The 55,994-nt window shown below is 56.0% G+C and carries 62 protein-coding genes (1 of these 62 running past the window's edge); 44 read left to right on the top strand and 18 right to left on the bottom strand.

Annotation, left to right across the window (positions count from 1 at the left end):
- A protein-coding gene (locus ACIQUH_RS25845) for an IS1182 family transposase (protein ID WP_400820595.1) crosses the window boundary here: on the bottom strand, nt 1-607 show its 5' portion. It extends 833 nt beyond the left edge of the window; the window shows 607 of its 1,440 coding nt (coding positions 1-607); the start codon lies at nt 605-607; its stop codon lies beyond the left edge, outside the window.
- Between the two features lie 164 nt (nt 608-771).
- Here ACIQUH_RS25845 and ACIQUH_RS25840 point away from each other — a divergent pair, with 164 nt between their 5' ends.
- Entirely contained in the window at nt 772-2,025 is a 1,254-nt protein-coding gene (locus ACIQUH_RS25840) for an MFS transporter (protein ID WP_400820593.1), read from the top strand.
- On the opposite strand, the gene ACIQUH_RS25835 is transcribed toward ACIQUH_RS25840, so the two are convergent.
- The 5 genes from ACIQUH_RS25835 to ACIQUH_RS25815 form a co-directional block, all read right to left on the bottom strand.
- Complete coding sequence (locus tag ACIQUH_RS25835) at nt 2,022-2,324, bottom strand: HAD hydrolase family protein (RefSeq protein ID WP_400820609.1); 303 nt, start codon at nt 2,322-2,324, stop codon at nt 2,022-2,024. The two genes, ACIQUH_RS25840 and ACIQUH_RS25835, sit on opposite strands and share 4 nt — an antisense overlap.
- A gap of 15 nt (nt 2,325-2,339) precedes the next feature.
- Nucleotides 2,340-2,711: a haloacid dehalogenase-like hydrolase gene (locus ACIQUH_RS25830; RefSeq protein ID WP_400820608.1), complete on the bottom strand. Its 372-nt coding sequence runs from the start codon at nt 2,709-2,711 to the stop codon at nt 2,340-2,342.
- A gap of 98 nt (nt 2,712-2,809) precedes the next feature.
- On the bottom strand, nt 2,810-3,574 hold the full coding sequence (locus ACIQUH_RS25825; protein ID WP_400820591.1) for a hypothetical protein: 765 nt from the start codon (nt 3,572-3,574) through the stop codon (nt 2,810-2,812).
- Nucleotides 3,575-3,853: 279 nt separating this feature from the next.
- The gene (locus ACIQUH_RS25820; protein WP_400820588.1) at nt 3,854-4,387 is read right to left on the bottom strand and encodes a hypothetical protein; all 534 of its coding nucleotides are present in this window, start codon (nt 4,385-4,387) and stop codon (nt 3,854-3,856) included.
- Nucleotides 4,388-4,746: 359 nt separating this feature from the next.
- Complete coding sequence (locus ACIQUH_RS25815) at nt 4,747-6,069, bottom strand: S41 family peptidase (protein ID WP_400820585.1); 1,323 nt, start codon at nt 6,067-6,069, stop codon at nt 4,747-4,749.
- Between the two features lie 614 nt (nt 6,070-6,683).
- Between ACIQUH_RS25815 and ACIQUH_RS25810 the strand changes: the two genes are divergently transcribed.
- The 4 genes from ACIQUH_RS25810 (at nt 6,684) to ACIQUH_RS25795 (ending at nt 11,407) form a co-directional block, all read left to right on the top strand.
- The gene (locus ACIQUH_RS25810) at nt 6,684-9,080 is read left to right on the top strand and encodes a ParB/RepB/Spo0J family partition protein (protein WP_400820583.1); all 2,397 of its coding nucleotides are present in this window, start codon (nt 6,684-6,686) and stop codon (nt 9,078-9,080) included.
- 120 nt (nt 9,081-9,200) lie between these two features.
- The gene (locus ACIQUH_RS25805) at nt 9,201-9,557 is read left to right on the top strand and encodes a hypothetical protein (RefSeq protein WP_400820581.1); all 357 of its coding nucleotides are present in this window, start codon (nt 9,201-9,203) and stop codon (nt 9,555-9,557) included.
- On the top strand, nt 9,554-9,922 hold the full coding sequence (locus ACIQUH_RS25800) for a DUF2958 domain-containing protein (RefSeq protein WP_400820578.1): 369 nt from the start codon (nt 9,554-9,556) through the stop codon (nt 9,920-9,922). Before ACIQUH_RS25805 ends, ACIQUH_RS25800 begins: the two co-directional genes overlap by 4 nt.
- Nucleotides 9,923-10,384: 462 nt before the next feature.
- Complete coding sequence (locus tag ACIQUH_RS25795) at nt 10,385-11,407, top strand: hypothetical protein (RefSeq protein WP_400820575.1); 1,023 nt, start codon at nt 10,385-10,387, stop codon at nt 11,405-11,407.
- A 680-nt stretch (nt 11,408-12,087) separates the two neighbouring features.
- Here the strand turns inward: ACIQUH_RS25795 and ACIQUH_RS25790 are convergent.
- The 3 genes from ACIQUH_RS25790 to ACIQUH_RS25780 all read right to left on the bottom strand — a co-directional run bounded on the left by ACIQUH_RS25790 (nt 12,088) and on the right by ACIQUH_RS25780 (nt 14,387).
- A complete protein-coding gene (locus ACIQUH_RS25790) occupies nt 12,088-12,369 on the bottom strand; it encodes an HU family DNA-binding protein (RefSeq protein WP_400820569.1) in 282 nt (93 codons plus the stop codon).
- A gap of 69 nt (nt 12,370-12,438) precedes the next feature.
- Nucleotides 12,439-13,257, bottom strand: a complete 819-nt coding sequence (locus ACIQUH_RS25785; protein ID WP_400820566.1) for an alpha/beta fold hydrolase — start codon at nt 13,255-13,257, stop codon at nt 12,439-12,441.
- Between the two features lie 173 nt (nt 13,258-13,430).
- Nucleotides 13,431-14,387, bottom strand: coding sequence for a GlxA family transcriptional regulator (locus ACIQUH_RS25780; RefSeq protein WP_400820564.1), 957 nt, complete (start codon nt 14,385-14,387; stop codon nt 13,431-13,433).
- An 87-nt stretch (nt 14,388-14,474) separates the two neighbouring features.
- Between ACIQUH_RS25780 and ACIQUH_RS25775 the strand changes: the two genes are divergently transcribed.
- Nucleotides 14,475-15,143, top strand: a complete 669-nt coding sequence (locus ACIQUH_RS25775) for a DJ-1/PfpI family protein (protein ID WP_400820561.1) — start codon at nt 14,475-14,477, stop codon at nt 15,141-15,143.
- A gap of 148 nt (nt 15,144-15,291) precedes the next feature.
- Here the strand turns inward: ACIQUH_RS25775 and ACIQUH_RS25770 are convergent, their stop codons facing one another.
- Nucleotides 15,292-15,498 (bottom strand): hypothetical protein, encoded by a 207-nt coding sequence (locus tag ACIQUH_RS25770; protein WP_400820606.1) that lies wholly within the window; start codon nt 15,496-15,498, stop codon nt 15,292-15,294.
- A gap of 265 nt (nt 15,499-15,763) precedes the next feature.
- Between ACIQUH_RS25770 and ACIQUH_RS25765 the strand changes: the two genes are divergently transcribed.
- The 16 genes from ACIQUH_RS25765 to ACIQUH_RS25690 all read left to right on the top strand — a co-directional run bounded on the left by ACIQUH_RS25765 (nt 15,764) and on the right by ACIQUH_RS25690 (nt 26,762).
- Nucleotides 15,764-16,060 carry a hypothetical protein gene (locus ACIQUH_RS25765; protein WP_400820559.1) on the top strand — a complete coding sequence of 99 codons (297 nt, stop codon included), beginning with the start codon at nt 15,764-15,766 and terminating at the stop codon, nt 16,058-16,060.
- 806 nt (nt 16,061-16,866) lie between these two features.
- On the top strand, nt 16,867-17,178 hold the full coding sequence (locus tag ACIQUH_RS25760; RefSeq protein WP_313533774.1) for a DUF736 domain-containing protein: 312 nt from the start codon (nt 16,867-16,869) through the stop codon (nt 17,176-17,178).
- A 375-nt stretch (nt 17,179-17,553) separates the two neighbouring features.
- The gene (locus ACIQUH_RS25755; protein WP_400820556.1) at nt 17,554-18,396 is read left to right on the top strand and encodes a DUF932 domain-containing protein; all 843 of its coding nucleotides are present in this window, start codon (nt 17,554-17,556) and stop codon (nt 18,394-18,396) included.
- Nucleotides 18,397-18,641: 245 nt separating this feature from the next.
- The gene (locus ACIQUH_RS25750) at nt 18,642-18,854 is read left to right on the top strand and encodes a helix-turn-helix domain-containing protein (RefSeq protein WP_138725450.1); all 213 of its coding nucleotides are present in this window, start codon (nt 18,642-18,644) and stop codon (nt 18,852-18,854) included.
- Nucleotides 18,855-19,007: 153 nt separating this feature from the next.
- Nucleotides 19,008-19,271, top strand: coding sequence for a DNA -binding domain-containing protein (locus ACIQUH_RS25745; RefSeq protein WP_400820554.1), 264 nt, complete (start codon nt 19,008-19,010; stop codon nt 19,269-19,271).
- A gap of 115 nt (nt 19,272-19,386) precedes the next feature.
- Complete coding sequence (locus tag ACIQUH_RS25740; RefSeq protein ID WP_400820551.1) at nt 19,387-19,599, top strand: transcriptional regulator domain-containing protein; 213 nt, start codon at nt 19,387-19,389, stop codon at nt 19,597-19,599.
- Nucleotides 19,600-19,645: 46 nt separating this feature from the next.
- Entirely contained in the window at nt 19,646-20,200 is a 555-nt protein-coding gene (locus ACIQUH_RS25735) for a DUF2285 domain-containing protein (RefSeq protein ID WP_400820548.1), read from the top strand.
- A 144-nt stretch (nt 20,201-20,344) separates the two neighbouring features.
- A complete protein-coding gene (locus tag ACIQUH_RS25730) occupies nt 20,345-20,626 on the top strand; it encodes a helix-turn-helix transcriptional regulator (protein WP_400820545.1) in 282 nt (93 codons plus the stop codon).
- Nucleotides 20,627-20,638: 12 nt separating this feature from the next.
- Nucleotides 20,639-21,511 (top strand): replication initiator protein A, encoded by an 873-nt coding sequence (locus tag ACIQUH_RS25725; RefSeq protein WP_400820543.1) that lies wholly within the window; start codon nt 20,639-20,641, stop codon nt 21,509-21,511.
- A gap of 204 nt (nt 21,512-21,715) precedes the next feature.
- Nucleotides 21,716-22,213 carry a DUF2840 domain-containing protein gene (locus tag ACIQUH_RS25720; protein ID WP_400820541.1) on the top strand — a complete coding sequence of 166 codons (498 nt, stop codon included), beginning with the start codon at nt 21,716-21,718 and terminating at the stop codon, nt 22,211-22,213.
- Nucleotides 22,210-22,767, top strand: coding sequence for a S26 family signal peptidase (locus ACIQUH_RS25715; RefSeq protein ID WP_400820539.1), 558 nt, complete (start codon nt 22,210-22,212; stop codon nt 22,765-22,767). Before ACIQUH_RS25720 ends, ACIQUH_RS25715 begins: the two co-directional genes overlap by 4 nt.
- 36 nt (nt 22,768-22,803) lie before the next feature.
- Nucleotides 22,804-23,130, top strand: coding sequence for a DUF736 domain-containing protein (locus ACIQUH_RS25710; protein ID WP_400820536.1), 327 nt, complete (start codon nt 22,804-22,806; stop codon nt 23,128-23,130).
- Between the two features lie 236 nt (nt 23,131-23,366).
- A complete protein-coding gene (locus tag ACIQUH_RS25705; protein ID WP_400820533.1) occupies nt 23,367-24,143 on the top strand; it encodes a lytic transglycosylase domain-containing protein in 777 nt (258 codons plus the stop codon).
- Nucleotides 24,140-24,388 carry a hypothetical protein gene (locus ACIQUH_RS25700; protein WP_400820530.1) on the top strand — a complete coding sequence of 83 codons (249 nt, stop codon included), beginning with the start codon at nt 24,140-24,142 and terminating at the stop codon, nt 24,386-24,388. Before ACIQUH_RS25705 ends, ACIQUH_RS25700 begins: the two co-directional genes overlap by 4 nt.
- Complete coding sequence (locus tag ACIQUH_RS25695) at nt 24,385-26,127, top strand: relaxase/mobilization nuclease domain-containing protein (RefSeq protein ID WP_400820528.1); 1,743 nt, start codon at nt 24,385-24,387, stop codon at nt 26,125-26,127. The genes ACIQUH_RS25700 and ACIQUH_RS25695 overlap by 4 nt, the downstream gene beginning before the upstream one ends.
- 194 nt (nt 26,128-26,321) lie before the next feature.
- A complete protein-coding gene (locus ACIQUH_RS25690) occupies nt 26,322-26,762 on the top strand; it encodes a hypothetical protein (protein ID WP_400820525.1) in 441 nt (146 codons plus the stop codon).
- Between the two features lie 292 nt (nt 26,763-27,054).
- Here ACIQUH_RS25690 and ACIQUH_RS25685 read toward each other — a convergent pair whose 3' ends face one another.
- Entirely contained in the window at nt 27,055-27,486 is a 432-nt protein-coding gene (locus ACIQUH_RS25685) for a helix-turn-helix domain-containing protein (protein ID WP_400820523.1), read from the bottom strand.
- 381 nt (nt 27,487-27,867) lie between these two features.
- Nucleotides 27,868-28,239, bottom strand: coding sequence for a hypothetical protein (locus ACIQUH_RS25680; protein WP_400820521.1), 372 nt, complete (start codon nt 28,237-28,239; stop codon nt 27,868-27,870).
- Here ACIQUH_RS25680 and ACIQUH_RS25675 point away from each other — a divergent pair.
- From ACIQUH_RS25675 to ACIQUH_RS25615, 13 genes are all read left to right on the top strand, one after another.
- Complete coding sequence (locus ACIQUH_RS25675; protein WP_400820518.1) at nt 28,229-30,244, top strand: conjugal transfer protein TraG; 2,016 nt, start codon at nt 28,229-28,231, stop codon at nt 30,242-30,244. The genes ACIQUH_RS25680 and ACIQUH_RS25675 overlap by 11 nt on opposite strands.
- A gap of 3 nt (nt 30,245-30,247) precedes the next feature.
- Complete coding sequence (locus ACIQUH_RS25670) at nt 30,248-30,670, top strand: CopG family transcriptional regulator (RefSeq protein WP_400820516.1); 423 nt, start codon at nt 30,248-30,250, stop codon at nt 30,668-30,670.
- A 366-nt stretch (nt 30,671-31,036) separates the two neighbouring features.
- Entirely contained in the window at nt 31,037-31,924 is an 888-nt protein-coding gene (locus ACIQUH_RS25665; protein WP_400820514.1) for a LysR substrate-binding domain-containing protein, read from the top strand.
- Nucleotides 31,925-32,156: 232 nt separating this feature from the next.
- Complete coding sequence (gene trbB, locus ACIQUH_RS25660; protein ID WP_400820511.1) at nt 32,157-33,113, top strand: P-type conjugative transfer ATPase TrbB; 957 nt, start codon at nt 32,157-32,159, stop codon at nt 33,111-33,113.
- Entirely contained in the window at nt 33,110-33,472 is a 363-nt protein-coding gene (locus tag ACIQUH_RS25655) for a TrbC/VirB2 family protein (RefSeq protein WP_400820509.1), read from the top strand. The genes trbB and ACIQUH_RS25655 overlap by 4 nt, the downstream gene beginning before the upstream one ends.
- Entirely contained in the window at nt 33,472-33,753 is a 282-nt protein-coding gene (locus ACIQUH_RS25650) for a VirB3 family type IV secretion system protein (protein WP_400820507.1), read from the top strand. The genes ACIQUH_RS25655 and ACIQUH_RS25650 overlap by 1 nt, the downstream gene beginning before the upstream one ends.
- A gap of 10 nt (nt 33,754-33,763) precedes the next feature.
- Complete coding sequence (gene trbE / locus ACIQUH_RS25645) at nt 33,764-36,310, top strand: conjugal transfer protein TrbE (RefSeq protein WP_400820504.1); 2,547 nt, start codon at nt 33,764-33,766, stop codon at nt 36,308-36,310.
- Nucleotides 36,307-37,092, top strand: a complete 786-nt coding sequence (gene trbJ, locus ACIQUH_RS25640) for a P-type conjugative transfer protein TrbJ (protein WP_400820501.1) — start codon at nt 36,307-36,309, stop codon at nt 37,090-37,092. The genes trbE and trbJ overlap by 4 nt, the downstream gene beginning before the upstream one ends.
- Before the next feature lie 13 nt (nt 37,093-37,105).
- A complete protein-coding gene (gene trbK-alt / locus ACIQUH_RS25635; protein ID WP_400820498.1) occupies nt 37,106-37,423 on the top strand; it encodes a putative entry exclusion protein TrbK-alt in 318 nt (105 codons plus the stop codon).
- Nucleotides 37,416-38,834: a P-type conjugative transfer protein TrbL gene (gene trbL / locus ACIQUH_RS25630; protein ID WP_400820495.1), complete on the top strand. Its 1,419-nt coding sequence runs from the start codon at nt 37,416-37,418 to the stop codon at nt 38,832-38,834. The genes trbK-alt and trbL overlap by 8 nt, the downstream gene beginning before the upstream one ends.
- Complete coding sequence (gene trbF / locus ACIQUH_RS25625; RefSeq protein WP_400820493.1) at nt 38,831-39,520, top strand: conjugal transfer protein TrbF; 690 nt, start codon at nt 38,831-38,833, stop codon at nt 39,518-39,520. The genes trbL and trbF overlap by 4 nt, the downstream gene beginning before the upstream one ends.
- A gap of 17 nt (nt 39,521-39,537) precedes the next feature.
- Nucleotides 39,538-40,572 (top strand): P-type conjugative transfer protein TrbG, encoded by a 1,035-nt coding sequence (gene trbG / locus ACIQUH_RS25620; protein WP_400820604.1) that lies wholly within the window; start codon nt 39,538-39,540, stop codon nt 40,570-40,572.
- Entirely contained in the window at nt 40,569-41,786 is a 1,218-nt protein-coding gene (locus ACIQUH_RS25615) for a TrbI/VirB10 family protein (RefSeq protein ID WP_400820491.1), read from the top strand. Before trbG ends, ACIQUH_RS25615 begins: the two co-directional genes overlap by 4 nt.
- 225 nt (nt 41,787-42,011) lie before the next feature.
- Here the strand turns inward: ACIQUH_RS25615 and ACIQUH_RS25610 are convergent, their stop codons facing one another.
- From ACIQUH_RS25610 to ACIQUH_RS25590, 5 genes are all read right to left on the bottom strand, one after another.
- Complete coding sequence (locus tag ACIQUH_RS25610) at nt 42,012-42,962, bottom strand: aldo/keto reductase (protein WP_400820488.1); 951 nt, start codon at nt 42,960-42,962, stop codon at nt 42,012-42,014.
- A gap of 95 nt (nt 42,963-43,057) precedes the next feature.
- Nucleotides 43,058-44,341, bottom strand: coding sequence for a TRAP transporter large permease (locus ACIQUH_RS25605; RefSeq protein WP_400820486.1), 1,284 nt, complete (start codon nt 44,339-44,341; stop codon nt 43,058-43,060).
- Complete coding sequence (locus tag ACIQUH_RS25600; protein ID WP_400820484.1) at nt 44,326-44,814, bottom strand: TRAP transporter small permease; 489 nt, start codon at nt 44,812-44,814, stop codon at nt 44,326-44,328. Before ACIQUH_RS25600 ends, ACIQUH_RS25605 begins: the two co-directional genes overlap by 16 nt.
- Before the next feature lie 18 nt (nt 44,815-44,832).
- Nucleotides 44,833-45,891 (bottom strand): DctP family TRAP transporter solute-binding subunit, encoded by a 1,059-nt coding sequence (locus ACIQUH_RS25595; RefSeq protein ID WP_400820482.1) that lies wholly within the window; start codon nt 45,889-45,891, stop codon nt 44,833-44,835.
- A gap of 81 nt (nt 45,892-45,972) precedes the next feature.
- Complete coding sequence (locus ACIQUH_RS25590; protein ID WP_400820480.1) at nt 45,973-46,917, bottom strand: glycosyltransferase family 2 protein; 945 nt, start codon at nt 46,915-46,917, stop codon at nt 45,973-45,975.
- 358 nt (nt 46,918-47,275) lie between these two features.
- Between ACIQUH_RS25590 and ACIQUH_RS25585 the strand changes: the two genes are divergently transcribed.
- Genes ACIQUH_RS25585 through ACIQUH_RS25545 form a run of 9 tightly spaced genes read left to right on the top strand, consistent with a single transcriptional unit; the run spans nt 47,276 to nt 55,398 of the window.
- Nucleotides 47,276-48,127 (top strand): transketolase, encoded by an 852-nt coding sequence (locus ACIQUH_RS25585; RefSeq protein ID WP_400820478.1) that lies wholly within the window; start codon nt 47,276-47,278, stop codon nt 48,125-48,127.
- Nucleotides 48,128-48,131: 4 nt separating this feature from the next.
- Nucleotides 48,132-49,064: a transketolase family protein gene (locus tag ACIQUH_RS25580; RefSeq protein ID WP_400820476.1), complete on the top strand. Its 933-nt coding sequence runs from the start codon at nt 48,132-48,134 to the stop codon at nt 49,062-49,064.
- A 14-nt stretch (nt 49,065-49,078) separates the two neighbouring features.
- A complete protein-coding gene (locus ACIQUH_RS25575; protein ID WP_400820473.1) occupies nt 49,079-50,212 on the top strand; it encodes a Gfo/Idh/MocA family protein in 1,134 nt (377 codons plus the stop codon).
- Nucleotides 50,193-51,221, top strand: coding sequence for a zinc-binding dehydrogenase (locus ACIQUH_RS25570; protein WP_400820470.1), 1,029 nt, complete (start codon nt 50,193-50,195; stop codon nt 51,219-51,221). The genes ACIQUH_RS25575 and ACIQUH_RS25570 overlap by 20 nt, the downstream gene beginning before the upstream one ends.
- Before the next feature lie 25 nt (nt 51,222-51,246).
- The gene (locus ACIQUH_RS25565; protein WP_400820468.1) at nt 51,247-52,005 is read left to right on the top strand and encodes an SDR family NAD(P)-dependent oxidoreductase; all 759 of its coding nucleotides are present in this window, start codon (nt 51,247-51,249) and stop codon (nt 52,003-52,005) included.
- Nucleotides 52,002-52,856 carry a sugar phosphate isomerase/epimerase family protein gene (locus ACIQUH_RS25560; protein WP_400820466.1) on the top strand — a complete coding sequence of 285 codons (855 nt, stop codon included), beginning with the start codon at nt 52,002-52,004 and terminating at the stop codon, nt 52,854-52,856. The genes ACIQUH_RS25565 and ACIQUH_RS25560 overlap by 4 nt, the downstream gene beginning before the upstream one ends.
- A 23-nt stretch (nt 52,857-52,879) precedes the next feature.
- Nucleotides 52,880-53,668, top strand: a complete 789-nt coding sequence (locus tag ACIQUH_RS25555; protein ID WP_400820464.1) for an SDR family NAD(P)-dependent oxidoreductase — start codon at nt 52,880-52,882, stop codon at nt 53,666-53,668.
- A gap of 7 nt (nt 53,669-53,675) precedes the next feature.
- On the top strand, nt 53,676-54,869 hold the full coding sequence (locus ACIQUH_RS25550) for an MFS transporter (RefSeq protein WP_400820462.1): 1,194 nt from the start codon (nt 53,676-53,678) through the stop codon (nt 54,867-54,869).
- Between the two features lie 55 nt (nt 54,870-54,924).
- Nucleotides 54,925-55,398 (top strand): HIT family protein, encoded by a 474-nt coding sequence (locus ACIQUH_RS25545; protein ID WP_400820460.1) that lies wholly within the window; start codon nt 54,925-54,927, stop codon nt 55,396-55,398.
- Between the two features lie 251 nt (nt 55,399-55,649).
- Here the strand turns inward: ACIQUH_RS25545 and ACIQUH_RS25540 are convergent.
- Nucleotides 55,650-55,994: hypothetical protein (locus tag ACIQUH_RS25540; protein WP_400820457.1), on the bottom strand; the 345-nt coding region annotated here is incomplete at its 5' end.

Here is a 55,994-nt window from a genome sequence, read left to right as displayed (position 1 = left end):
TCTCGGCGATCTTGCAGCCGGAACCGCGGCTGTCGCCGCCGACGCGCTCCTCCTCGGCATCGCCGTCATCGAGGCGCTTCATGTAGTCGGCCAGCTTCTCGTCAGCCTCGCGGATGAACTTCGACAGTGCACCACGGGTGAAGTTGCGGTCTTTGTTGTTGACCGCCTTGATGCGCGTGCCGTCCACCGCCAGCAGTTCTCGCCCGAACAAGTCGAGCTGCCGGCACAGGATGACGAACTCGCGGAACACCTTCCGGAAGGCCGAATGGTTTATCCGCCGGAAGGCGGCGATGGTGCGGAAGTCCGGCGTCAGGTGACGCAGCAGCCAGATCACCTCAATGTTGCGATGGGCTTCGGCTTCCAGGCGGCGGCTGGAGCGCACCCGGTTGACATACCCATAGATATAGAGCTTGAGCATGTCGGCCGGATCGAACCCCGGACGTCCTGTCTCCTTCGCAGCCACCCGCTCAAAGCCGACGGCGGCGAGATCGAGGCCGTCAACGAAGGCCTCGATGAAACGGACCGGGTTGTCCGGCCCTACGTAATCGTCCACCGCTTCCGGTAGAAGTAGTAACTGCGAGCGGTCTGTTCCTGAAAGATGTGCCATGGCAGTAATCTACCATGTGCGATCATCGTCAGGAATCGTCTTCAGCTTTTTAGGGCGATCTCCGGGAGTTTTGCGGCTAAGAAAATTTAGTCGCAAGAAACGGGTGGCCTGTGGCCCTGTAGATCAGGCCATCTGTCCTCATGTATTGAACATGAGGACAAACGATGTTGAATCCCAGCCAATCTGCTCCACTACCCTCTGCATTCAAACGCATAGGCTGGTCAAATCTCTTCGCGCAATTTTCCGAGCAGATAGCATTGGCAGCGGCACCATTGGCGGCGGTTTTGTTGCTTGGTGCGGGGCCGGTTGAAACGGGCTGGCTGCAAATGGCGCAAACCCTTCCATTTTTGCTGCTGTCGATTCCGGCCGGACTTGCCGTTGATCGGGCCTCACGCAAAATATTGATGGTGGGATCGGAGGTTCTGCGCAGCTTTTCGCTTATCGTTATTGTAGTGCTTTTGGCATCTGGGCTGCTCAATGTACCACTACTCGCGGTCCTCGGCTTCATCGGGGTCATCGGGACGGTTTGTTACAGTGTGGCCGCTCCCGCGATTATTCCTTCAATTGTACCCCGTGCACAACTTGGCGACGCGAACCGGTGGCTTGAATTGGTGCGGAGCGCCGCTTTTATTGCCGGCCCCGCTCTTGGTGGTGCGTTGGTCGGTTGGACCGGCGCCTCTGCTGCCTATGTGCTTGCAACCGTGCTTTCCATTCTGGCCGCGCTGTATCTAGCGAGCATTCCAAAAGACAATGTGACATCACGCCCCTTCAGCAACCCGCTACAAGACCTGAAGGCGGGAGCGACATTCGTTGCACATCATAAACTCCTGCTTCCGATCCTGTTCACCGCGATTTTCTTCAATACTGCGTGGGTGATTTTGATGGCGGTCTTTGTTGCCTACGCCGTCCAGAACCTCGGCCTGAGCGCAACCCAGGTAGGCATTGCGTTGGGAGTCGATGGTGTGGGCATGATTGTAGGAGCCATGATCGTGCCAGTCCTCGCGCGGCGCCTTTCGGTTGGAACCATGATTGTCCTGGGGCCGCTCGGAGGATTTTGTGGAGCATGCCTCATGTTGTTGACGCTGTGGTTTCCTTCATTTTGGCTGGTATGTATCAGTTTCTTCGTGTTCGGCGTCGGTCCAATCCTTTGGAGCATCACGACGATGACACTGCGTCAGGCGGTTACGCCAAACGTCTTGCTTGGTCGAGTTTCGGCGCTGATAATGACCGCCACCTATGGATCAAGGCCGCTGGGGGCTGCTCTCGGCGCCTTAGTCGCTGGCTACTTCGGCGTTGCAGCATGTCTATTTTTGGCAACGGGAGGGTTCTTGATCCAGTTTCTGATTATCCTCCTTTCGCCAGTGCTGGGACTGCGTGTCCTGCCGGTTGAACAAGAGACCGCTATTGGGCAGTTTTAACGGCCGGTCGTCGCGAATTCCACAGACCGTCCTAAAACCCTCATTGCTGAACTTTTTGGGGAGTTTTCGGACGGTCTGTAGGGTTTTCGCGACAAAGGATGTAGCGCATCGTTCACGATGGCTTCAATATCCGCATCAGGCCAATGATTGACGTGCCTAAGCTCTGACGGAAGCACTGCGCCAACGAAATAACTGCGTTTCGCTAACTGTAACATTGGTATGTCACCGTGGGAATCTCCTACGGCCACCAAAGAGTCTCGATCAATCTGAAGCTCCGCCATCAGGGTTTGAAGCCAGATCGCTTTATCTTCCGGCTAGAAATGAGCGATCTCGCCATCATCCCACCCTGTGCCTATCGCGTAATCTGCACCCAGATCAGCAGCCAACCACTCCACGGCGAATTTCCATGTGATCGAGACCAATGCGACTTTTATGCCTTCATCTTTCAGGCGGGCAAAGCCACTCCGAACGCCGGATGCAAGACGAACTTCTTGAAGGTATTCGATCAGGGTCGCCCGGTTGTATGGCGCATACCATTCCAACATCTTTTGGCGCCCCGCTGTTATTTCCTCGCGTGAGCGGAAAAGCTCGAATGCGTCCATCTCGGCAGTGCGGCCAATATTCCTTGCTATGCAGCCGCAAATATTCTCTCCACGCAACAAAGTGCCATCGACATCAAAGGCTATTAGCTTGGGAGTGGAAATGTTTGGCTCCTTTCATAAAGTTCGCAAAACTCCCGAAGCCTACAACAGCGAGTTTCAGGATTTCCGCAACACGCGCCTGGTTACCACTCCCGCCATTCTGCGGTGATATCTTCATCATCCGGTAGGCTGAAGCCCGAGGCCCTTACCACAGCGTCGATCAGAACACCAAGTTCGTCGCGCTCCAGTGTTTCGATCATCCCGCTTCTGCCGTTGATCTCATTGATCGCAAGAACGATATCCTTGACCGCCGCCCGGATGGCCTGCGCATCCCGCTGGCTGGTTGCGGCCTTCACCGTATCGACGAACGCATTCAGCGCCGTTTCAGCCGTGGCGATATCGGCCTCGTTGAATAGCTCATCTCCCTCGGCCATGGCCTCCCGCCAACGTAGCGTCGGAATCTGGTCGCGCAGTGCTTCGACTTTATCGATATTGCCGGGCTCGATGTTCTGCTTGGACAAGGACGCCCCTCGGTGCTTGGCCTTGAGCATGGTGCGGTCAGCCTGCATCAGATAAACCGCCATCAGCCGCAAGTCCGTGTCATATTTTGCGATCACGACCAAATTTTCGACAGCATGGGAATGAACGAAGCGTTCGGCTGAATAGTCCGGCAGCGTGCTGCTCTTACCTTCCCGAAACGGACCCGCCTCGAGCTTCTCGGCCACGACATTGCTGCTGTCTCCAAACGTCAGACCGAATGGCAACGCCGAAGAATAGGCGCGTTGCACTGCCCTGATCGCATCCCGCCCGGTAAAGGACAGCCGAGAGACGATCCTCTCCTTGTCGTCCGGCAGGTGCCTTGACCGCACCTCTTCGAATTCGGTGCTGTATGCGGAAAGGCTTTCCACCTGTAGGCCGAAACCGCTATCGAAACCGCCGAAAAATCCAATCTCCGCATTCGTGCGAAAATCGATAGGGTCCAGCTTCTCATGATGGGCAAGGTAAGACGCGACAACTGGGTCGGCAATGCTGCGGCCAAGTATATCGAAATGGTTCATCCTCTGCCTTCCCTTCGCAGTATTTCTATCCGACATTAACTTTCGGTCATTGTGACATCGAACGAGCTACGTCCGCTTATGGCAGATACCGTTGAAAAACTCCGGCGAGCGGGTGTTGAGATCAGATCGCTATCCGTCAACCTGTACGCGCCCGCCTTCGATAACGACATGGCGGCCTTGAAGCTCGACAAAACGCCAATCCTCGCCAAGTGAACCATCCGGGAAAACCTGCAGGCGGTAACCACCTGACAGCAAAATGTCAGCCCCGCCGTAGTTGTCTGTGTTGACAGCTATGACCACGAGTTGCTCTGTAGCGTTCACGAAGGAGTTTGTCTCCGCGTCGTAGCCTTTCAGCAGAGATGCAATTTTGATGAGCTGTAGGCTTCCCGATTTAGGGTCGTCATCGTTTACCTCTGTTCCTTCAGCCGGCTCGACAAAACGATCTGATGTCCCTGTGATTACTGTCTTCTCATCAACGAAGCGCCACGGACATTGAACATGCAGTGCATAAGCACCGACGGTTCCTCTACCTGACGGATGCGGTCGAATGGTTCCGAAATGGAAAACCTTCATGTCCGCAGCGTTGCGGGCAATGCTCAAGGACAGCCCTACGAGTACCTGAAGGTAGTTTTCGAGGCGGGCTTGATTATCGTTCTCGACCATCAAATTGAAACTCGGCTAAATCAGAAATTGATAAGATTTAGGCAGACCATTGCACAGGATAGAGTTGAAATCCATCGAACTCAAAACGGGTGTGTTCGGGCGCTGGGTTGAAGATCGACATTACTGGCGCATTGATGTCGTGATTCAATTGACGCATCGAATTACGGAGGATTGAGCGATGATGAGATCGGGGTACTTATCTCCGGGAACCGCCAGGAAACACCCATAGCCAAGTGAATCCATAGTGTCACACCCGAGAAAGCAGGAAAAAAGCGCATGTATGTCTGAAACTCCTTACCGTGCTGTTCGTAACACTTCCAAAAGTCGCGAATACAGGGGCTATCGGCGGGCGGGTTTCTTTACTTGAAGGAAACCGCCTTTTCCGGATTCGGTGGGAAGGCTTCATCGGTCTTCTCGCCGCGCAGCAGTTCCAGCGCGTACTGAAGCTGAAGGTCGTCCTTTGCTTCCGGCGGTACGTAGGCGGAAGAACCAGAGCCGTCTTCCGTCTCGCTTTGACCCTGGATGTGACCGCGCAGGCTCGATTCACCGGTGGATTCCAGCTTACCAAGTAGTTCGGGGGGCAGCGGCTGTTCGACCGTGATGTCCGGTGTGATACCGGTCCCTTGGATCGATTTTCCCGACGGCGTGTAATAGAGAGCCGTCGTTAGACGGAGCGCGCCCACATCGCCCATCGGGATAATCGTCTGGACAGACCCTTTACCGAAAGAGCGTGTTCCAACGACGGTCGCGCGGCGCAAATCCTGCAACGCGCCAGCGACGATCTCCGAGGCTGAAGCAGAACCGCCGTTGACCAGCACAATAACTGGCTTGCCATCGGTTAGGTCGCCAGCGCTTGCGCTGAAGCGGCGGGTCTCATCGGGGGTACGGCCTCGGGTAGAAACAACTTCGCCGCGCTCAAGAAACGCGTCCGAAACATTGATGGCCTGATCCAGCAGGCCGCCCGGATTAAGGCGTAGATCGAGTACATAGCCCCTCAGCTTATCGGCCGGCACGTCTTTCTTGATCTTGGTGATTGCGGCCTCAAGATCGTCATAGGTCTTCTCGGCAAAGGAGATGACGCGGAGATAACCGACATCGTTTTCGACGCGGGATTTTACGGCCTCCACAGCGATGATGTCGCGCACGATTGTCAGTTCGATCGGCTTGTCAGCGCCCTCGCGGATCAGTGTCAGCTTGATCGGCGTATTGACCGGTCCGCGCATCTTCTCAACCGCTTCCTCCAACTTCAGGCCGCGCACGGGCTGGCCGTCGATCTCCGAAATGAAATCACCTGCCAGAACGCCAGCCTTTGCTGCCGGTGTATCGTCCATGGGGGCGATCACCTTGACCAGTTCGTTTTCCATCGTCACCTGAATACCGAGGCCGCCGAACTCACCTTTGATCTGCGTGCGTGTATCGTCGGCGTCTTGAGCGTTCATGAAGCTGGAATGCGGGTCAAGCGATGACAGCATGCCGTTGATGGCATTCTCGATAAGCTGCTCATCTGTTGGCGGCGTCACATATTGCGCCCGGACACGCTCCAGCACTTCACCGAAAATCACCAATTCCTTGTAGGTAGCTTCATTGGCGGCTTCCGCCGGAGCCACAGATGAATAGATAACACTCATCGCGGTTGCGCTCATCAATGCGCCGGCGAGAACAAGAGAAAACCTGCGTATCATTGTGAGCCTTTCCAGAATGTTTGAAGGTTCAGGACAGAGAAGCGAGTGGCTTACCGCCTCTTCAAGTTTGACTGTAAAGCCTTGAGCGACTTGTTTCCAGCGCTACCCCTTCGGGCAAAATAAGACAGCGCGCTCTTCGCGAAATTCCCGAAACACGCGACAAAGGTAAAGGCTGGTCTTTATCAACTGATCCGAAACCGGCCATTCCAAAGCCGAAGTTGCCGGTTTAGGGCCGGATCGCGGAATGCGAGTCTCTTTTACATCTTTTGTTCCGATAATCACAGCAGCGCTTCCGCACGCCTCTCACGACTGTAAGGAGCGCTGCGCGCGCTTTTTGGTGATCGGCTGCGGCTGAAGCCTTGCCGATCCTTTAGGGGAAGCCAAGGAGCGTTGCCCCTTTCTCCCCTCAAACGCCGCCTGCACATGGCAGGGCCGCCCGCTTCTCAGGACGGCGCATAATTACTACCAGCTTCATCTCTTCCGATCCGTCCCGCTTGCTGCGCAGCCCGGCCATGCTCGCCGGCATTTGTCCCCTCCCATCCCCAGGGCTCGCGCCCCCCCGGGAGGCATGTCGGGGACATGCCTCCGGCATTAACGAAAGAAGGATTGGAACAATGGCAAGGACTGCGAAGAAAATGAAGGCCGTCACTGTTGCGACGGAGAAAAATGCGGCGGCTGATGCGGAAATCCGTAGCGTCGGAGACGTGGCGGCGGCTTTGCCCGCGCGAGAGCCGGAAACCGCCATGACGGCGGAAACCGAAACCGTGGCGGCGGAACTCGCGAACGCACCGGAAGCGGAAAGCGCGACCGGCAGGGAAATCCTCATTCCACTGAACAAGCTCAAGAAGTCTCCCCGCAACGCGCGCAAGACCCCGCACAGCGAGGCGCATATCGAGGCGCTTGCGGCCAGTACCGCCGCCAAGGGCATCCTGCAAAACCTCGTGGTCGAGCCGGAGCTTGACGAGAGCGGCCAGCATTCCGGATTCTATTTCGTGACCATCGGCGAAGGGCGGCGGCAGGCGCTGTTGCTGCGCGTCAAGCGCAAGGAGATCAGGAAGACGGAACCCGTCCGCTGCGTCATCGACACGGCGAACGATCCGTTGGAGATCAGCCTTGACGAGAACGTCACGCGCGAAGACCTCTCGCCCGCCGATCAGGTCGAGCGCTTCCTTGAGCTTTCCCGAGATAGGGGGTGGGGCGCGGAGGAAATAGCCGCCCGCTTCGGCATTGCCGCTCATATGGTCAAGCAGCGGCTCAAGCTTGGAGCGGTCAGCCCCAAGCTGATGCAGTCCTATCGCGACGGCGATTTGACGCTGGACCAGTTGAAGGCTTTCGCCATCACCGACGATCATGCGCGGCAGGAGCAGGTTTACGCCGGTCTAGGCTATAACCGGGAACCGTGGACCATCCGCCGCGACCTGACGCGGATGCATGTGCAGGCCAATGACCGCAAGGCGATCTTTGTGGGCGCGGACGCTTATACCGAGGCAGGTGGCGAGATTCTCCGAGACCTGTTCACCGAGGATCGCGGCGGATATTTCGACGATCCCGCGTTGCTGGATCGGCTGGTCCTCGACAAGCTGGAAACCACCGCCGCCGACATTCGGGCGGAAGGCTGGAAATGGGCGGAAGCCTCTATCGACTTCCCGCATGCGCATGGGCTTCGCCGCGTCTACACGCAGCCCGTCGAATTATCGGAGGAAGATGAAGCTGCCTATGGCGCCGCGCAGGACGAGTTCGATCGTCTGACGGCTGAATGGGACAATACTGATGACGATCTTCCCCCGGACGTGGATGAGCGCTTCGCAGAGCTTGAGGCGGATATCGAGCGCATCGACGCGTTGCGGCATGCCTATGATCCCGCCGAGATCGCGCGCGGCGGCGTGTTTGTCTCTTTGAACCACGACGGAAGCGCCCGGATCGAGCGCGGTTTCATCCGACCGGAAGACGAGGCTCCCGAGCAGGATTCGGGCGAAGGTGTAGACGGCGAGAGCGTCATCGATGGTGTCCGCGTCAACGGAGACGGCGAGATCGTCGGGGGTGACGACGAGGACGATCAGGTTTCCGATCTCGAACCAGAGGGAGACGAAGGCGATGCGGCGAAGCCGATTTCCGATGTTCTCACCCGCGACCTGACCGCTCACCGGACGCTTGGCCTTCGCCTTGCGCTTGGCGAGCAGCCGGAAATCGCCTTGGTCGCCGTCACCCATGCACTTGCCGCGCAGACCTTCTATCGCGGCGTGGACGCCCACGTCCTCGAAATCCGCCCAATCAGCGCTCATCTTGGCGACCACGCGGGCGGCATCGAGGACACGGCGGCGGCGAAGATGCTGGCGGATCGTCATGCTGGATGGGCTTCCGATATGCCGCAGGAGGTAGGAGACCTTTGGGACTTCATCGCCGGTCTGGACCATGCAAGCGTTATGGCGCTGTTTGCACATTGCGCTTCGCTGACCGTCAATGCCCTCAAGCTGCCTTGGGAGCAGAACAAGCGCCGCGCCCATGCGACCGCCGACAAGCTGGCGACGGCGCTTGCGCTGGACATGAGCCAGCATTGGACGCCGACCGTCAGCAGCTACCTTGGCCGCGTCACCAAGGCCCATATCCTTGAGGCTGTCGTGGTTGGGGCAGGCTACGGAGCCGCCGAGCGCATCAAGGACAAGAAGAAGCAGGAAATGGCGGAAAGCGCCGAGCAGCTTCTGGCCGGAAGAGGATGGCTCCCGCCGCTTCTGCGCACCGAGCGGCCCGCATGGCTGGACGCCGAGCAGCAGGCGGAAGCCGAAACCATTGCGGAAGCGCAGGAACCCGCCATGCCGGAACCGGAAGCATGGGAGCCTGCCGGACCCGATGGAGTGGAAATCGCGGAGACCGACGCAGCAGGCTTTGCCGAGCCGGAAGAAGCTCCCTCCTTGGCTGACGTGCCGGACCCTGATGTGCCGCAGCGGGAGGAAATCGCTCCCCATACGGAAGACGCCGACGATGGCGCGGCCTTCTACGAAGCCGCCGAGTAAACCGCACGGCCGGAGCCGCTAGCGGTTCCGGCCCCCTTTCCCTCATCGCAACGAGGACAGTTCCGGCCGCGCCGATTGCGGCGCGACCGGGAACCTCGACGGATCGCAGGAACCACGACAATGAACACCTATGCCGAGCAGCGGGCAATGCTGGCCCGCATCGTCAGGGCGCGGGAGGAAACCCGCAATCACCTTGCCATGGTTGAACGCCAGATCGAAAAGCGCGCCGACCGCATGACCATCACCACCCGCCTCACGACCCGCCAGTATGGCCGCACGAAATCCACATGGACCCGCGCCGACGAGCGCGACTATCGGGAGAACGTCGCGCAACTCCGCTTCCGGCGGCGCGGCGAAATCGACGCGCTCACCCGCAAGCTGGAACGGCAGGACGTGGCTATCGCCGCCTTCCGCGCCCGCTTGCGGATCAACAGGGATGCGGCGCTTCGGTCAGCACCGGAGGAAATGGCGTCATGACACGGCGATTTCCCCGAACCGAAACCCTGATCCACGACGATCTTCGCGCCGCGCTGATCGTCAATGGCCGCGCCAGCGAGGAAGAGGAGGACTTCGACCCGCGCCCTGTCGTGAAGCTGTTCACGCCGGATGGTTCGGCCACATGGCTGATCACCAAAGCATACGAGGAGACAGGCGGGGATTTGCGGCTCTTCGGCTTATGTGACCTTGGCAGCCCGGAGTTAGGCTATGTCATGCTTACAGAGATCGAAGCGGTACGCGGCGGGCTTGGCCTGCCGGTCGAGCGTGACCTGTATTTCAAAGCGGAATACCGGCTCAGCCGATATGCCGAGATCGCAAACCATGCCGGAAGGATCGTCATTTGACACAAAGTTCCGGCGCGTCGGACCCTGATGCGCCGGAACGGCAACAAACAGAACCGCAAGGGAGACCGGGAATGATTGCGCTGCTTACATCGTCCGTTGTGATGATGGTCATCACGTGTTCGCTTGCCTACATGCTGGTGATCTTCTCTAATCGGCGGGGTAAGGTCAAGCTCCGTTCACAATTATTCCACGGCTGTACGAACAGGGCTTTCGTCCGCAGTCGGCCCAAATCGGTCATTGTTGGCCGAATGCGAAGAGGCAGCTTCGAGCCCTCATAGTGGCCCTTGACGCTCTGTGATTAAGCGTACAGAAATTACCCCGCTAACGTGAGAGATAACAAGACGTTATCATGCGTATCGGCATTGGGACCCCGTGCCGATTTGCACCCTGACAAACCCATCGCACTGTTATAAATGGCAAACAGCGCTTATATCTCAGCGCCACATACGGAATGGCAGCAGCATGAAAACCAAACCTCCCGTCATGAGTGTTGAATTGAAAGCAGCCCTCAATGCTGTCGGCGAAAAGCTTTATAACGGCAAGGCGCTGCAGGGTGAGGTGGAGGCGGTCATTCGCCTGTTGGATGAGCTGTCACCGCTCAGCGTCACTCTTGTGTCAGGGGCCATTCGCAACGAGGCAAACTTGTTCGGTGCGGTCAAAACCCAGCCCTTCTGGAAAAGCCTCGTAACACCGCTCAGCCACCGCGACCAGCTGCACAACACACCGGGGTTGGAGCTGCTGTTCCTGTTTCATGGCAATGGCCAGTTGCGTGAACTGGCGCTGGAGAAGATCACGCAAGGGCTTGTCTCGCCCTTCTGGGTGGCAGCCGTGCTGTTTCGCATGAATGACTGGGCGGTGCAGGTGCGCAAAAGCGCCAACCGCTGCGTGGAGCGCGTGCTGCCCGTCACGCCACCACACCTGCTGGCAAAGGTCGCGCTCACGCTGTTTCCCCGTCAAGGCGAGTGGGGTCGCTGGAATGACGCCGGGCAAACGCTTGCCAGAAGCCTGATGACGAGACCGGATATCAGCGCTGAGTTTGCGACGCTGCTGATGTCCAATACCGCCGGGCCAGTGCCAACCGCCTTCCGGCTGGCGCTGAGAACCCCGTGGCTGGATACGTATCTAAGTGACATCGCCAGCCACGCCACAAACCCCATTGTTCGCGCCATTGCCGTGGAAACCCTGCTGCAAGGCGCGGCTCGATGGCGCTCCGGTTATGAGCACAAGTGGCTGGACAAACGCTACAACATTACCCAACTCGTTCCAGTCTACACCAGCCGAACCCTCGATATTGCCCCACAGCCGGAACTGATTGCCAAAATGGCAATAACAGACCGCTCCGCCTTCGTGCGCCGCACAGTCCTGCAATGCGCCGACCGCCACACAATTCCCGCAGAACTTTCACGCACCTGCGCACAACACCTAACCAACGACCCCGACAAATCCGTGCGGGACCTCACGGCGTTTATTCTGCGCAAGGGGTGAGTATGTGCAAGAAGTGGCCAACCCCAACTTCACCCCAGTGCCTGTCACAGGGGTTCAGGCCAGCTCAAACCGCCGGTAAAGTTGATCGCCAACACCACCGGCTCCGTACACGGACATTCCCCCAGGCGATCCTCATCCTGTTGTTTGCTGCCAAAACGATCGGCCTCGTTTACCATTGAAGAATGTCAGTTAGTGGCGTGCCATGAAAGAACGTCCGTCGGCGCATCTTTCCACAAGACATATCGGTCGCCATAGCCGATGTTCTGACGACGATGCTCGATAACGACCACATCAAAGTCCCCTCATGCAATGTCGTGCCGCGAATTTCAGCTTGGGAAATTTGGAGTGGGAAACGAAGAGCTATCGCATCTCCGTTTCGTCCCGGAGCGTCACTTCACGCCTTTGATCGCACCCGGTTGCCTTCGCGAAAGTCCAATTGAAGCGACACTTGTTTGCCTGACTTTTGCAACGTCGCAGAATAAGGAGTTTTGCAGCAGCCGCAAAGTCCGCTGATGGCGCTTTCCAGCCCGAAGAGATCCGCCGGCACGCCTGCGTGAAGGACCATAGATTGAAACGCAGGTTCTTCCGGAAATTACGGCAAGAAGAGCTTGCCGCATCCGCCATCTGGCACTGCAGGTCCCGCGCTGTGGATGCGGCACCTTGCATAGTAATCCCGAAAGTCAGCCGTTCACGGCGTCTTTCAGTGCCTTGGCTGGCTGGAAGACAAGTTTTTTTGACGCAGCAATCTTGATCGTCTCGCCAGTCGAGGGATTGCGACCGTCGCGTGCGGGCTTGTCCTGAACCTTGAACTTGCCGAAACCGTTCAGCGACACTTCTTCTCCTTTGGCGGCGGCCTGCGAAATGCCTTTCAGGACATCTTCGACAATCGCCTTGGCTTGAGTTTTGGTGAGCTGATGTGCCTCGGCAAGACTGTCCGCGAGATCGTTTGTGCTGATAGCCATTAAATGATCCTCCTCATGATTCGATACGGTATGTTAGCGCATGTGGCCAAAGGCGTCGCCGCCGTTTGATCAGTCAAGCGAGTTGAGGAAACTGAGCAGCATTTCGTTGAAAATATGATGCTGCTGCCAGTGAAGACCGTGACCGGCATTAGCAAGACGCAAAGGGCGTTCGGTCCACAGATTGCGATATTTCAGCGTATCGATGTAATCGAGGTTTATCACCGGATCGTCGGCACCATTTATAATTGCCAGCGGGACGTCGGAGGTCGCGACGAGTTCGCGCTGATCGATCTGCGTTCCAGCGATCACAGCATTCACCATGAACTGACGCGCGCGTCCATCCGTGCGGCGCACAGCAGATGTGTAAAAAAGATCGCGCTCCGCTCCCGGTCCGAGTGCCATGGTGACCACACCTTCTATCTGCTCGTCCGTCAGAGTGGGGTTGCCGGTGTAAGCCATCTCCGGATTGGGCAGGAAGCCGAGTTGCGCACCTTCAGGTCCCGGCGGAATAGGTGGTGTTCCGAAGATCATCACCCCTGAAACATTGTCCAGCTTCGCCACGAGGTCCAGTGCAATATGCCCGCCAAGCGAATGCCCGAGAATAGCGATCTTTTCGATACCGAGTTTGGTGAGGACTTCTTCGACTACGTCGGCATGGCCGCCAAAGGAATAGGTGCGGTGAGGATCGATCGCATCGGACGATGCGCCATGTCCGGGCAAGTCCAGTGAAACGACCCGCCGTTTTCCCGCCAGTGCCTGCTGCTGGAACACGAACATTTCCTTACAGCCCGAATTGCAATGTAGCATTAGAAGCGGCGTGCCATCTCCTGCGACATCGCTGACCGCGATACGTCCGTGTGATGTTTCGATGAATGTCTGCTCGCTCATATCTGTATTCCAGGCTCATTCTAAATCGGGGTGTGCTTGAGACAGCATCTTCACAAGATTATGGCAAGCGCCTTTGCGCCAGATATCCTTTCGTTACCCTATGTGGCTTGCCCACTAAACCGCTGGGAATAAACTTTATCGTACTCATTGAGTGAAAAGGTCATCAACCGCAATCAGCTTCGGAACCTGTCCTGCCACTCTTTCGGTCCGACCCCTAATTTGCGCAGGAACGCCCGCCGCATTGTTTCCGGCGAGCCAAATCCGCACTTGCGTGCGGTTGTCGATATCGCGGCACCGGTTTCGAGCAATCCCTGTGCTCTCTCCAGACGGATCGTCTCGACTGCCTCAGCTGGTGTGCGTCCTGTGCGCTGACGATAATGGCGAACAAAAGAGCGCAGGCTCATTCCCGTCTGTTCTGCCAACGTTTCCAACGTCAGTTGACGTGACAGGTTTGCCGAGATCCACGCGTGAAGCTCCGAAAACCTGTTATCAACGGCCTGCAGCCTGAGCGGCGCACTGAACTGAGATTGGCCACCCGGACGCTTGAGAAAAACCACAAGCTCGCGGGCAACGGCAAGAGCAAGTGTGCGGCCATGATCTTCTTCCACCATCGCCAATGCGAGGTCTATTCCAGCCGTCACACCCGCCGAGGTCCATATTGCGCCGTCCCGCAGAAAGATCGGGTCGCGTTCGAGGCGCACTTCTGGAAAACGTTTGGCAAATTCATCGCACCGATGCCAGTGGGTGACGGCACGGCGACCATCGAGTAATCCGGTCTCCGCCAGCAGGAACGCCCCGCTACAAACCGAGGCCATGCGCCGAGCATGGGTTGCGCGGTCCCGAACCCATTCGATCAGCGCCGGCCTGCTGCACGCAGCATTCACACCGCTGCCACCAGCGACGATAGCCGTATCAACTGCCAAGCGACTTGCCGACAAGGTTTGGCAGCGTAGCGTTACGCCGGAATTGCAGGTGACCTCCGGGTCTTCTGCAACCAACACTACCTCGTAGAGCGGTGTTTTTGTAGGGGTACGGGAAAGCTGATTTGCCGATGCGAACACTTGGGCAGGACCCGTTGCGTCGAGAACCTGGGCATCGGGAAAAACGAGAATCTCGATCTTGCGTAACATCGGAAATTGGCCTGAAATGAGGGAATATTGGCATTCAGGCCACACCATTTACTGCCATGATCGCTGCGTCAAGACAGGAGAAAAATGATGTCCTTTCGCTTCGGTATCCTCTGCTTTCCCGGTGTCCAGCAGCTCGATCTCACAGGTCCTTATGAGGTATTCGCTTCCGCTCGCGATACGCAGGTCGATCTCGTCTGGAAGACCGTCGAGCCGGTTCGCGCGTCGACCGGACTGTGGCTCATGCCTAACGCAACCTACGAAGACGCGCCAGAATATGATCTTATTTGTGTTCCGGGCGGCGGTGGCGTGAACCCGCTTCTGACCGACGAGGAAACGTTGGACTTCGTGCGGGGTCAGGCGAAAACAGCGCGCTTCGTCACCTCGGTCTGCACCGGCTCGCTGGTACTCGGGAAAGCCGGGTTGCTCACAGGCAAGCGGGCGGCTACCCACTGGAACGCGATGGACCTTCTTGAGCGGTTCGGAGCGAGTGCGATGGAAGAGAGGGTCGTTCGTGATGGCAACCTGATAACGGCTGGCGGGGTGACGTCCGGGATCGATTTCGGTCTCTCGGTCGTGGCGGAATTGATGGGGCGGGACGAAGCTGAAATAATCCAGCTATCGTTGGAATACGCACCAGCGCCACCCTTCGATGCTGGATTACCAGCCCACGTCCGTCCTGAAATCCTCGCAGAGGCCCGTCAGCGCATGACGCGGTCCCGAGAGGAGAGGGAGGTGCTGCTTTCGAAATCCAGATGATCTGCTGGCCTGAACGGCGCGGAAGTTCGCTCATTCAACGGATCGAAAGCTGGCTTCTGAAATCAACTGCGAGTAACTGACTTCGCACCAAGCGCAAAAGAAAAGGGCGGCACGGATGCCGCCCTTCACAAAGAAAAGCTTCGATCTATCAGGCTGCCGTGCGGTCGCCGGAGAAATGACCGCACCAGTCGTTCGCCGTCACCACAGGCCAGAGACCACGTGCGTTCGCCTCCGGCTGCGATACCGGAGGATTGAAACGACAGAGGCCGGCGTTCTCATCAATCTTCTGGGTGTTCGCAACGTGATCTTCATAGAAAGAGCAGGCATTGCAGGATGCGTCGTTCGACATGGTGATATTCCTTTCATTCGCGTCGTCAGTATCGGGCTTAAAGTTGAGCCTCGAATTCATAAATATTAGAACGATTCTAAAAATAAGACTGGTTGATTACAAGCCTTTTCCTGCGTGAGCTGAGATTATTTGGATTTCGCTGGCGTAAGATGGCCGTTCCGGTTTTGCGTCTGTAGAATTCTACAAGTTCCTGTTGGTGGACCGTTGGCTTATCCTATCCGAGTATCCCGAGGAGACTGGTAGAAACAGGTTTACAGGAAAGGAAAGAAAATTGTCTCATGAGCAGTCATTCACGTTCTACACCTACTCCATGATTAACGATATGGATGAGGACCGGTGGGCACATACTGGCATTCGCGATATTTTCTTCGATACGTTTGACGCAGCGCGTGAAGCCGTTGTTGGGCTTCGATCCGACATCGATTCCGATCCGGATATGGAGTGGAGCCCAACTCGGGTTGAAAAGATCGAGACGCTTCCTGTTTCCGCACAGACAATACTTGCTTTGCTCAATGACGGAATGGGTGCATTCATCAGGAAATATGAGATCGTCGAAACCATAGGTTAGACCCGTCATCTCCCCCGGAAAGGATGATATGGGCGTTGCCCTGCGAACCGGGTGTCGGCTTCACTGAAGCCCGCTGAAGCGGTCTTCACCCTTCGGGCTTCCATCCCTAACGCAAGAGATGGCGGCGGCGGGCATTCGCCCGGAGAAGCCCCGCTTCCGCGGGGCCGGGCCGGTGGCCTGTTCAGTCGATGACACAGCAACACGACCAGATCAGGGCCAAATCCTCGCTATCTGCCCCGGCCATGCCCGCATGGAGGCGACCGGAGAGCAGAACAAGGAATCGTCCAGTTTCACCGAGAGATAGGGATTGCCCCGCCCCGGACAGGCAGGCTCCTTCCATACCGCCCCGAACCCGGTGGCTCCAGCAAACAGCGTGAGCGGAAGTCCGGCCCGTTTTCGGTTTCGTCCCATGACGACCGCGAGGGAACCTCACCGACTTGACGTTGAGGTTGAGGGTCTTGACCGAGCCAGCGAAGCCGTTGTCGGCGCAGAAGAAAGTGCTGACCGATAGCAGCCACGCCATGATTTCCTTTTTTCCGCCGACCGGACCACGCCCACCGCGATCTCGATTGATCTGGTCTGACCGAAGACCGGCGACGCAAGCGCCGCCTCGATCTCAATCCAGCAACGTCCGGCGACAACTTTTTTCCGCCGCCTTCGGCTTTGCATCGCGAAACAAAAAAGCTGCCGCCGGCCGCCCTCCACTTTGTTCCGGCCCCAAGGGGTGCAGGCCGATCGTCCCCGGTCCATCGACCGTCATCGAGACCGCGATGGGCGCGGCCCGATCAGCAGAAGGAAATCACGTCATGGCTACTATCGGCACTTTCTCCCGCACCGACAACGGCTTCGCTGGCTCGGTCAAGACCCTCAACCTCAACGTCAAGTCGGTGAAGTTCTTGCCCGCCGAGGATGAAACCGAAAACGGGCCGGACTTCCGCGTGTTCGCCGGAGCCACTGAGTTCGGAGCGGCATGGAAGAAGCAGTCTGTGCAGGGCAACCCCTACCTCTCGGTGAAACTGGACGATCCCTCGTTCCCCGCTCCGATCTATGCGAGCCTGGTCGCGACGGACAACGAGGATATGGCCCTGATCTGGTCGCGCCGCCGCGCCACCAACTAAACAGGCCACCGGCCCGGCCCCGCGAAAGCGGGGCTTCGCCATGCTCATGCTCGCCACCGCCATCAATTCATACGGAGCGCTGCGCGCGCTTTGTCATGATCGGCTGCGGCTTAAGCCTTGCCGATCCAGAGGGGAAGCCAAGGGGTCTTACCCCTTTCTCCCCTCAAGCGCCGCCTGCGCATGGCAGGGCCGCCCGCTTCTCAAGACGGTTCACTGTTCTTCATGGTCTTAATTTTCCAACCCGTCCCGCTTGCGCGCAACCCGGCCATGCTCGCCGGCACTTGTCCCCTTCCAACCCCGCGCGCTCTCGCGCCCCCGGAAGGCATGTCGAGGGACATGCCTTCGGCAATTAAGGGAAAAAGAGGAGCAAGGACCATGAATTATCATCTCGCCACACGGTTCGGCCGCAACAGCCACCAGATCAGAGGGCGCGAAGCGCTCGACAACGAAGCGCTGTTTCGGCACGTTCCGGCCATATTCGCCCGCGAACCGCATGATAGCCGGTCGGAGCGTTACGTTTACGTTCCCACCATTGAAATCGTGGAAGGTTTGCGCCGCGAAGGATGGTTTCCGTTCTTCGCCGTGCAGGTGGTGCCCCGCGATGGCGACCGCATGGGACACGCCAAGCATATGCTGCGTTTGCGCCGTGATGGCGGCATAGGCAAGCCGGAGGCGGCGGAAGTCATTATCGTCAACAGCCATGACGGAACGAGCAGTTACCAGATGTTCGCGGGGATGCTGCGTTTTGTCTGCACCAACAGTCTGGTTGCAGGAGAGCGTTTCGAGGAAGTCCGCGTTCCTCACAAGGGTAATATCCAGCACGACATTATCGAAGGCGTCTATACCGTTGCCGAGGACTTCCCCCGGCTGATCGACGCCAGCGAAACCATGAAGGAAATCCAGCTTGGTGAAGATGAGCGCCGCGTTATGGCCGAGGCCAGCCTTGTCGCCCGCTATGGTGAAGACGAAAGCCCGGTCCGCCCGGACCAGATCATTCAGCCGCGCCGCCGCGAGGATAACGGGCCAAACCTTTGGCTGACGTTCAATTCAATTCAGGAAAATATGATGAAAGGCGGCTTGAACGGACAACGGCGTAATGCGGAAGGTCGCATCCGGCGCAGCCAGACCCGCGCCATCAACGGCATTGACCAAAATGTGACCCTCAATCGCGCGCTCTGGACGCTGGCCGAAGGAATGCAGAAACTAAAGACCCACTGACCATGGAAACCGTAGAGCCGGGAAACCGGCTCTACGGTTTCCCGCTCTCGCTATTTCAGTAACCCCTTGGGCCATCCGCCACATCGGATCGGCGGCGTCCGCGCCTGGATGGCGCGGAAGCCGCTCGCCGGTCTGTGACCGGCTCGCGAAACCACGCACAGGTTTTTCAACGGGCCACTTTTCCTTTTCCGGATTCACTAGTATATTGGGTGGAAGCGCAATAGTCTGTCGGTGACAGCTTTCCCATGAGCTTACGGGAAAGAGTCGCCAAGAATCTGCGTCGGTTGAGACATGATCGATCCATGTCACAGGAAGAACTTGCCCATCGCGCCCAGCTCAACCGCAATTATGTCGGTATGCTTGAGCGCGAGGAGTACGCTGTTTCCGTCGATACGCTCGAAAAGCTTGGCGCAGCACTCGACGTCGATCCGATCGAATTCTTCCGCAACGATCCCTGAGAGACGCGCAAGGGCAGACCTATACTTTTTGCTAAGACGTTTCAGCGATAAGGTTATTCCGTAATTGCGGATATTACCGTCATGAAACTGCCACCCTGCGAACGGATAAAATACTGGTCCGTTTTTAGCGTGGCTTTCGGCGTAGAGGCCCCCATGAACAAGCCTTTGAAGGACGATGGACCACCCTTGACCGACAGGGTGAACGCCTATGATGAAGCCCATCTGGCAACTTATCTTCGTCTTCTGGATGCCGACGAGGAAGGCGCTGACTGGCGTGACGCCGTGCGCATCATCTTCGGTATCGATGTTGAAGCCGACCCGGAACGCGCCAGGCGCATCCACGAAACGCACCTTGCCCGCGCTCGCTGGATGACCGAGATCGGCTATCGTCATCTTCTCCAGCCACCCATGCAATAGCCGCTCCAGCCGGTTTCATTCGAGACCGTTTGTATTCCAATTATCTGTATTCCGGCTCCGGAAACTTCCCCAATACTCCGTCCATCCCAAGGTTGAGTTTCCCAAGGGGAGTGGCATGGAAGCATTGCAGGACTGGACTTCGCCCCGGTTCGATGACGAACTAGGCCATCTTGAGCGCGGTGGTGTGACCTTCGAATTTCTCCGCCGCAACAAGCGATACCGGAACGACTACAAGCAGGCGCTGTCCAGCGCCTCTCCCGACAAAACGAAACAGGCTGAAGCCGCACAGCACTTGTGCCAACGCTGGGGTGTCACCTTTCCCTGTTGATCCATCTCACCCGGCCTCGGTGGCACGACCGCTCTGGCATCCGCGGATGTTTCCGGCAACCGTCATCATTGAACCTGCACCGGCAGGCTTCAGCGGTTGCCCCTTGCTCGATCCGTTCGCGCCTGCCTTTGCAGGGCATATGGCGGCGGACGGATTTCATGCCGTCGTCAAGGACAAATACGGCGATCATCATGTTTGGCTTCCGCAGGGGCAGCGGGTCATCAATGCCGTCATGTGGATTCCGCCTGACGAGTATTACAACGAGCGGGAGCAATGCGTCAGGCGGTTTTACTGCTGGCTGGCCGGAAAGCCGTCCGGCCCGTTGCCGCGCTGGTTACGTTTTTCCCGCTACCAGATTCATAGGTTGAGCTTGCTGCTGCGCGTATGGGAAGGCGTGCAGGCAGGCGCATCGCGTCAGGAAATCGCCAGCGTCCTTCTCAACGCAGAACTTGGCAAGCTGCGTTCCATCGACTGGAAAAACACGCCTGAACGTAGGCGTATCGCTCGACTTTTTGGCGCTGCGCAGCAACTGATCGACGGCGGTTATCCGCGTCTGCTTTGCCCCATACAGAAATTTTCCGACCATCTGCACCGTCGCTGACCGCGACCATTCTTCGGCTTTGTCGCGTCCTGCATGGGGGGACATTTACGGCGGCGATAATTTTGTCACTCCGCCGGGCCGCATATTTTTCGCCATCCTCGCAACAGAACCGCCGTTCTGGTGGCGACTGCGATGGAGGCCCACATGCAACAGAAGATCGAAGAGAATTGGCCGCGTTTCGTGCGCACGGTGGAAGCTGCCCACCTTCTCGGCCTCTCTCCCCGGACGCTGGAAAAGCACCGCTGTGACGGAACAGGTCCGATCTATCGCAAGCTCGGCGGTCGTGTCGTCTACACCGTCGCCGATCTTCAGGCATGGATTGATGCGGCCGCCCGTCTATCGACGTCCGAAGCCGCACCACCCCGACTGTTGCAGGTGCTGGACACCGACCCAGACACTCACCTTGTCGCTGACGCCGCGTGCTGACCGGACGCCGCCATGTCCTCCCACCGGATATATCAGGGCCAGCAGCTTGAACTGTTCAGGCCATGCGGCGGCGACATCGCCACCCGCGATGCGCAGGACCTCATGGCATGGCCTTTCTTCTCGCTCGCCAAGTCCCGCCGCGTGACGCCGATCGACTTCCGGATGGGAGATATATCGATCCGCGTCGAGGCGACGGCCGAACACGGCATGGCGACGATATGGGACGCCGATATTCTCATATGGGCGGCGTCGCAGATCGTTCAGGCCCGCGACAATGGCTTGCAGACCTCGCGTTTCATGTTCGCGACGCCATACGAAATCCTATCCTTCATCGGCCGCACAGATTCCGGCCTGAACTACAACCGGCTGAAAGCGGCATTGGACCGCCTTCAATCGACAACCGTTGTCACGTCGATCCGCCAGCCGTCAGAGCGGCGGCGGCATCGCTTCTCGTGGATCGCCGAATGGAAAGAACAACTGGATGCAGCTGGCCGGCCGCTCGGCATAGAACTCATCCTGGCGGACTGGTTCTATGCCGGCGTCATTGACGACGCCCTGATCCTCACCATCGACCGGGCCTATTTCGATCTGACCGGCGGCCTTGAACGCTGGCTTTACCGTCTCGTGCGCAAGCACGGCGGCCGCCAGACATGGGGCTGGAGCTTCGATCTCGAACACCTGCATCTCAAGTCCGGCTCGCTCTCGCCGCTCAAGCATTTCGCCTATGACTTGCGAGCTATCGTCCAGCGGCAGCCGCTTCCCGGCTACCGGCTGGAACTTGTCACCGACCCGGACGGCCGCATCCGCCTGACGTTTCAATCCACGCCAACCGATCCAATGAAGGCCGCGCTGCGCCTGCCGCGCCGCCGTCCGATCAGATTGTGAGCAACCTGTGGACAGACCCGTACTATCAGGGACCGCAATGCCCGTACTATCGGGGACCGAAAATCCGTACTATCAGGGACCAAAACCGGGTTTAACCATCCGGATTCCTTCGGCAATCTGCTCCCCTAACATTGCTAACTCAGAATCCTTCGGATTCTTCCTAACTCGACCCGCCGAAAATCGCGGTTGTGGAAGGGTCAGCCGATGAAGGCAGGCGCTTCCCCTCCCCGAACGCTGGTCCGTCTGACATGGCGTGAGAACCGTATCGAGCAGCGCATTCACTTCGGTCGGATTGCCGAAGAACAGCGCATCGACCGTCATCGGCGCGTCCTCAGCTTCGATCCCGGAAACATCTTCGCCTTCGTCAGATGGGCCGCGAACGATTACGGCACCGTCGTTTCCCGCATCGACATTCTGCGCGCCGTCGCACCGGGCGAGAGCTACCAGACCGTGCCGTCGGTCGATCCCGGCGGCGAAATCCTTCTGCGTACCCACGGCTGGCCGAAGGTCGAAAAGGTGCTGCACGTCATCGACGCGATCGAGCGGAGCGGCATCGAGCCCGCCGACGTCGCGCCGGATCACTGGCGGCACATTCACAACCGTCTCACCGTCAATGAGCCGTTCGGCACCTACACCCGCCAGCAGCATCGCGCCTGGCTGATGCGCCGGGAGATTTCCACACAACAGGGAGACAGGCCATGATGCGCTTAGCATGGGTGATGGTGACGTATTGTTCCGCGCTTGCCACCACGGCTTCCATCTTCATCGATCCGGCTAAAAAACTGATCTGGAACGCATCGGCCAGCGTGCCGGTCGGCCTCTACTGGATCGTTTGCGCCGACCGTCTGGACGTCACCGACCTGGCGGTCGTGATGCCACCCGACGATCTGGCCTCCTTCCTTGACGAACGCCGCTATTTGCCGCGCGGCCTGCCGCTCCTCAAGCGCGTGCTGGCTCTTTCCGGAACGACCGTCTGCCGCAACGGCGCGGAGATTACTGCCTACGGCATGACCTATGGACAGGCCCGCGAGCGCGACGGCCAAGGTCGTCCGCTGCCCGTCTGGCAGGGCTGCCGGACGCTCCGCGCCGGCGAAGCCTTCTTCATGAATTGGGACGCGCCCGACAGCTTCGACAGCCGCTATTTCGGGCCGCTTCCACTCTCAACCGTCGTCGGCAGGGCAATCCCGCTCTGGACCACTGACGATCCCGATCCGGTCGTGGAAACCTTCCGCGAGCCGGTTTCCGACGAGCCGTGAACGGCTCGCTTCTCCAACCGAATGAGGTTTACCGCTATGGCCCAGATAGGCACCTTCACCCGCAACAATGACGGCTTCTTCGGCCGCATCCGCACGCTTACCCTCGACGCCGAAGTGACCATTCTTCCCATCGACGAGACGGACGCCGAGAATGCGCCGAACCATCGTATCTTCGCCGATGGTCTCGAAGTCGGCGCGGCATGGGACCGAACCGGCGAGCGCGCAGGTGCGTATCTCTCCGTCACCATAGACGATCCTTCCTTTGTCGAACCGATCCGCGCCCGCATGTTCGAGTCCGAGACAAAGAAGGACGTCTGGAATCTTCACTGGACGCGCAAGACGCGGCGCGACGAACAGGCGTGACCCTCATGAGCTGCCATCCTTCCCGCGAACTTTCAGGCTCACTCCCTTTGATCGATCGAGCGCCGATCACTCCCCTCGATCCGATCGCCCACCGGGCGACCGTCGCGCGCAGCGGCGGTCAAGGGCGACGGCCTGTTTTCCGGATAACGGACACTTCTTGCGACGATGCCCGTCCGGAAAATGTTGGCCGGCGGCGAAGCCTTGCCCTTGACCAGAGCGAGCACGATGGCAGGCTGATGGTCAATCGGGACGGCGGACTTTGCGCCGCCGTTCCTGCGATCATGGCGCTGCTGATCGCAGGCACTATGACCGTCACGCTGCCATGCGTGGCAATAGCCGATCCGCTGGCAAACGAAACGCAGACGACGCGCACGGCCACCGTCGTCGCATCGTTCGATCCGTTAGCCGATCATATCGCGGAAGCGGCCAAGCGCTTCGCCATTCCAGAACGCTGGATACGCGCCGTCATGCAGGCCGAGAGCGATCATGATCCGCACGCCATCTCGCCAAAAGGCGCGATGGGCCTGATGCAGATAATGCCCGCCACATGGGCGGAACTGCGCGACCGACATGGCCTTGGCGACGATCCCTATGATCCCCGCGACAACATTCTGGCGGGCGCTGCCTATATCGCGGAACTGCACGATCTCTATGGTTCGCCCGGTTTCCTCGCCGCCTACAATGCCGGTCCAGGCCGCTACGAAAAGCATCTTGTCACCGGCGATCCATTGCCTGCCGAGACGGTCGCCTACATGGCGAAGATCGTCCCGCAGATCGACGCAGACGCTGCCGTTGCTTGGCGCACCGCGGATCGTCCGACCCGGTCCGAATGGTCTGTCGCGCCGCTCTTCATCGCTCGCGCAGCGGTTCCCGCTGGCGGCGACAAGACGGCGGCTGATCTTCCTTCCGGTCGCCCATCCAGCGCCGGCACGATCACCGATCTTTCGGCGCTCGCAACGCCGTCCGATGGCCTGTTCGTGCGTCGGTCCGAAAAGCAGGGGGAACGGCCATGAATTTCGTGGTGCCGGGTGGTCTAACGAGCGTCATCGTAGCCCATGCGGAATGGCGGGGAGGGGCGGCGGCCACGTCCGATTTAAGGCAAGATAAAAGGCCGCACATCGCGGCTTGGACGGTCGGTTGTTTTGATTGGCTTTTTTCCGGCTTTCCGCACATCGCGGACTATGCGTGCGATGTGCGCACCCTGAATTTATCAAATATTTTCAACGAAACCTGCACCTCGCAGCGAGTAACCCCATGAGCCGGGACGACGATTTCCGCGTCCGGCCTGGACGCATCCGCTCCAGCAAGGCCCAGCGGGCAAGGCCGTTCGTCGCTCAGGCGCTCGCCGCCGCGCAGAAGGCCGGCGGGTATGTTTCCCGCTCCGGCAAGATCACGTCCGGCAAGGGCCGTGGACCGAGCTTCGCTCGTGGCCGTGTGGCGAGTGTCCGCGCCAATCGTCTTATCACCAACCGTATTCGTTTCTGCACGGTGAAGGCCCGCATCGTCCGCAACAAGGGCGATCGTGGCCCGCTTGCCCGCCACCTCAACTATCTGCGCCGTGATGGTGTTACCCGAGACGGCGAGAAGGCCCGCATGTTCGGTCCCGGAACCGACAATGCCGACGCAAAGGAATTTGCCGATCAGTGCAAAGACGACCGTCATCATTTCCGGTTCATCGTCTCGCCGGAAGACGCCGCCGACATGGAAGACCTGAAGCGGTTCACGCGCGAGCTGATGGCGCAGGCGGAAAAGGATCTCGGCACGAAACTCGAATGGGTCGGCGTCGATCACTGGAACACTGACAATCCTCATGTGCATGTCATCGTGCGCGGCCGCACCGACGACGGGCAGGACCTCGTGATCGACCGCGACTATATCAAGAGCGGATTGCGCGACCGGGCGCAGGATCTCGTGACGCTGGAATTGGGACCGCGCACCGAATTGGACATACGCCGTTCGCTGGAACGACAGATAGAGGCCGACCGCTGGACACAGCTTGATCGCCAGCTTCTCCGTGACGCCAATGAGCAGGGCATCATAGATGTTGCTCCGTCTCCGGATAAGCAGCCCGACGAATATTCCATCCAGAAGATCGGCCGGCTTCGTCACCTCGAACATCTCGGCCTGGCTGAAAACGTTGGTCCCGGCCAATGGATCGTATCCGGCGAGGCCGAAGCCACCTTGCGCGAGCTTGGGCTACGCGGCGACATCATCAAGCGGATGCACCGCGCCTTGACGGAGCAGGGCATCGAGCGCGGCGCTGCCGATTACGTGCTGTCCGGCGAGGCGCATGGCGAGCCGGTCATCGGCCGGCTGGTCGAGCGCGGCCTGGACGACGAGTTGCGCGGCACGGCCTTCGCAGTGGTCGACGGTGTGGACGGCCACACCCACTATATCCGTCTTCCCGACATTGAAGCGGCCGGGGACAGCGCGCCGGGTTCGATTGTCGAACTGCGCTCTTTCGAGGACGCCCGTGGTGAGCGCCGCGTTGCGCTGGCCGTTCGTTCCGATCTATCCCTTGAGGCGCAAGCCACGGCCGACGGCGCCACATGGCTCGACCGCCAGCTTGTCGCCCGCGATCCTGTCGATCTCGGCGGCGGCTTCGGGCTGGAGGTGAGCCAAGCGATGGAAGCGAGGGCGGAACATCTGATCGAAGAGAGGCTGGCACGGCGCGAGGGAGAGCGGGTTATCTTCGCCCGCAATCTTCTCGGCACGCTCCGCCAACGTGAGCTGGACGCACTTGGCGAAAAGCTCGCGCATGAAATGAACATGCCGTTTCGCGAAGCGGCAGCCGGGGAATATGTCGCCGGCACCTATAGCCGGCGCTTTACCCTGGCATCCGGCCGCTTTGCGATGGTCGATGACGGTCTCGGTTTCAGTCTTGTGCCGTGGACGCCTTCCGTCGACAAGCATATCGGTCAGCACATCTCCGGCGTGGCCCGCGCCGATGGCGGCGTTGACTGGAGTTTCGGCCGCAGGCGCGGGCTTGGCCTATAAGCAGGCTTGCCTTTCAATCCGGAACCCTTGTCCGTCGCCATTGCATTGTATGGTTGACGGGTGAATGTAGTTAAAATTCGCCAGCCGGAACTCCACAACGGACGGTCATCTGCGTTGCCGCTTTGGCCGGTTGAGTATTGCTTCCGAGGTCCGCGCTCACCATATCCTTGCTCGTAATCTATAGTGGTGAGGATATGTCGAATACAATCAATCTGTCCGGTGAGGGCTCCCACGGACGTGTGGCGGGTAAATTCCTGGTTAATCACGTTACAGTGGCACAAGCGCTCTACGAGCCCGACGCTGACGATCATCACAAAATCGTATCATGCAGCAACGTGTGGGCAATTGATGTTGTCAACGCTCAGTATGTCGCAGGCAATTCAGTTCGCACAGGACAGGTTGCAATCCCCACCACGAAGGATACGGGGCTGTATATTGTTCTCGATGATGGATACGATCCTGCTTGCGATCTCTATCCCGTCAACGAGAAGAATATGACGTCAGGGTTGATAATAGTCGTTCTCGATCCGGATAATGTCTGCCCGTCGAGTAAACTTACGAGGATGTTGATCGATGGCGTGGCCTATGTGGATGAGGCCGTCTACAAAGAGATGTTGGCCGCGATCGATAAGTGACCGCCTGCAGGGGCCGAAGTCCAGAATTCCAGATGATAGGAAATCTGTTATTGCTATTCACAATTATACATCATAGCAAACCGCTGACGGAAAGTGGGGGCGATACCCCCGGCAGTTACGATCCCAACTGACCGGTCGCCACTTTCCGTTATTTCCAGCCATCAAATCCTTCTTTGGAACTGCGAAAGGCCTTTTGTCGCCACGACCTCGCCGATGCTTTCTTCACCGAAGAAATAAAAGAGGATTCGATCAGTAACCCGCGACACCAGAACCTTAAGAGACTATGCAAGCTCTATATTTCGGCCGAGTCGGCATTCCCGTCAGCAGCCACTGCCTTTATCATCTCGATGATGTAATGGCGCACATTTGGGTCCGTAATCTTTACGAATTCACGATTAAGCCTGAACCCTTCGGAGGACGCCAGAAATGTTTGAAAGTCGTCGGGCTGTGACGCATGTGGCGAGATGGTAGCCATTGTGTCGCTTGGTGGTGCGTCTTCAAAGAAGAACGAGACGGGGACATTCAGAATGTTGGCGATGTTCTGAAGGCGGCTGGCTCCGACTCTGTTGGTACCGCGTTCGTATTTCTGTATCTGCTGGAAGGTGATGCCGACGCTGTCACCGAGCCGTTCCTGGCTCATACCGTTCATGGTCCGGCGCAACCTGATGCGGCTTCCGACATGGATATCAATCGGATTGGGTCGTTTTTTACTGGCTTCTGACATCTGTTCACCTGTCCACGAAAATGTAGTGTCGAGCATCGATCCGGATGCCATGTGCCGCAAGGCTGGCTTTCGAGTTTATCGAGACCCATGAAAGAAGCTACGCCATTGGTTGGAGGCGATACCTTCAAGCTCGGCTTTGAGCCACCGAAATACAAATTCACAAGCACTATCATTGACCATTCTGTGGCTGTAAGGGCGATATGTCGAGTAGCGCATGCTCGACATGGAGATTTCACAGTATCGGCGCTTGGGCATATCGACTTGTTTTATCTTTTTGCGATTATCATCGCCGATGATCAGGATTCGGGTTGCACCGTATCGTCAGATCAAGGCGAACGAAGGCACGAAAGTTACACAACTGGACTACCGTGGCTGACAATTTTACCCGGCCACATACTCCAGGTCGGCATCAAGGAAAGATATGCGGCCTAACACTCGATCAGTGCGCCCGCGATCCGGTTTTGAACATATTGCCATCGCCGCCACGGCCCCCGCTGCCGCGCACAGCCTCACCGCTCTGACTGCCCACGAGCGCGAATTCGAGCCTCTTGGCATGCCGCTCGCCAATTCTCTGAAGTTGCCGACCATTCGGTAGTGATGTCGGGTCTGGTCAATGCCGCCGCCCGCAAGTATTTTTTCGATGGCTTTCACCAGACTACGACGTTTGGTGTCAATGGCGTTGAAATCGTTTCGGAAATTCTTTTCCCTAAACATGAAGCCATGTTTGGAAGGAGTTCCCGTCTTGTCGGCCACGCGCGTGCTTTGGGGGCATATCACCGTTGTTCTGCTGATCGTGTTCTTTGCGGTCTGGAGCGCAACACAATGGACGGCATGGCGGCTTGGTTTCCAGTCGCAGCTTGGCTCGCCGTGGTTCGAGCTTGCAGGCCAGTCCATCTATCTGCCGCCTGCTCTTTTCTGGTGGTGGTATTCCTACGATGCCTATGCGCCGACCGTCTTTCTCGAAGGTGGGGCGATTGCAGCGTCCGGTGGCCTGATTTCAATCGCGGTCGCTATCTTCATGTCGATCTGGCGCGCGCGCGAGGCGCGGGACGTCCGCACCTTCGGTTCCGCCCGCTGGGCCGAACATGAGGAAATGGAAGAAGCCGGGCTTCTTGGTAATGATGGTGTGGTGCTTGGACGCTTTGAAACCGAATATCTGCGCCATGATGGGGCCGAGCATGTGCTGGCGTTTGCTCCCACCCGATCCGGCAAAGGGGTCGGACTGGTAGTGCCAACGTTGTTGACATGGCCGGGATCGGCCATCGTCCACGACATCAAGGGCGAGAACTGGGAACTGACAGCCGGCTTCCGGGCAAGGCATGGCCGTGTTCTGCTGTTCGACCCGACCAATTCGGCTTCATCCGCCTACAATCCTCTGCTGGAGGTGCGAAAGGGGGAGTGGGAAGTTCGGGACGTGCAGAACGTCGCCGATGTGCTTGTCGATCCGGAAGGCTCGCTGGAAAAACGGAATCATTGGGAGAAAACCAGCCATTCACTCCTTGTCGGCGCGATCCTGCATGTCCTCTATGCGGAGAAAGACAAGACCCTGGCCGGTGTCGCCGCCTTCCTCTCCGATCCGCGCCGCCCGATCGAGTCCACATTGTCCGCCATGATGACCACGCCGCATCTTGGTGAGAAAGGACCGCATCCAGTGGTCGCTAGTGCGGCCCGCGAACTGCTGAATAAATCCGACAATGAACGATCCGGCGTCTTGAGTACCGCCATGTCCTTTCTCGGCCTTTATCGAGATCCGGTCGTGGCGAGCGTCACCAGCTGTTGTGACTGGCGTATTGCCGATCTTGTCAGCGAAGAGCGGCCGACCTCCCTCTACATGGTTGTGCCGCCATCAGACATTTCCAGAACAAAGCCGCTTGTGCGCCTTATCCTCAACCAGATCGGCCGACGCTTAACGGAAGACCTGCACGCGAAGGATCGCCGCCACCGCATGTTGATGATGCTGGACGAGTTTCCGGCGCTCGGCCGGCTTGATGCTTTCGAGAGTTCGCTTGCGTTCATGGCAGGCTACGGGATCAAGGCGTTCCTGATTGCGCAGAGCCTCAACCAAATCGAGAAAGCTTACGGTCCGAACAATTCCATCCTCGATAATTGTCATGTCCGCGTCAGTTTTGCGACCAACGATGAGAGAACGGCCAAGCGTGTGTCGGATTCGCTTGGCACCGCGACCGAAATGCGCGCCATGCAGAACTATGCCGGGCACCGGCTTGCCCCATGGCTATCGCATATAATGGTGTCGCGGCAGGAAACGGCCCGCGCGCTGATGACGCCCGGCGAGATCATGCAACTTCCTCCTGACGATCAGATCGTCATGGTGGCGGGCGTCGCGCCCATCCGTGCGAAGAAGGCCCGGTATTATCAGGACGAACGGTTCAGGGAGCGGTTGCTTCCCGTTCCTCCTGATCTCAAAGCCGGTTTCCTGCCAAAAGCGGATGACTGGTCGGCACTGCCGCTAATTCCTGCCCCGTCCGCCAAAGGTAAAAACGCGACCAAAGGCCAGACCGCATGGGCAAACGCCGCCGCGCAGGATGATGATTCCGCCAATGCCGGCCTGCGCCGCGAACCCGGCCTTGAAGCACACAAGGATATAGCGCCGGAAGCAGAGACAGCCCCTGTCAACGAATTCGATCTCGATATGGATGAGCCGGAACCGGAGGTCGTGAAAAACCGGATACTTGCGCGCAACATGCGCCAAGTCGCTTGGCAGGTTTCGATGGACCCCGATGATGGAATGGAGTTGTAAGCCATGCCCTCACGTCCCGACAAGAAACAGCGCCTCTCCGTATATCTCGATCCCGATCTAAAACGCCGCCTTTCGGATTTCGCGGATCGGCGAGGGCAGTCGGAATCCCTCATTGCCGAAGCTGCCATCGCGTCGTTTCTATCACCCGATGCTGACGAGCGAAAGGAAGCAGCCACGGTCAAGCGGCTTGACCGGATCGATCGGACTATCCAACGGCTTGAGCGGGACGTCGGTATTGCTAACGAAGCATTCGCCCTGTTCATCCGATTCTGGCTGACCTCGACCGCTTCACTACCGGACGCGGCTCAAACCGCTGCCCGCGCCAAGGGTGGCGAACGTTATGACAAATTCCTTGAAGCTCTTGGGCGACGACTTGCGAACGGACCGCGGCTTCGACAAGAAGTGCCGGAAGATTCACCTTTATGAAACAGTATCTGATTCAATCTTTTATAAAATATGAGAAGATAAAATATCAATTTCATGTCTGTAGACCGGGTATCTTAAATATTAAAATGTATCGCAGTAACTAAAGTGACTGTTAAACTCCGGCTCCCATCGACTCATGTGACCCAAAATCTCGTGCGGCGATTTTTGTTTGAGGCATAAAATTAACCTCGCATTAGCAGTGTCGTCAGGCCGGCGAGACATGGCATCGTTATCGACCGAAACGATTACTACATCTGCCGTTGCCTCTGATGAGGAAATCCTATTCTGCCTGCTAAAAAAGCACAGGGAAGGAGCTCACATCGACGCGAATTATGTCATGCAGGCAACAGGCAAAAGGGGACAAGATTGGAATTGCGTCACCTTCAATACATAGTAGCGAGCGCCAGAAACGGCAGTTTCAGCGCGGCTGCGAATGAACTCAATGTCAGGCAACCGATCGTCAGCAAACGGATCAGGGAAGTCGAGGATGAACTTGGTATTCCACTGTTCGAGCGTGCGTCGACGGGAGCGCGTTTGACCCCTACTGGCGAGGAATTTATCGTCGGTGCGAAGCGTATCGTGGAGGATGTTCAGCGTCTCAAGGACCGGGCGAGAGCGAGCAAAGCCGGTAAGCTGGGCCATATTGTCGTGGGGTTCTACAAATCGCTTTCCACCGGCCGGCTGCGCACGGCTCTACACCAATTCCGGCAAAGTCATCCTTCAATAGAAGTTGAACCGGTAGAAACCTCCTATAGCGAGCTCAGGGCAGGTGTAATCGGGCGCGCAATTGATGTTGCCGTTATTCTTGGTGATGCAGGAAGGTCCAATCTGCTGAACTCCATCGGACTTTGGCCGGAGCAGCTTGTAGTAGCTTTACCGGAGAACCATCCGCTTGCCGAACAAACCGTCATCTACTGGGCGGAACTGAGAGGAGAACGTTTTCTGATCAGCCATCATGACCCGGGGCCTGATATTCGCAATATTCTTCTTCGCCATCTTGCCGCACCTTCGGATCATCCAGAGATTATTATCCGGCGTTTGAGCCGTGAGAGTATTCTGAGCGAGGTGGGCAGCGGGCAGGGCATAAGCCTGCAGTGTGAGGGCGTTTCCGGCATGACGGGACTAGGTGTTGTCTACAGGCCCGTGCATGACGGCAACGGTGCCACGCGTCTTGGATATATTGCCTGTTGGCGACCAGACAATACAAACCCCGTTCTCAAGACGTTTCTGGATGCTCTGAAACCGAAATGCTGATTCGGTGAATAGCGTCAGGCTATGAACCGTTGCCGCGCCGAGAGCCGCAAGTATTTTTTCGACCGTCTACGATCGCCTACGAAATCTGAAATAATCTTGTTGCGAAGCTCCGAATTGTGCCTTTCTTGATTGTCCCCGTCGCCATCCGACTGTTTGCGGATGGCCGGAAACGGGGCGCAACGTGGCACATCATCACCATCATGACCGGGACGTTATCTCACGCGGAGCGCGGATGCTTCGCACGGCGCTTGGGCTGAACATCGCTCGCTATCTCGAAGATCCGAACATTGTCGAAGTGATGCTGAACCCGGACGGCCGCTTGTGGGTGGACCGGCTGAAAGAAGGGCTTGCCGATACCGGCGAGATTCTGTCGCCGGAAGATGGCGAACGCATCGTGCGGCTGGTGGCGCATCATGTCGGCGCGGAAGTCCATGCCGGCAATCCTCGCGTCTCGGCCGAACTGCCGGAAACCGGCGAACGGTTCGAGGGGCTGTTGCCGCCCGTCGTCATGGCCGCGACCTTCGCGATCCGCAAGCCCGCCGTCGCCGTGTTCACCCTGTCGGATTATGTGGCGGGCGGGATCATGACTCAGGCGCAGGCCGATGTTCTCAGGCTCGCCGTCGAGAAGCGGAAGAACATTCTGGTCGCGGGCGGCACCAGCACCGGAAAGACCACGCTCACAAATGCCCTTTTGTCAGAAGTCGCGAAGACCGGCGATCGCGTGGTGCTGATCGAGGACACGCGGGAATTGCAATGCGCCGCGCCCAATCTGGTCGCCATGCGCACCAAGGACGGCGTGGCTTCGCTCTCCGATCTGGTGAAGTCCTCGTTGCGCCTGCGGCCCGACCGTATCCCGGTCGGCGAGGTGCGCGGCGCGGAGGCGCTTGATCTCTTAAAAGCTTGGGGCACCGGCCATCCCGGCGGGATCGGCACAATCCACGCCAATACCGCGATTGGCGCGCTTCGCCGGCTCGAACAGCTCGTGCAAGAAGTCGTGATGACGGTCCCGCGTGCGCTGATCGCCGACACCATCGACCTCATTGCCGTTCTTTCCGGCCGCGGCTCCGCCCGCCGCCTTTCCGAAATCGCCCTCGTGGATGGGATTGATCCCGTCAACGGCGATTACCGCACCCTCAACGCCCAGCTTCTTCCCGACCGCCAACCGCTCCCGAAAGGAGAACAGCCATGACAATGCCTGTCCTGTCCGCACCCTCCGGCCTTCGTCGTTCTCGCAACCGCCTGGCTCACGCGACGGCACTAGTGTCCGTTGCGACCGTAGCGCTGCTGATGTCCGCACCCGCCCGCGCTTCCGGCTCCTCGATGCCGTGGGAAGAACCGCTGGAGCAGATTCTGGAGTCGATTGAAGGCCCGGTCGCCAAGATCGTTGCCGTCATCATCATCATCGCCACCGGCCTCGCACTCGCCTTCGGCGACACAGGCGGCGGATTCCGTAAGCTGATCCAGATCGTCTTCGGCCTGTCGATTGCCTTCGCCGCGTCGAGCTTCTTTCTGTCCTTCTTTTCGTTCGGCGGCGGAGCGCTGGTCTGATGACGGGATCCCTGCTTGAATTCGAGGATGTTCGCGGCTTCTTCGCGCCGGTCCACCGGGCGCTGACCGAGCAGATATTGCTCGGCGGTGCACCACGTGCCGTCGCCATCGTCAACGGCACACTGGCCGGGGCGGTCGGCCTCGGCCTTCGCCTCTGGATCGCCGGCCTGGTCATCTGGGCCATCGGCCATTTTGCCGCCGTCTGGGCCGCACGGCGCGACGCGCAATTCGTCGACGTCGGCCGCCGCCATCTGCGCTATCCCGCGCATATGGGCGTGTGAGGAGAGCACCATGTTGAACCTCTCCGAATACAGAAAGAAGAATGCCGGTCTTGCCGACTTCCTGCCCTGGGCGGCGTTGATCGCTCCGGGCATCGTGCTCAACAAGGACGGCTCATTCCAGCGCACCGCCCGGTTTCGCGGTCCCGATCTCGACAGCGCCACGCCGTCCGAACTGGTCGGCACCACCGCGCGGCTCAACGGCGCGCTGCGCCGCCTCGGTTCCGGATGGGCGATCTTCGTGGAAGCGCAGCGCAACCCGGCAACCGAATATCCGGAAAGCTTTTTTGCCGAAAGCGCATCGGCGCTGCTGGACGTGGAGCGTCGGGAACAGTTTGAAGAATCCGGATTGCTCTACGAGAGCAGCTATTATCTCACCTTCGTCTGGCTGCCGCCCGCCGAAGAGGCCTCGCGCATGGAAGGCTGGCTTTACGAGGGGCGCGAACGCTCAGGCGTCGATCCGTGGGAATTGCTGAAAGGCTTCATCGACCGCACCGACAGGGTGTTGCACCTGGTCGAAGGTTTCGTGCCGGAAGCGGATTGGCTCGATGATACCGATACACTGACCTACCTGCATTCCACCATATCGACCAGGCGCCACCGTGTCCGGGCTCCGGAAACGCCGATGCACCTCGACGCGTTGCTGGCCGATCAGCCCTTGGCGGGTGGCCTCGAACCGCGCCTTGGCGAGTTCCACCTTCGCACCCTGACCGTGATCGGTTTCCCGACTGTCACGTTTCCCGGCATTCTCGACGATCTCAACCGGATAGCCTTTCCCTATCGCTGGTCCACGCGGGCGATCATGCTCGACAAAACCGACGCGACCCGGCTGGTCACGAAGATCAGGCGGCAATGGTTCGCCAAGCGGAAGAGCATCGCCGCCATCCTCAAGGAAGTGCTGACCAACGAGCAATCCGTTCTTCTGGATTCGGATGCCGCCAACAAGGCGGCGGACGCCGATGCGGCCTTGCAGGATCTCGGTTCCGATCAGGTCGGCGAAGCCTATGTGACGGCGACCGTCACCGTCTGGGATACAGATCCCCGCATTGCCGACGAAAAGCTCCGCCTCGCCGAAAAGGTGATCCAGTCGCATGACTTCACGGCCATCGTGGAAACGGTCAACGCGATCGAGGCATGGATGGGCAGCATTCCCGGTCATGTTTATGCCAATGTCCGGCAACCGCCGATCAGCACGCTCAATCTGGCGCACATGATGCCGCTCTCGGCAGTCTGGGCGGGGCCGGAGAAAGACGAACATCTCGACGCGCCGCCGCTGTTCTATGCCAAGACCGAAGGCGCGACGCCGTTCCGGTTTTCCTTACACGTCGGGGACGTCGGGCACACGATGGTCGTCGGCCCCACAGGTGCCGGCAAGTCGGTCCTGCTGGCGCTGATGGCCATGCAGTTCCGGCGTTATCCGCGCTCGCAAGTATTCGCCTTCGATTTCGGCGGCAGCATCAGGGCGGCGACACTTGCCATGCGCGGTGACTGGCAGGATTTGGGCGGATCGCTCTCCGACGATACGGCGCTTATGAATACCGTGTTGCTCCAGCCGCTCGCCGGTATCCACGACACGCCCGAACGGGCATGGGCAGCCGACTGGCTGGTGGATATTCTCATCCGTGAAGGCGTGGAAATCACACCGGACGTCAAGGAACACCTCTGGACGGCGTTGACCTCTCTGGCGTCGGCGCCGGTCGTGGAGCGCACCATCACCGGCCTGACCGTGCTGCTGCAATCGTCGGCATTGAAACAGGCTTTGCGCCCGTACTGCATCGGCGGTCCCTATGGCCGTCTCCTCGACGCGGAAATGGAATGGCTTGGCGAAGCGCCTGTTCAGGCGTTCGAGACCGAAGGACTGATCGGAACGGGTGCCGCCCCGGCCGTGCTTTCCTATCTCTTCCACCGCATCGAATCCCGTTTCGACGGAAGGCCGTCATTGCTCATCATTGATGAAGGCTGGCGGGCGCTGGACGACGGCGGGTTTGCTTCCAAGATCAAGGAATGGCTGAAGACGCTGCGCAAGAAGAATGTCGCCGTTGTCTTTTCCTCGCAATCGCTTGCCGACATCGAAGCCTCTCCCATCGCGCCGGTCATTGTGGAAAGCTGCCCGACGCGCATCTTCCTCGCCAATGAGCGGGCCATCGAACCGCAGATCGCATCCGTCTATCGGCAATTCGGCCTCAATGGCCGGCAGATCGAAATCGTCGCCCGCGCCACGCCGAAGCGGGACTATTACTGCCAGTCCCGGCGCGGCAACCGGCTGTTCGAGCTTGGCCTTGGCCATATCGCTCTGGCGCTTTGCGCATCGTCGGACAAGGCTGCTCATGCGCTGATCGAAGAACTCATGAAGGACGGTGCGAAACCATATTTTCTCGAAGCATGGCTTGAAGCCAACGGACTTCGCTGGGCCGCAGATCTCATTCCCGACCTCACCAACGTCCTCGCCGGAACGTCCGATTCGACCGGTGCGACCAGTGCGCCCGGCGCGGCTGACGTGGCCAGTCCGGCCGAACTGTCTTCCGATTTCCTGTCCCCTGAAGAGGAGTTTCCGCTATGAGGCATATCGCCCGTTCCCCGCGCAGCCGGGTTCTCGCTTGCGCCGTCAGCACTTCGGCCGTCTTGCTTCGCGTCACCTTGCCGCTTGGCTTGATCCCGTTCATGCCGTCTCCGGCGCTGGCATGGCGCATCGTCTATGACCCGACGAACTACAGTCAGAATCTGCTTTCCGCCGCCCGCGCGCTGGAACAGATCAACAATCAGGTGACGTCTCTCGCCAACGAGGCGCAGATGCTCATCAATCAGGCCAGGAATCTCACCAGCCTGCCTACGTCCTTGCTGTCGCAGATCGAGGGCAATTTTTCCGAGATGAAGTCGCTCCTGAATGAAGCAGACCAGCTCGCCTACAATGTCCAGAACATCGAAACGCAGTTCAACGCCACCTATCGCGATTTTGCGTCTGGTGATCGCACGGCCGCGCAGCTTGTCTCTTCGGCGCAACAGCGCTGGCAGCAATCGGTATCGGCCTTCGAGCACTCGCTGAAGGCCGGAGCCGTCGCGGTCGAAAATATCGAAGGGACGCAGGAGCAGACCAGCGAGCTTGTCACCGCCAGCCAGTCTTCCGTCGGCGTGCTTCAGGCGACGCAGGCCGGCAACCAGCTTCTTGCCGTACAGGCGAAACAGATTTCCGACCTGACCGCCATGCTGGCCGCACAGGGCCGTGCCAACGCGCTCGAGCAATCCCGGCAGGCCGCAGCACAGGAGCAGGCTCGCGAGCAGTTTTCCCGTTTCATGACCGGGACTGCCTACAGTTCGTCCAGCGTCCGCATGTTCCACGATTGAGGAGCTTGCAACGATGGACCTGAAGATCGCCGCCCGGATGATCGCCGTCTTCGCAATCGGTGCAGGGCTGACCGCCGCAATCACGGCCCTGCATGATGATGAAGACAGGCCCGATGCCAGCGCCCCCCGCATCGAGCGTCCGGGCGGCGACCCTTCCTCTCTATCGGCCGCAAAAAGCGAGCTTGGTCGTTGCCGTGACCTCGGCACGGCGGCGCTCGAAGACGCCGCCTGCCGCAAAGCATGGGCGGAGAACCGACGCCGTTTTTTCCGCATGGACAGGCCGGATCTGCCGACGCCGCCCAAGGCTAGCGGGGAGACCGCGCATGAATAATGTCGGCGTTATCGACCGTTTCCTTGAGACCTTCACCAGCTATATCGACAGCGGTTTCGGCCTGTTGTCCGGCGAGGTCGCTTTCCTCACCTCGATGCTGATCGTCATCGATATTGTGCTTGCCGGTCTGTTCTGGGCGTGGGGCGCCGATGAGGACATTATTCAGCGGCTCGTGAAGAAGACCCTCTATATCGGCTTCTTCTCCTTCATCATCGGCAATTTCAACAATCTCGCCAGGATCGTTTTCGAGAGCTTTTCCGCGCTTGGATTGAAAGCCGGCGGCTCCAGCCTGTCCGGCTCCGAGCTTCTTCAGCCCGGTCGCGTCGCTCAGGTCGGCCTCGACGCCGGCGAACCGATCCTGAACGCTGTGGGCGAACTGACCGGCTACATCGCCTTCTTCGAAAACTTCATCCAGATATTCGTGCTGATGGTGGCATGGTTGATCGTCCTGATCGCCTTCTTCATCCTTGCCATCCAGATTTTTGTTACCCTGGTTGAGTTCAAATTGACGGCGCTTGCCGGGTTCATACTGATCCCGTTTGCCCTGTTCAACAAGACGTCGTTCCTCGCCGAAAAGGTGCTCGGAAACATCGTCGCCTCCGGCGTCAAGATTCTGGTCCTCGCCGTGATCGTCGGCATCGGCTCCGGCCTGTTCAGCGAGTTTACCGCAGGCTTCTCCGAACAGCCCACCATTAGCGAGGCGCTGTCACTGGTTCTCGGCGCGCTCGCACTCATGGGCCTGTCGATCTTCGGCACTGGCATTGCCACCGGCCTTGTTTCAGGTGCGCCGCAGCTTGGCGCGGGTGCGGCGGTCGGGACCGGCCTTGCCGCCGCCGGTATCGGTGCTGCCGGTTTCATGGCCGGAAAGGCCGGTTTGGGTGCCGTTGTAAGCGGGGCCGGCGGAGCCGTGCGTGGTGGCGCTGCCTTGGCCGGTGGTGCCAAAACGGCCTACGGGCTTGGCGATGCTTCCGTGGGATCGACGGGAACGGGCGGCGGAGCGGCCGGATTTTCCGTCGTCGCCCATGCGGGTGCCGGCCTTGTCATGAACAAGGGCAAGGAGATCGCGGGACGCGCCGGTGAATCCATGCGCTCCAGCTATCGTTCCGGACAGGCCGCCGCGTGGAAGGCGACCGGCGGCAAGAACGAGGTCAATCCGGGCGGCGCTGGTGGCACAGGCAGCGGCAAGGCTGCGAACGATCCGGACTATGCGGCCTCGCAGCCCGCCAAGGCCGTATCCGGTTCCGACATTTCTCCGCAGTCAGCTTCCGAATCTGCTCCCGATTGGGCGCAGCGGATGAAGCGCAAAAGCACCATTCACCACGGCGTCAGCACCGCAGCTCACACGATCCGCTCCGGCGATCATGGCGGCGGCTCCATGTCCGTCTCTCTCAATCAGGATGATCGCAAATGAATATCTTCAAGCGTCCTTCCGTGCGCTATGCCCGCACGCCCGAACCCGAAACGCCCTATCAGCGCGCCGGACAGGCATGGGACGAACGGATCGGCTCCGCTCGCGTGCAGGCGCGCAACTGGCGGCTCATGGCCTTTGGTTCTCTCTTCCTTGCCGGTGGTTTCGCATCGGCCCTTGTCTGGCAATCGACACGCGGTACGGTCGTTCCGTGGGTGGTGCAGATCGATAAATTCGGCGAGGCGCAAGCTACTGCGCCCGCCGTGGCCGACTACCGGCCGACCGACCCGCAGATCGCATGGCATCTTGCCCGCTTCATCGAGCAGGTCCGCTCCATCCCCGTCGATGCGGTGATTGTCCGGCAGAACTGGCTTCGCGCCTACGAGTTCACCACGGATCGCGGCGCGATCTCGCTCAACGATTACGCCCGTTCGAACGACCCGTTCACCAAGGTCGGCAAGACGCAGATCGCGGTGGAGATTTCCAGCGTCATCCGCGCCTCGCCGGACAGTTTTCGTATCGCATGGGTGGAGCGTTCCTATGAGAACGGCCAGCTTTCCGGAACCGAGCGCTGGACGGCCATCCTGACCGTTGTGATCCAGCAGGCGCGCACCGCCGAAAAACTCCGGGCGAATCCGCTCGGTGTCTATGTCAACGCAATCAACTGGTCGAAGGAAATGGGGCAATGAAGACGAATGACTTACGCATGAAGTCGCGCCGCGCGTCGGGAATGGTACTAGTGATGGTATCGGCAACTGTGCTGGCAGGATGCGCGAAAAAGTACATTCCGCCGGAAATCGACTATGACGACGCGGCTCCCACCATGCCCAGGGCCGATCCGGTTCTTCCGGTGAAGGTGGTGGAAGTTCCCAGAACCCTGCCGCTGCCCGGCCAGTTGAAGCCGGTTGAGGGATCGAAAGCCAAGGCGGAATCGACCGATCCGAAGCAGCGGATCAGCGTCGCCAACGAGGCGGCACGTATGCAGCCGGTCCGTGACGGCTTCATCAACGCCGTGCAGGTCTATCCCTTCGCGCTCGGCGCGCTCTATCAGGTCTATGCCGCGCCGGGACAGGTGACGGATGTTGCGCTTCAGCCGGGAGAAACCCTTGTCGGTTCCGGGCCGGTCGCAGCCGGTGACACCGTGCGCTGGATCATCGGCGACACGGAGAGCGGTTCTGGCGCATTGAGGCAGGTCCATATCTTCGTGAAGCCGACGCGGCCGGATCTTCAGACCAACCTTGTCATCAACACCAACCTGCGCACCTATCACCTGGAACTGCGCTCGACGGAAAAGACCTACATGGCGTCCGTCTCATGGCAATATCCCGCCGACCAGCTCATTGCCCTTCGACGCCAAAATGCGAAGGCGGCGGAAACGCAGGCCGTCGCATCCGGCGTGGACATCTCGAAGATCAACTTCCGCTATCGCATCGAGGGCGACACAGCACCCTGGCGGCCGCTGCGCGCCTTCGACGATGGCGCGAAAGTCTATATCGAGTTTCCGTCCGGCATCGGACAGGGAGAAATGCCGCCGCTCTTCGTCATCGGCGGATCGGGCAATTCCGAACTGGTCAACTACCGCGCCCGCCAGAACTATTATGTCGTGGATCGTCTCTTTGCCGCCGCGGAACTCCGGCTTGGCGACAAGGACACACAGAAGCGCGTTCGCATCGTCCGCACCGATGGAAGGCCGGCGACGGCGAAGAGGACCGCGCTGTTTTCATCGGAAAACGACCGATGACAGGCAATCCCGATCTTACGGCGCAATTGCGCCTTCGTCCCGAACCGCCTCGCGTCACGCGGCTTTCGCGGAAAGTCCTGATCGGAGCCGGCGGTGTTGCGGGCATCGCCATTGCCGGCGCTCTGCTTTGGGCGCTCGACACCGGCCGTCGCGGCAATCAGTCCGCAACAGAACTCTACAACGTGGACAATAAGACGCCGGCCGATGGGCTGGCCGGTCTGCCGAAGGATTATACCAATATCCCGAAGCTCGGTCCGGCGCTTCCGGGCGATCTTGGCAGGCCAATCCTGCGCGCGCAGGAGCAGGGCAAGCCGGTTGCCGTACCGAATATCCAGACGCCGCGCGTCGATCCAGAAGAACAGCGCCGGTTTGCGGAAATCGAGGCGGCGCGGTTGGCAAAACTCTTCACCGACAGCCGGGGAGAGCGGACGGCCGGCAATCAGCAGGTCGCATCCACTACGGCGGCGACGGCAACAGGTTCGGGCATAGATCCCGCGACCGGGCTACTGCTTCCGGCCGAGACGCCGCCGCTCGATTCCGGTTCCGCGCAGAACATGCAGGACCGCAAACTTGCCTTCGTCAACGCCGATACCGACCGCCGCACCGTCAGCGCTGACCGCGTGCAGGAAAAGGCGTCGCCCTATATCGTGCAGGCCGGAACGGTGATCGCCGCCGCGCTGATGACCGGCATCAAGTCCGATCTTCCCGGCCAGATCACCGCGCAGGTCACTGAACACGTCTATGACAGCCCGACTGGGAGCCATTTGCTGATCCCGCAAGGCTCCCGCTTGATCGGCCATTATGACAGCCAGGTTGCGTTCGGACAGTCCCGCGTATTGCTGGTATGGAACCGGCTTATCATGCCGGACGGCACATCCATCGTGCTCGAACGCCTTCAGGGTGCTGATCCCCAAGGCTATTCCGGTCTGGAGGACGGCGTCGATTACCATTGGGGCCAGCTCTTTCGTGCGGCAGCGCTCTCGACGCTGCTTGGCATCGGTACGGAAATCGGCTCTAGCAACGACGAGAACGAAATCGCCAAGGCGATCCGCGAAAGTGCGCAAGATACCACATCCGACGTCGGACAGCAGATCGTGCGCCGCCAGCTCAACATTCAGCCGACGCTCACCATCCGGCCAGGTTTCCCAGTGCGCGTGATTGTCCAGCGAGATCTATTGATGCAGCGTTTTGGCGGGAGGGAAATTAATAGATGACGAAACCATGGTTGAATTACTTTCCACAAAAAAAGCCACTAAAGATCATCGCAAAAATCTCGACATCTTGCCTGGCTTTTTAGTGAGAGATATTATACTGCTTGACAGAACTTATTTCCTGACCCTGCGACGACTTATAAATGCCGATAAAAAAGGATAGTGCGCCTCGAATTAACCCAGAAAAGGCAACTGGGCGGCGGTGAACCTTTTCGTTATTCGCTGCGCTTAACTTCCGGTCTGATCGAGTAAGGTCATCATGTCGTTAGTTAGTACGAGTCTCATAGCTCGTTCAAAACTTTGAAGCTGCACAAGGCTTGTCGCACTGGCTATTGGTGCCGTTACAGCGTCCTTTTTTAGCAACCAAGCTAAGGCAATCTCGGCCAGCTGGGCGCCAGTTTCCTTTGATATCTCGTCCATGGCATGCAAGATTCGAAGACCTCGCTCGTTGACATAGCTGCTGACGCGGTTCGAACGTTCGCTTCCTTTCAGACTAGCTGTGGTTCGGTATTTTCCTGTAAGGAATCCTGCCGCCAGACTGTAGTAGGTGACAACGGCTATATCGTTCAGTGTACAGAACTCTGAGAGCTGTCCCTCAAATTCTGTTCGATCGTAAAGATTATACGCTGGTTGGAGGACGTCAAAGCGGCCCAAGTTGCACCGTGTCGCGGCGTCCATCGATTCTCGTAGTTGCGTGACATTGTAATTCGAGCATCCAATCGCGCGAACCTTTCCTTGCTCCTTCAAACGTCCGAAGGCCTCAAGCGTTTCTTCAATCGCAACGTCAGAATCAGGCTTGTGGGCAAGATAAAGATCAATGTAGTCCGTCTGTAGTCGCTTTAGGGACGCATCGACCGCCTGAACGATCCATCCAGCGCTAAGGCCGGTTTTTTTGCCCCTATTTTCGATGCCGACTTTGGTTATGATTACCGATTGGCTGCGTTTTAGCTTGTTTTGCCTCAACCATTTGCCAATTATCGCTTCAGATTCGCCGCCAACGTTTCCATTTACCCATGCCGAATATACGTCTGCAGTATCGATCGTGTTGAAACCTGCGTCGAAGAATGCGTCGAGCAAACGAAATGATGTGCGTTCGTCGCTCGTCCATCCAAAAACATTTCCACCAAAGATAATCGGTGCGACATGGATTGCAGTTCTGCCGAGCCTGCGTTTCTCCATAGTGTCTATACTCCTCCCTCTATAGATTTTTGGTAAACATCAGCCGTGCATTTGCTCATCAAGAGCTAGAATATGCGCAGAGTGACGAGTTGTAATTAACGTAAAAACAAACTGGGCAGATAGGTTGTGAGTGGTGGCCAGAGAGAGATAGCTGCGAGAACAGTTAACAGAGGCAGAATCCAAGGTAGAATTGCGCGAGACATTGAATCAAGACTAACGTCTGCCAATTTTGATGTTATAAATAGCACAACGCCTACTGGCGGTGTGATCGTGCCAATCATCAAATTAAGTATAAATATCAATCCAAATTGAATCGGATCAATCCCCATATGGTGAGCTATAGGAACTAGGATTGGAACGAATATCAACATTGCCGCAATCGACTCTATAAAACAACCGACTACCAATAGGGTGACATTGACAATCAATATGTATAGCAACGGGCTACTGATGGACGCCGAAAATAAATCGATGAGTAGTTGTGGTATCCTGGATATGGACAAGCACCAAGCCATTGCTGAAGCTGCCATGACCAACGGCAAAACTACCCCGATAGTTTCCATTGTTTTAATTACTATTTCAGGAATATCCTTTAAAGTTAGCTCTCGGTATACAAAGAGCCCAAGAAACAGCGCATAAGCGCTTGCGACTGCACTCGCCTCGGTCGGGGTCATTATTCCGGCCATCATGCCACCAAAAAGCATTACCGGGGTCATAAGGGCCCAATGCGCTCGCTTGTAGGAGAGCCATATCACACTGATGCCCGCGAATTTTGATTGGGGTAAGCCGCGGCGTTTTGCTATCACCACTACCATTCCACTGAGGGCCAAGGCCATCAACAAGCCAGGAATAACGCCCGCTAGAAAAAGACCTCCGATTGAGACGTCAGCGCTGACGCCATAGATTACCATTGGAAGGGATGGCGGAATGATTGGGCCAATCGTCGCAGAAGCAGCAGTGATTGCAGCTGCCGTCTCGGCATCATAGCCCTCAGCTTTCATTGCGCGAATTTCAAGAGAACCAACACCACCAGCGTCGGCAACTGCAGAGCCGGTCATCCCAGCAAAAATAACACTTGCGACGATATTGGCATGCGCAAGACCACCGCGAACCCAGCCAACGCAAGCCGCAGAAAACCCGAATATTCGGTCAGTTACGCCTGCGGCGTTCATAATATTGCCCATGAGGATAAAGAGCGGTGCCGCAATCAATGGAAAAGAGTTACCACTCTGCGCAATCTTTTGAGGAATAATATTCATGGGCAAGTCAGCGGCAGCAACAAATAGGATCGCTGAGAGAATCATCGATGCGTAAATAGGCATACCAAGAACAAGCAAGAAAGCCCAAGCGGCTAGCGCAACCATCATTGTTTGAACCATAACGCCCTCCGCGAAGTTGCTTTTGGCCCTCGCGCTAACACAACGACGTCAAGCGCTGCCCGTAGCATTACAATAATTCCCACAAAAATAATCGGGATATATAGCAAAGACGAAGAAATAGGTAGTGATACCCAACGAATATCCATGGTTCTCTTTATGAGAGATATACTTTGATAGGATAGAAACCCTCCAATTAAAAATAAAGAAAATCGAATTAAGATTTCTATGAATTTAGTTATTCTTGTATATCCGATATTCTGGAGGAATATGAGGCGGATATGTGAATCCGTACTCGTCGCGATTGTCCAGCCAAGAAAAGCGCACCATACCAAAAGATATTGCGAAAGCTCATCGGTCCACGAAAGAGGGAAACGAAACAGCCGTGATAATACCCCCAACAGCACGCAGGAGAGCAAACCCAGCAACAACAAAACTGCGACGATTTTTGTAACTTTATCCAGTAAAGTCAACATAATAACAATCCCCTCGATCTAAAGATCGACGATCGAATCCCAGGTTTTCTCTCCCCAAATCTTCTGGAAGGTGATTGGCAAAGATTGGACTACAGGCTCTCTAAAGCTTTCAACGTCAGGTTCGACTACGATCATTCCTTGGTGTTTCAAATCATCCAAGAGAGTTTGTTCTTGCCTCGCAAATTCAATGTTCTGCCATTCAATACCATTGGAGACCGACTCTTCGAATATTTCCCAGTCGGACTTAGATAATTTAGAAAAAAAATCGTCATTTGCTATAATCAATCTTGGAGCAATAATGTGGCCAGTCAAGATTAGGTATTTTTGGACTTCAGCGAGTTTGGCTCCAGCAATTGTAGGGAGCGGGTTTTCTTGTCCATCTATTGCTCCTTGGCTGAGAGCTATATAGAGTTCATTGAAATTAATAGGGGAAGCCCTCGCTCCCCAAGCGGAGGCCATTGCTTTATACACTTCGGCCGGGGGGACCCTCAGCCTAAATCCTCTCATATCGGCAACCGTTCTCAATTCTGTGTTTCCGGTTGTGATGTGGCGTTTCCCATAATATGAAACATTAATAATACGGACCCCATGTGAGGTCACAAATTGCTTCTTCAGGCTGGCAAATAGGTGTGAGGATGACAGGCGTGCAAGATGTTCAGTATCGCGCCAAATATAGGGAGCCTCCAGAATTGATAGCTGAGGGACTAATGAACCTAATGCTGCAGGACCATTGGAAGTAACAGTTATTGCACCTGATAAAACGGACTCTAGGACATCCCTGCCAGAGCCCAACTGCCCATTCGGAAAGCTCTCAACAATCAATCGTCCGCCTGAACGTTCGGCGACGTGTCGACCTATTCTTTCTATCATTTGAGATTGGGTACTGGAACTGGGGAGTTCATCAGCCCACCGTATGACTGTTGGTTGCGCTCGTAAAACAGCAGGCGCTGCTAAATACGAGGCCATTAACGCACCGTATGTCACGAATTTGCGTTTTGTAATCGCCATGATTAACCCTTTTACAAGCCATCTGAATTCAGAAACTGCTGAAATTGCTGCGCGGGCTATAGCTGCCACATCGGATATCATGCCCGGAGAATACAAGTTTACGAGACGCTTGAACGGTGTCCCTAGTCCGGGCCAAATGTCATCTTTTAATCAGCGTTCATTTCTGCTGCATAATTTGTTTAGGTTCTCGCGAATCTGGTCAATGGTCGCTTTGCTTAGCGGAGCTTGCTGAAGGTCGGTTATAACTAAATTCAGCGCTGAATGAACATCACCCTTACGAACAAGAGTTTGGAATAAGTAGGAATGCCGTCTCCAGATGCGGTATTCATTTACGTTAATGCCGCGCGCTTTGGCAAAAAATGCGTATTTATCTGTAACGAAATCTAACGCCTCTTCTAAAACTTTGCTGTTCGTCTTGGGAACAGAGAGATAATAATAGCTGAGTGCCTCGTGATATCGATGGCCTACTATGCGATAGCCACTGGTTGTCAGCTTCAGAGCTATGTCGAGGTCTTCGTGCCAAGCCAATTCTTCATCAAATCCTCCGCAGTGCGCATAATATTCCGCCGGGCCCAGTGTTGTGGTAAGAAAAAACGGACAATTAGTGAAATCTTTTGAATAGATATAATCTAGGTCATAGACAGTTGGAGGGTAGAGGCTCGTATATAGATAGGAGAATTCGGTTGCATCGTTTTCGCTTTTACCGCGCGGAGGAATCTTCTTAATTGGGGACGTAATTATTATTTTATCGTCGCAAAAGACATCAGACGCCTTTGCATAATAGGCAACTTGGCGCTCTAATTTTTCTTTATGCCACAAATCATCTGCGTCTTGCCATGCGATCAAACGATTACCTGCAATGGCGACAGCCGCATTCCGAGCCGCGGACCTTCCGCGATTCTTTTCTCCCAAGTACAGCCGCACCCTAGATTCATCTTTTGATATATTATGCACTATTTCCGCAGTGTTATCGGTTGATCCGTCGTCATAAACGATAAGCTCGAAATCTCTGAAAGACTGCTTCAGAACGTCATCAATTGTTTCTTTTATTGTCTTAGCAGAGTTGAAACATGGAATAGCAACTGCAACGTCCATCCGCATTGTCCTCAGTGGAAACAAGCACCCCGTCGAATCGATAAAATCAATCCGTATAGATTTTTTGGATAGGCGGCCTAGAAGGCACTTTAGCCGAACATTGTGGCCCACTCGTGCAATTGTCAACTAAATGTTGTATAATAATTATAATGGTTAACTTCTGCTACTATACGTAGTTTAAAAACCAACTGTATGTTGGTGTCGCAGTGAATTATAGGCGCCGAAAAGGTGTTAGTTTGCGGCCTCTCTTTGGCCGCCCATGATACTGTATTCGCATTGATAACGAGCGTTTATGTGCATCTTCCAAGGAGAAGAGGTGCGCGTCAGCATAAGTTTCCTATCAATTATTGGAGCTTATATGCGTAAGTTTCTTGACACGTCGTTTAATGCTGAAATCGATCTGGATCAACGCGCTAAACGTGTGCGTATGATTGTTCTGGCAATGATCCGCTATGCAAAAGAGGGACATATTGGTGCGGCCTTGTCCATCGCGGACATTTTGGCAGTTCTTTATTTTTGCGTGCTCCGCGTAGATCCAGAGCGCCCCAACTGGGATGATCGCGACCGTTTCATTCTCAGTAAAGGGCACGGTTGCGGCGCGCTGTATGCGGTATTGGCGGAAAAGGGCTATTTCCCTCACACCGATCTCGCAACATTTCTCGCGTTTCAAACGAAATTCGCTGGACATCCCGATATGCACGCAGTGGAGGGGGTCGATTTCAGTACCGGTTCGCTAGGTAACGGGTTTCCTGTAGCTGTTGGCATGGCGTTGGGTTTGAGAGACCGTGGCAGCCCAGCGCGCGTGTTCGCACTCTTGGGTGACGGAGAACTCAACGAAGGAGTGGTATGGGAAGCACTGGCGTTTGCAGCTCACCGTCGTCTCAACAATCTTTGTATAGTTGTTGATCGTAACAATCTACAAATAGCAGGTGTCGCCGAAAAAATCCTAAAGCTTGAGCCGCTCGCAGATAAAATACGGTCGTTTGGTTGGAGTGTCGTTGAGGCCGACGGTCATAATGTATCGGATCTAAGTGAATCGCTGAGCCAGGTTGGACAAGATCGTAGCCGACCCTACGCTGTTATCGCTCGAACGATAAAAGGAAAAGGGGTTAGCTTCATGGAGAACGATACTGCTTGGCACTACAAGGCGCCCTCCGACAACGAATTTCAGGCTGCTTTTGAGGAACTCGAAGCCCATAGACAAGGATGAAACGATGGACAGAACCGACATTCGAAATGCTTACGGTGATGCCTTGCTTCAGCTTGCGGCAGAGGAAGAACGACTCGTCGCAATTGTCGCAGATTCGCGATCCTCTTCCAAATTAGACACGTTCGCTGAACGTTTTCCGTCCCGACTCTATGAGGTTGGTGTTGCTGAGCAGAATATGCTGGGCGTTGCTGCGGGTCTCGCGGCAGTGGGATTTATACCTTTTGCGTCCGCCATTGCTAATTTTGCACTTATGAGACCATTCGAACAATTCCGAACCGTTATTGGATATTCAAATGTACCAGTGAAGGTTGCCGGAATGAGCTCTGGACTTGCTTTTCCCTTCTTGGGCGGGTCACATTGTGCATTAGAAGATTTAGCGATCAGTCGAAGTGTCCCAAATGTAGTAGTACTCTATCCTGCAGATTATTGGGAAGCCGTAGCTGCTGTTAAAGCTTCGTTTTATTCTAACGGTCCCGTCTACATACGGTTCGGTAGGCAATCACCTTCTGATATTTACACTGCGGAGCCCCAGTTTCAGATCGGCCGCTCCTCGCTGTTGGCGGAAGGTAGTGATGTTTTCTTTCTTGCCGCCGGGCCCATGGTCTCAGAGGTATTAAGCGCACGACAATTACTGGAGAGCGAAGGAATATCAAGTGTTGTTGCAAATATATCGTGCATAAAACCACTGGATAAAGAATTAATCAGTAGAGTATCTCAGCGCGTTCGCTGCATCATAACAGTAGAAGAGCACTCCGTGATTGGCGGGTTGGGCTCCGCTGTTGCAGAATTATTGGCGGAGATACAAGGTCCTCCCCTGATGCGGCTTGGAGTTCCTGATATGTTTACTGTACCCGGGCCTCGCCAATCCGTATTGAACCATTTTGGTCTTACGGCGGAAAATATAGCCCAACGCGCCCAGACGTTCCTCTTACAATAGGACGGGAAGCAGTCATGTCGCATGTGGTAAAGCGAATAGCCGTCGCAGGCCTCAACCATGGACACAAACTAGCAAAGCGAGTGATCGCAAACAATCGTGCAAAGCTGGTGGGGATTAATGCTCCTTCACGTCCGGACAACATAGCTTTATCTCGAGAACTAGGCGCTCCACTTTATGATGATATTGAAACTATGCTTGATATTGAGTCCCCTGAGGGGGTGATAGTCGCAACCCCTACACATCTGCTTCATCGCACGGCAATGGCATGTATAAGGCGGGGCATCCATTGTTTAATCGAAAAGCCAATGTCGAATTCTGTGGGTGAGGCGGAAGAAATCTTGCTTTCATCGAGTGCCAACGGAGCGAGGATCTTAGTTGGTTATCACCGGAGGTACTCTAAGCGAGTCGACGCTATTCGCAAACTGATCAATAGTAACGAATTGGGAAGGTTGATTGCAGTTAATTGCCTCTGGTTGGTATTAAAACCCGAAAATTATTATTCGGACCGGGAGTGGCGGACAAACAAAAATCAAGGAGGTGGGCCTCTTTTTATAAATGCGAGCCATGAAATCGATCTTTTGAGACATCTATGCGGCAACGTAATTAAAGTTGTCGCGATCGCCGGCAGGGGGCGTGAGGACTATCCCAATGTGGTTCCAACATTCGGGGTCCTTCTTAGTTTGGAGAATGAGGCAGTCTGTACATTGCTTTTCTGCGATAAAGCTCCTTCCCCATTCTCATATGAGACGACAGCGCGAGAGAACCCTGCATATCCAAGTTATGATGAGGATTGTTACAAATTCTTCTTTGAAAAGGGTAGTGTGAGCTTCCCAAGTCTACGAGTTTATCAAAAGCAACCTGATAGTGTCCAGGGGTGGTTTGATGTGTTGGATGAACGCGTTTCTCCCCAAGAACAGAGCATTGCCTTTGATCCACTCGACGCCGAAATTGAACATTTCATCGATGTGTTGGACGGGAGCTCATCGTCGGTTTGCGGTGTGCGAGATGCTCTTCAAACGCTCCAAACACTCTGGGCAATTCAGCGCGCGGTAGAAACCGGCGCTTCAGTGAGCGTCGGGTCGAAAGCAACACGAGTAGGTGTAGTCGACAACAAATGGGAAGCTCAAGATGAAAATATTGAAAGCTGATGTGGACTCTACTTCTGTGGCGGTCCTAGCGGATGATTTCGGTGCTCCAATCGATCAGGGCCAGGTGAAGATCAAAATCACAAGAAGTGCTATCTGTGGAACAGATGCAAAAATTGTAAATAATGTATACCCATGGCGCGTGAAGCCAATGTTTCCAATAATATTGGGACATGAAGGTGTTGGTGTTGTAGTCGATCATGTATTACATTCCGGAGATCCGGATCTGGTTGGTAAGCGCGTTGTACCTTTTTCCCTTATACACTGCGGTAAATGTCAGATGTGTACCAGTGGACGTGAAAGCTATTGCTTGAACGCTCACCATTTGGGCATCAGTTTGCCGGGAACATTTGCTCCTGAGACAACGGTGCCCGCTGATAGATGTGTCGTGGTTCCGGATGAAATCTCTGACGAAGACGCCTGTATGATAGAGCCCCTTGCTGTGGCTGCCCATACTTTCGAGCATACGCCTAGCCTACAGGGGAAAAACGTCGCCATTATAGGAGCCGGGCCTCTAGGTTTATTGCATTTGCTTGCCGCGAACGCTTTGCAAGCGCGATCAGTAACAGTTTTTGGTTCGGATCGCGGAACGAAGAGGCTAGCGCAAGCAAAGAATCTCGGCGCGAACGCCTGTGTGGCAGTGCCAATGGAAAGTAATACTAATATTATTAAGGAAAGATATTCTGATAATTTTGACGTCGTTGTCGAATGTGGCCGGTTGGGTAGTGCTGCGGAACTCGCGCTCTCGCTTGCCAAGACAGGTGCGACGGTATGCTTTAAAGGCATCGCACGCGGTAGTCTCCTCGATCCTCTCCCAATCATCAGAAAGGGTTTAACTGTTAGCGGTCAGGCTGGGGCGTCTCCGGATCATTATCTTGAAGCAATAAAATGGTGCCGCGAATTAGGCGTTAGGCCGGGTACAGCTATCACGCGTTGGTATGCGCTAGAGGATGGTGAAGTTGCATTTCGCGCAATGTGTAATGGGTACGAGAACGTAGGTTTCATCCACTAACAAGAAATGCAATGGGATAGGAATTATGTCTATTCAAAGAAGAATTGCATTGGTCACTGGGGCCGGTCGTGGTATCGGGCGGGCGTCTGCTATTGCTCTAAGTAAGGCGTGTTACGAGGTCGTCATTTGCGCAAGAAACGCAGAGGAACTTCGCATCGTACAAAAAGAAATTGAAAGCAACGGGGGGAAAGCCTATTGCGGTCAAATAGACGTATCCTCTGAGATGGCAGTTAAAGAATTCTGCCAAGATTTGGCCTCTCGCTATGGCACCGTTGATGTTCTTGTAAATAACGCAGGAATTTCTCCTATGAAAAACGGTCGTAAAATACCTATAGTTGATATGAGTATTGATGAATGGGATGCGGTTTTGAAAATTAATCTGACCGCACCATTTCTTTTTGCACGAGAACTAGTCCCAAACATGATTAATAAAAAGAGTGGGACGATAATCAATATCGCTTCTGCAGCTGCGCGCATGGGCGGTATCGCAGCTGGCTCTCACTATGTTGCATCGAAAGCGGGACTTATCGGACTCACAAAAGTAATGGCGCGGGAGTTTGGTGAATACGGAATTCGGGTCAATGCTATTTGTCCGGGCCGCATAGCGACGCCAATGTTAAATGAAGTCGATATAGACCCAACGTGGGCTGATCGGGAAGTGCCGTTAAAGAGGCTGGGCACCCCATTTGATATCGCGGCCGCTGTGTCGTTCTTAGCTTCAGACGCATCGAGTTATATGACCGGTGCAACGATCGATATCAACGGCGGATGGGTAATGTATTGATTTCGCTCGAAGGGATTTCCGCGATGGCTAAATTTGCATTGAATGCCGGTACGATTCAGACCGTGGATGTGGAAACCCAGTTGGAAGCAACTAAAGCGGCTGGCTTCTCGGGCTTTGGTTTGTGGTATAACCATATTGCAAACGAGAGCGGAGAGGTTCGGAAGGCAATATATAAAAAAATGCTTAGGTCTGGGCTGGAGGTGGTTGAAGTCGATTTTCTGCGCGACTGGGCCTCTACAAATTCGGCGGGCAAAGCGGATTTAGTCTCCCGAACCCGAACACTGGCGGAGGCCGCTAGGAGCGTTGATAGCGATCTTATTTGTGCTGCTACCCTAGGGGAAGCGGCATCTGTCAAATCTACCGTTAATAATTTCAGCCTGATATGTCGAACGGCCGCAGAGTATGATGTCCGAGTAGGCCTCGAATTCCTTCCTTGGTCTCACGTGCCGACGCTTGAAAGCGCACAAGAAATTATTCAACTCGCGGCTGAGAAGAATGCAGGGATTATAATTGACACATTTCATTTTTTCTTCGGCGGATCAAAATTATCTACTCTTAGTAAAATGTCTCCCAGTGAAATCTTTCTGGTTCATATTAGTGATATGATTAAAACACCTCTCCCGGAGCTACAGTCAAACGAAATCATAGCCTTGACTCGCACTTCGCGCGTATTTCCGGGTGATGGTTGGTTTCCGCTTGGAGACTTTATAGAGGCCCTAAAGAAAATTGGGTACGAAGGATTTTATTCACTTGAAGTGCTCAATAGCAAGCATGCCTTGGCCGATCCTTTCAGCCTTGCAAAGCAAGGGTTTTCAGCAATGGAGCGGCTTTTTATGGCCGCAAAAAGCTAAGCTCGGATCGGGGAGCAAGTAGTATGAAAACACCACTAGACTCTGCTGCGATAGTAACTGGAGGTGCTGGCGCTATCGGAACAGCGATCGCTATGAGACTCGCCAAAAGTAGATGCTTTATACACCTAGTCGATAAAGATTCTCTAAAACTCGATAAGGCCGTTAAGTTGTTGCAGGCGGAAGATTTAGGTGTTGAAGGGCATTTATGCGATATTACCAAGGAAAAGGATGTAATTTCTCTAGCGACCAAAATAAATAGTAATCAGTATCCTCTTCGCATTTTAGTAAATAATGCGGGCGTATCCCCGAAACTGCAGGGGGGAAAGATTCCTTTTAAAGAATTAGATTTGGAAGAATGGAACGCCGTTATCGAAACCAACCTCACTGGTGCGTTTCTTTGTTGCAAACACTTTTTGACCCAATTGATTAGTGTGGGCGATGGACGCATTATAAATATTACTTCGGTCATGGCGAAACTCGGATCGGCAGGGCGTCCAGAGTCTCCCTTTGGCCCTTTCAGTCCTAGTGGCGCTCACTACAGTGCATCGAAAGCGGCGCTATCCAATCTAACTTTTTCCATTGCAAGAGAATTTGCGCCTGATGGTATCACCTGCAATGCTGTTGCTCCTGGTGCTGTTTTTGCTGGATTGGGTCAATCTCTTGATCAGGGCAGCACTACACAACAAATCCCCATTGGCAGATTAGCAACTACTCATGACATCGCCGCCGCTGTTGCATTTCTAGCATCAGAAGATGCTTCTTATATCACAGGAGAGATCCTAGATGTGAATGGCGGGTGGGTAATGGACTAGGGAACTGATGAAGATGTTCAATAGATTTTCACGCTTCATATCTGCCAACTCTAAAACACTAATATTGCCCTCCATCACTTTTATATCGGGACTGCAGACGGCGGTTCTGTCATTCTGTATGCCAATTATTGCTAGAAGTACAATGGAGCTTAACACTACGCAATTTTCTACTTTCTTTTTTTTGATGCATAGCAGTGGTTTTTTGGTTACGCTTGTTCTTCCATATCTAACTGATCTCTGGCCTTCCAGACGCCGACTCGCAATTATCATCACACTTCTTTTTCAGTGCATTGGCTTCGGACTTTTGTCGTTTGGGGCTGGCTTTTTAACTTCTGTCGTAGCAGCTGTTTTTTTCTTAGGGCCTGGGTTGTGCGTTCCGGGCCTAGTGTTTGCTCTTGCTCGAGATCTTGATACCAGCGGTAGCACTATTGTCCGATTACGGGGCCTGTTTGCGGCGGCTTGGGTTATTGGCCCGATTATTGGATCCTTTTCCTTGGGCCCTGGTAACGCTGGGACACTACTATTGGCCGCTGTCGCGTTGAACCTTTTAGGCGTGGCGCTTGTCGCATCTTTTCGCGCTCCCCCACCAATCTCGGGTCCCACATTGTCTACTTCAGGTAATAATTTAGTTATTCCAATAGTTGTTCTTACTATTGCATTTTGCATGCTGCAAGGCGCGAACATTGCTATGGTAATTATCACACCAGTAATCCTGACTGAAAATGTTGGTGTTACGGTGACGTTGGTTGGATATGTTTTTTCATTATGCGCACTACTAGAATTTTTGATGATGTATATGTTATCAAAATATATGAAAGATATAGATCAGTGGAAAATAGTTTATTTTGGGTGCTTTTGTGGTATTATATATAGCTTTATCGTTATTTTTGGCGATGTTTATTGGATTTTTTTGGTGTCTCAAATTTTTAACGCTACTTTTATTGCCTGTTTTCTTGGGGTTGGGATGTCTTTGTTCCAAGGAATGCTTCCAGGTCATGCGGGGCTTTTGACCGGTGTATTCGTCAACACAAGTAGGATAGGCGCCATAATTGCTACGCCACTCATTGCTCTTGCAGTGAACATGACGGGAGAATTCCAAACCGCGGCTATCGTATCCTTAGCTTTAACTGCCACCGGCTTTCTATTGCTGCATTTCAGTCGCATTAGAATGGCAGAAGAGCCTCTGCGGCCAAGCTCGTGATGTAATCGGTAGATGAGACGAGCGTAGCGACTAAAACGAAAATAGGAGCTAGAAAATGAGGCGCTCCCAAAGGGAAGATGCGACGTTTGACAAACTAACCGTTTACGTTGACGAGCAATGGAAAGTTAAGCATTGCGATGATGTGCCTGTGCCAGGCTATCTTATACTGCAGCCAGTGGGATATTACCGCTCAATCTCATCATTTACTCCAGAGTTGAAGGAGAGTTTGGGCGACATGCTTTCGAATTGCGTTGACGCGGTGGAGCAAGCCGTTAGACCAGAGCGGGTTTACACAGCATGTTTCAACGAATCCAATGGTGGAATACATTTCCACGTATTCCCACGAATGCGAGAAATGAATGTCTTTGGTGTGCGTGAGGGACAAGTGGTCGTAGATGGTCCTTTGTTGTTTTCTCAGGTCCGTAACACGTTCCGGAGGTCCGATCCATTTCCGGATGCTGGTGAACAAATAGCGGATGCTGTGCATGCCATTAGAACGCTGTTGGTAAAGTCGCAACATATGCGATGACCCCAGTGAAGACGTCATAGTCGTGGATAAGGTAGGTCTCTTCTAGGGCTGTCATCTGCGTGACATGGACGGCTACAAGTTCAACAGCGTTGAGTGCTGTTAATATACCATAGGGCATCTGCCCAACAATCTGCATGTACATGCAAATCCGTCTAGGCAGTGAGTGAAACCGAAGGCTCGCTCCAGCGGCCGTGGTGGTCCCTGCTACGAAACCAGCCGATGAGGCGTTCTGGGCTATGTCGATATCGTCGTCAGGATGGCGGCGCAGACACTTTTGCGGGGTTGACGGCGATTACCGTCGCGCTGGTCATCAGCACGATCAGCCCCAGCTCGGCGCCTGTCATTTCGAGATACGCGTGAACCTGGCCCCGGTAGTGGTCCAGTGTTTCTTGATCCGGGTTCACATCGCTCTTCCAGTCGACCACCACGATTGGGCGACCTTCGCGGTTGACCGTGAGAGCATCGGCGATGCCTGCCGTTGCGACTATTTCATCGTCTTCAGTGAATAGCCCCGAGTTTCGTAGACACCCTCGGGTTAGATTTTCTGCTGCTTCTCGAACTCGACGGGCGACAGCATCCCGTTCCTGACGTGTTTG

It is taken from the genome of Agrobacterium sp. NPDC090283 (assembly GCF_044769685.1).
GTDB lineage: Bacteria > Pseudomonadota > Alphaproteobacteria > Rhizobiales > Rhizobiaceae > Agrobacterium.
Note: the sequence above shows the minus strand (reverse complement) of the source record. Positions and strands in the feature narration are given on the sequence as shown.

Excerpts from the sequence above, each read along its gene's own strand:
- ACIQUH_RS25715 (WP_400820539.1), top strand. The coding sequence starts at position 22,210 with ATGATGCGCTTAGCATGGGTGATGGTGACGTATTGTTCCGCGCTTGCC.
- trbK-alt (WP_400820498.1), top strand. The coding sequence starts at position 37,106 with ATGGACCTGAAGATCGCCGCCCGGATGATCGCCGTCTTCGCAATCGGT.
- ACIQUH_RS25790 (WP_400820569.1), bottom strand. The coding sequence starts at position 12,369 with ATGGCTATCAGCACAAACGATCTCGCGGACAGTCTTGCCGAGGCACAT.
- ACIQUH_RS25690 (WP_400820525.1), top strand. The coding sequence starts at position 26,322 with ATGTCGAATACAATCAATCTGTCCGGTGAGGGCTCCCACGGACGTGTG.
- ACIQUH_RS25740 (WP_400820551.1), top strand. The coding sequence starts at position 19,387 with ATGGAAGCATTGCAGGACTGGACTTCGCCCCGGTTCGATGACGAACTA.
- ACIQUH_RS25750 (WP_138725450.1), top strand. The coding sequence starts at position 18,642 with ATGAGCTTACGGGAAAGAGTCGCCAAGAATCTGCGTCGGTTGAGACAT.
- ACIQUH_RS25815 (WP_400820585.1), bottom strand. The coding sequence starts at position 6,069 with ATGATACGCAGGTTTTCTCTTGTTCTCGCCGGCGCATTGATGAGCGCA.
- ACIQUH_RS25695 (WP_400820528.1), top strand. The coding sequence starts at position 24,385 with ATGAGCCGGGACGACGATTTCCGCGTCCGGCCTGGACGCATCCGCTCC.
- ACIQUH_RS25705 (WP_400820533.1), top strand. The coding sequence starts at position 23,367 with ATGGTCAATCGGGACGGCGGACTTTGCGCCGCCGTTCCTGCGATCATG.
- ACIQUH_RS25735 (WP_400820548.1), top strand. The coding sequence starts at position 19,646 with ATGTTTCCGGCAACCGTCATCATTGAACCTGCACCGGCAGGCTTCAGC.
- ACIQUH_RS25710 (WP_400820536.1), top strand. The coding sequence starts at position 22,804 with ATGGCCCAGATAGGCACCTTCACCCGCAACAATGACGGCTTCTTCGGC.
- ACIQUH_RS25570 (WP_400820470.1), top strand. The coding sequence starts at position 50,193 with ATGAAAATATTGAAAGCTGATGTGGACTCTACTTCTGTGGCGGTCCTA.
- ACIQUH_RS25575 (WP_400820473.1), top strand. The coding sequence starts at position 49,079 with ATGTCGCATGTGGTAAAGCGAATAGCCGTCGCAGGCCTCAACCATGGA.
- trbJ (WP_400820501.1), top strand. The coding sequence starts at position 36,307 with ATGAGGCATATCGCCCGTTCCCCGCGCAGCCGGGTTCTCGCTTGCGCC.
- ACIQUH_RS25730 (WP_400820545.1), top strand. The coding sequence starts at position 20,345 with ATGCAACAGAAGATCGAAGAGAATTGGCCGCGTTTCGTGCGCACGGTG.
- ACIQUH_RS25590 (WP_400820480.1), bottom strand. The coding sequence starts at position 46,917 with ATGGACGTTGCAGTTGCTATTCCATGTTTCAACTCTGCTAAGACAATA.
- ACIQUH_RS25745 (WP_400820554.1), top strand. The coding sequence starts at position 19,008 with ATGAACAAGCCTTTGAAGGACGATGGACCACCCTTGACCGACAGGGTG.
- ACIQUH_RS25565 (WP_400820468.1), top strand. The coding sequence starts at position 51,247 with ATGTCTATTCAAAGAAGAATTGCATTGGTCACTGGGGCCGGTCGTGGT.
- trbE (WP_400820504.1), top strand. The coding sequence starts at position 33,764 with ATGTTGAACCTCTCCGAATACAGAAAGAAGAATGCCGGTCTTGCCGAC.
- ACIQUH_RS25555 (WP_400820464.1), top strand. The coding sequence starts at position 52,880 with ATGAAAACACCACTAGACTCTGCTGCGATAGTAACTGGAGGTGCTGGC.
- ACIQUH_RS25650 (WP_400820507.1), top strand. The coding sequence starts at position 33,472 with ATGACGGGATCCCTGCTTGAATTCGAGGATGTTCGCGGCTTCTTCGCG.
- ACIQUH_RS25600 (WP_400820484.1), bottom strand. The coding sequence starts at position 44,814 with ATGTTGACTTTACTGGATAAAGTTACAAAAATCGTCGCAGTTTTGTTG.
- ACIQUH_RS25655 (WP_400820509.1), top strand. The coding sequence starts at position 33,110 with ATGACAATGCCTGTCCTGTCCGCACCCTCCGGCCTTCGTCGTTCTCGC.
- ACIQUH_RS25700 (WP_400820530.1), top strand. The coding sequence starts at position 24,140 with ATGAATTTCGTGGTGCCGGGTGGTCTAACGAGCGTCATCGTAGCCCAT.
- trbF (WP_400820493.1), top strand. The coding sequence starts at position 38,831 with ATGAATATCTTCAAGCGTCCTTCCGTGCGCTATGCCCGCACGCCCGAA.
- trbG (WP_400820604.1), top strand. The coding sequence starts at position 39,538 with ATGAAGTCGCGCCGCGCGTCGGGAATGGTACTAGTGATGGTATCGGCA.
- ACIQUH_RS25840 (WP_400820593.1), top strand. The coding sequence starts at position 772 with ATGTTGAATCCCAGCCAATCTGCTCCACTACCCTCTGCATTCAAACGC.
- ACIQUH_RS25795 (WP_400820575.1), top strand. The coding sequence starts at position 10,385 with ATGAAAACCAAACCTCCCGTCATGAGTGTTGAATTGAAAGCAGCCCTC.
- ACIQUH_RS25615 (WP_400820491.1), top strand. The coding sequence starts at position 40,569 with ATGACAGGCAATCCCGATCTTACGGCGCAATTGCGCCTTCGTCCCGAA.
- ACIQUH_RS25820 (WP_400820588.1), bottom strand. The coding sequence starts at position 4,387 with ATGGTCGAGAACGATAATCAAGCCCGCCTCGAAAACTACCTTCAGGTA.
- ACIQUH_RS25780 (WP_400820564.1), bottom strand. The coding sequence starts at position 14,387 with ATGTTACGCAAGATCGAGATTCTCGTTTTTCCCGATGCCCAGGTTCTC.
- ACIQUH_RS25810 (WP_400820583.1), top strand. The coding sequence starts at position 6,684 with ATGGCAAGGACTGCGAAGAAAATGAAGGCCGTCACTGTTGCGACGGAG.
- ACIQUH_RS25775 (WP_400820561.1), top strand. The coding sequence starts at position 14,475 with ATGTCCTTTCGCTTCGGTATCCTCTGCTTTCCCGGTGTCCAGCAGCTC.
- ACIQUH_RS25725 (WP_400820543.1), top strand. The coding sequence starts at position 20,639 with ATGTCCTCCCACCGGATATATCAGGGCCAGCAGCTTGAACTGTTCAGG.
- trbL (WP_400820495.1), top strand. The coding sequence starts at position 37,416 with ATGAATAATGTCGGCGTTATCGACCGTTTCCTTGAGACCTTCACCAGC.
- ACIQUH_RS25755 (WP_400820556.1), top strand. The coding sequence starts at position 17,554 with ATGAATTATCATCTCGCCACACGGTTCGGCCGCAACAGCCACCAGATC.
- ACIQUH_RS25785 (WP_400820566.1), bottom strand. The coding sequence starts at position 13,257 with ATGAGCGAGCAGACATTCATCGAAACATCACACGGACGTATCGCGGTC.
- ACIQUH_RS25580 (WP_400820476.1), top strand. The coding sequence starts at position 48,132 with ATGGACAGAACCGACATTCGAAATGCTTACGGTGATGCCTTGCTTCAG.
- ACIQUH_RS25670 (WP_400820516.1), top strand. The coding sequence starts at position 30,248 with ATGCCCTCACGTCCCGACAAGAAACAGCGCCTCTCCGTATATCTCGAT.
- ACIQUH_RS25545 (WP_400820460.1), top strand. The coding sequence starts at position 54,925 with ATGAGGCGCTCCCAAAGGGAAGATGCGACGTTTGACAAACTAACCGTT.
- ACIQUH_RS25685 (WP_400820523.1), bottom strand. The coding sequence starts at position 27,486 with ATGTCAGAAGCCAGTAAAAAACGACCCAATCCGATTGATATCCATGTC.
- trbB (WP_400820511.1), top strand. The coding sequence starts at position 32,157 with ATGCTTCGCACGGCGCTTGGGCTGAACATCGCTCGCTATCTCGAAGAT.
- ACIQUH_RS25610 (WP_400820488.1), bottom strand. The coding sequence starts at position 42,962 with ATGGAGAAACGCAGGCTCGGCAGAACTGCAATCCATGTCGCACCGATT.
- ACIQUH_RS25605 (WP_400820486.1), bottom strand. The coding sequence starts at position 44,341 with ATGGTTCAAACAATGATGGTTGCGCTAGCCGCTTGGGCTTTCTTGCTT.
- ACIQUH_RS25760 (WP_313533774.1), top strand. The coding sequence starts at position 16,867 with ATGGCTACTATCGGCACTTTCTCCCGCACCGACAACGGCTTCGCTGGC.
- ACIQUH_RS25800 (WP_400820578.1), top strand. The coding sequence starts at position 9,554 with ATGACACGGCGATTTCCCCGAACCGAAACCCTGATCCACGACGATCTT.
- ACIQUH_RS25550 (WP_400820462.1), top strand. The coding sequence starts at position 53,676 with ATGAAGATGTTCAATAGATTTTCACGCTTCATATCTGCCAACTCTAAA.
- ACIQUH_RS25805 (WP_400820581.1), top strand. The coding sequence starts at position 9,201 with ATGAACACCTATGCCGAGCAGCGGGCAATGCTGGCCCGCATCGTCAGG.
- ACIQUH_RS25720 (WP_400820541.1), top strand. The coding sequence starts at position 21,716 with ATGAAGGCAGGCGCTTCCCCTCCCCGAACGCTGGTCCGTCTGACATGG.
- ACIQUH_RS25585 (WP_400820478.1), top strand. The coding sequence starts at position 47,276 with ATGCGTAAGTTTCTTGACACGTCGTTTAATGCTGAAATCGATCTGGAT.